A 57,671-nucleotide genomic window follows, 5' to 3' on the forward strand; every position below is an offset into this window, starting at 1 on the left:
CCTATGATTTTCAGGATGATAAATAATTTCAAAAACAAAGATAATTCCAGTATGAATTCGGTCTTTAAATCTTAATTTCAGTAGTTAGTGTAAATATTACGCTAACTTTTTTTGTCCAAAGTCCAATTAAAGTCAGAGGTAAACGTTTCCACTATATCTGGTTGCGTGATAATTGCTTGAATCCTCAGTCTCGTAATCCAGATACTTTTCAGAGAATTTATGATTATACTGAGAATCCACAACCAAAACCATTATATGTAGAATTAAATGAAGAAGAATTGATTATTGATTGGGATGAAAAGCCTTCTCATCGCAGCATATATCCTATTTCCTGGCTGATGAAATATGCCTACGACCCAGATCCAAAGCAAATCTGCAACGAACCAAAACTTGTATTATGGGATCGATTTTGGTTCGATAAGCATCCTATAAAGCGACACGACGTTCATTCATGTCCACAATCACTGTGGATGGACGAACTTTGTGCCTTGGGATTTACGTTACTCAGTAATATGAGTATTGAAGAAATGGAATCTTTTCTCACAAAATCTATTGGACCAATCAATGGTACATTTGAGATAGTGAGTGATGTTAAACCTACTCCAGATGCTAAAGATTTGGGCGATTTAATGACAGGTCCAGAGGTATTGCCTCACAATGCTCATAACTATAAATTGAGCAAGTTCTTGATGCTGTTTTTCTATTGCGTCGAACATAACGCTAAAGGTGGCGAATCAATACTGGTTGATGGTTTTCGGGTTTGTGAAGATTTTCGTCAAAAGTATCCTGAATACTTCAAAATTTTGAGCGAAACTCCGATTGTTTTTCGTAAGTTTGACCCCCAGAATAATTATTATTTTTCTTATACTGCTCCGATTATTCAATTAGATACACAAGGTAATATATATCGCATCTGCTTTAACCAAAAAAATTGTGAACGAACTATCCCATTTGAGAAGACAGAAAGTTTTTATCAAGCTTACTCAATCTTCTATCACTATATGAAAAATCCAGCATATCAGTACCGCTTCCGTCTCAATGATGGAGACTGTTTGCTAATACATAATGTGAGGGTAATGCATGGACGGACAGCATTCGATCCTAGATCGGGAATTAGACATCTTAAAGCAGGATTTGTGGATTGGGACTACTTTATAGCGCGGCGTAACTTCTATCAAAGCAAGCATTTGTACTTACAGCAGTTTTCTAGTTGATGAGGTACAAAGTTTTATTGTTCTAGGGAACAGGGAATAGGAAATATAAGAATAGTCCTATAAGTAGGGCTTGCTGATTAATTATAAAAGTATTGACAGATAAAGGTTTTAGCGTTTTAGAGTTGAAAAAAGTACCAGCTTTTCGGCAGAAAAAGCTCAAAAAGCTAGTATCTTAGGATGATTATGGCAGGCAGAAAAATTGAGAGACAATTCTTACTCCTACCTCTTCTAAATTCCCATTTCTCCTGTCTCCTGTCTCCTGTCTCCTGTCTCCTACCCCAGCAAAAAGACTTTCCATACGCAAACCCTAAGTATACCTCACTATCCTCAAAAGTGCTGTAAGTTAATAGAAATCTTCAGAAAAGTAGGGAGTAGGGAGTAGGGGGAAATAATTGATAATTGCTGTGCCATAATTGATATTAAATCCGGTAGCATCAGTGTTATTCAGTACTTAAAGATAAGAGTCCATATTGTAGGGGCAAATGGCATTCTCCCTTAACCACTATATGACGACAATAGAACTATATTACTCCCAAGCCAACGGATTTGATATGATTTTATTTTTTGGCGTTGGTGAAAAGAGGTATGATATCTGTCCGGATAAGAGCGCGATAGAACTCCGTTCCGCTTACCTGACCAAAAAACTTTCTCCTTATACTCGGGATTTCTTCTTCTTTCTTCCCTCCTGACTCAGTCCGACTGAATTCCCCTCCTGGGAGGGGCAGGGGTGGGTTGACTCCTAAGTAATTAAGATTAATATCATACACGCGCTTCAGCAACGCCGTTATTCTTTATTTTTCTTAATCATTACAGTGAATCAAGAGATTTATGATCTAAATACCAACATAATTTTATTCATCAAAATAGGTATTTATGTCAGATTCTTTATTTGCTGATGCGAGTCTCAGGTTAGAAAAAGCATTAAAATATGTCTCTCTTTCTGAAGATACAAAAGAGCGCCTCAAATATCCGAAAGCTAGCTTAATAGTATCAATTCCTGTCCGGATGGATGATGGTTCATTACGAGTTTTTCAAGGTTATCGAGTTCGTTATGATGATACAAGAGGACCGACAAAAGGTGGTATTCGTTATCATCCAAATGTTTCTATTGATGAGGTAAAATCTTTAGCTTTTTGGATGACTTTTAAATGTGCAGTTGTGAGTTTACCTTTTGGTGGAGCGAAGGGTGGAATTACTGTTAATCCTAAAGAGTTATCTCGGATGGAATTGGAACGTTTGAGTCGTGGATATATTGATGCGATCGCTGATTTTATTGGTCCTGATGTGGATATTCCCGCACCTGATATGTACACTAACCCGATGATAATGGGTTGGATGATGGATGAGTATAGTATTATTCGCAGACAATTAATTCCGGCAGTTATTACAGGTAAACCTGTTACTATTGGTGGTAGTTTAGGCAGAAATACGGCAACATCAATGGGTGCTTTTTTTACTATTGAAACTATCATGTCCAAGTTTGGATATATTCCGGAAAAAACTACAGTTGCAGTACAAGGTTTTGGTAATGTAGGAGCATTTTTGGCAGAGTTACTTTGTCAAGCTGGTTATAAAGTAGTTGCTGTTAGTGATTCTCAGGGTGGTATTTATTCTTCAAAGGGTTTAGATATTCCTAGTATTCGAAAATATAAGGAGTCTAATAAGGGTATTCAAGCTGTTTATTGTCAAGGTAGTGTTTGTAATATTGTTGAGCATCAAGTTTTGACTAATAAAGAACTTTTAGCTTTAGATGTTGATATATTAATTCCTGCTGCTTTGGAGAATCAAATTACTGAGGAAAGTGTCAAAGATATTAAAGCAAAATTTATCTTTGAAGCTGCAAATGGTCCGACTACTTCTGCTGCAGATATAATTTTAGAAGACCGTGGAATTTATGTATTTCCTGATATTTTGGTTAACGCTGGTGGTGTGACTGTAAGTTATTTTGAGTGGGTACAAAATCGGAGTGGTTTGTATTGGACTTTAGATGAAATTAATCAACGCTTGAAAGAAAAAATGTTAGCAGAAACAGAGCAAATTTGGCAAATATCTCAAGAGTTGTCTGTTTCGATGCGAACTGCTGCTTATGTGCATGGGTTAAATAGATTGGGAGAGGCAATAAATGCTAAAGGAACTAGGGCATATTATATGAAGGATTAATGTATACCGAGAGTTTTAGACCATTCTTTGAAAATCATCATTATTAAAGAATTAAGAGTGGGAACTTTACAATCTATTATTCGTAATTCAGGTTTACCTCATTCCTTGTTTGAGGTTGATGAATGAAGAAGCGATCGCCCCTGGCAGCTATAAAGTTACCCACTTATCAACAGATATCACGAAGATGTTTGGCAAATTGTCTGAGAATACTTACTGCTAAAAATTCTGGAGATTCTAGCTTTTCATTTATGCGGTTGTCATCTTTATCAGTCTTTTTCCCCGTAATTATTTCGCCTTCCCCTTCTTTAAAGTCTAAAAACTTAAAAGGTTTTCCTCTTTGTGATCTTCTCCACCGCAACAATTCTTCAGTAATATAAGGACTTTTTATTCTTTCAGGAATGGCAAGATGATATGTAATATCATGTTCGGACGGGTCAGTTATAATAAAATTTAAGGACTCCGGGTATCGACAGTACCAAACAAATACTTAAATTATCAATACCCCCAATACCAATATTTGTTCTTTTTCTCCAATATTTCCTCCTGACTCCTGAGGACTGACTCCTGAGGACTCACAACAGTCATTTATAAGTATTCAACCGAACATGATATAATGCCAGTTTAATAAATTTTTGCTACGAATAGTTAGGCTATTTCTTAGGAGTCAACCCACCCCTAACCCCTCCCAGGAGGGTGACTCAGTCGGACCGAGTCACACGGGAATTGCTTCAATACCAGTTTTAACGGTCGTAAATTCTCTTTTTCTCTTGGTGCGCTACCAGGTGCGACTAGCGTCGTCGAGGGGTCGCACCGCTGTCTTGGTCGATGGTCGACCAGCGAGGTTCCCTCGCCATCCCACCCTACGGGAAGCTCCGAAGATCGACCGCTTTGTCAAAGGTACATTTCCTGCAAAATCTTTTGATCGCACTTATTATTCAAACACATTATTTTTTCACGCTTGGTATAATTAAAGGCGATTTTTTTTCTTTATATTTGAGTTCAAATACTATATTTCCTTGAGTATTTCTAGTTCGTAGTTCTCGAAATTTACCTCTTTTTTCCCAAGCTTTTCTCAGCCCATCTGGGGATAATATTCATCAGGATTGAATATCTGTTATAGTTATGGAATTTCTCAGATATCTATTTTGGCAATAAATTTTGAGCAAGAAGAAAGAATTAGGATACAATGACTGGAGTTTTCTAAAAAGAACTTATTTAGATAACTTAGATTGCCTACTATAAAAAATTGAAAATTTTAAATTAAATGACTTTTATAGAATTATTTATTCTGGCTGTTTCTGGATTATTTGCTGGTGTATTGGCTGGATTTTTAGGTATTGGTGGTGGTACTATTCTCGTACCTTTATTAGTGACATTAGGATATGAACCTATACAAGCAGTTGCTACTAGCACTTTATCAATTATAATTACGGCTACTTCTGGTAGTATTCAAAACTGGAAAATGGGATATTTAAGTATTAGTCGAGTGCTAGGAATAGGGTTTGCGGCTTTGATTACTGCTCAGTTGGGGGTATATTTTGCCAATTTATTTGCTTCTCGTTGGTTGTTATTTGCTTTTGGATTATTTCTAGCTTTGAATATCTATTTAGTGGAGTTTCGTAAACGGATAACGATGAAGAAAAAGCAAGACGAAGAATTACAAAATAATCAGCAGGAAAATCTTAAAGTCAAAGCAGAAAATACTAATAATCAAGATTTTGTAGTGGAATTTATTTTGCCATTTACTCCCCATCCTTTACCATTAATGTTTGAGAAAATAGTCAAAGAAATAAATTATCAATTTCCAGATAAATATATGAAGGTTATTGCTAGAGTTATTACTGGTAGTTTGGCTGGATTATTAGCAGGTGTATTTGGTGTGGGAGGTGGTGTAATTATAGTACCTTTGCAAATATTATTATTAGGTGAAAGTATTAAGGTAGCTATTCAAACTAGCTTAGGAGTGATTGTAATTACAGCTTTTTCTGCTTGTATAGGTCATGGGATTAGAGGTAATGTTTTATGGGAACCTGGAGCATTATTAGGATTTGGTGGTTTATTAGGTGTTCAATTTAGTACGAGATTTCTGCCTAAATTACCAGACAAAGTTATCAGTTTAGCTTTTCGTGGATTATTAGCAATTCTATCAATTTATATTTTTGGGCAAGCTATTATCAAAAATTAGGGTTTGCGTATGGAAAGTCTTTTTGCTGGGGTAGGAGACAGGAGACAGGAGACAGGAGACAGAATAAATAGGAATTTAGAGGAGGTAGGAGTAAGAATTGTCCCTTGATTTTTCTGCCCAACTCTTGCCTAAAATACTAACTTTTTGAGCCTTTTATATTAAATCCGGTTGAATACTTATTATATAGTTAGTTGGCAGAGATGGGGAGGTGGGGAGATGGGGAGGTGGGGAGGTTGAATATTGAAGTATGGATAGAATTATAAACATATACTGTATAACCCGATTCTATATTAGACTGAAAACCATGCACTTTTTTCGACCCCAAAAAGGCTAAAGTCTTTATATATCAATGCTTTTAGATTTAATCAGCAAGCCCTAATTAGATTTTATAGCAGAAGGAAGAAGGAAGAAAGAAGAAGGAAAAACCTTGCTTTGTTTGAGTTTTAAGCTTTTTATCTGTCCTAACCTTTGCTTCGACTACTATATATGAAATACCAAAAATAATGCTATGCTTATTGATGACTTTATTATATTAAATAATAAGTTGAATTCGGTAATGCGAGTGAAGAATTATAGCTATGAACTTACAGGAGATTCGGTCGTATATGAAGTACAAATATTAATGTTGAAATCTCTGTAGTGCGGGCATCTTGCCCGCTAGTACTTTACCTGAGTGAGATGAAATTTTCTATAAGATATATTACTCCCTACTCCCTATTCCCTTTAGGTTATTTTACATGACTATAATCTCTACCTCCAGTTCGATTTTCACCTCTTAATTTTGTCTTTTTACCAGTTAATTGTTCTAATTTTTCCCGAACTTCAGCAGAAGTGATTTGATTTAAGGGTATACCTTTTTGATTTGCCATAGCTGCTGCTACTCCTATTGCTTGTCCTTGATAAATACTCATAGTTTGAATTCTTGCTACTGCTACAGCAATTCCTATATATCCAGATGAGCGTCCGACAACTGCTAAATTATTCACATTTTTAGCTAAAGCACTTTCAATTCCAAAGTTATATCTCGGTAGAGGCAAATAATTAATACCTAAACCTTTAACACCACCCCGAAAATCAAATTCATAAGAAAAAGTACCAATAGAATTTTCTGCTGAAGTACCCCCTTGAAGAATTTCTTTTCCTGTCAATGGATCAACAACATCCGTAATATTTAAACTATGTCTAATATAAACTTCAGAAGGTAAAATTACTTTGACATCTTTCCCTGACATTTTTCTCAACCAAGCTTCAAGTTCCTGCATTTCTGTAATCATGTCTTGAGTTGGTTGAAAGTTATTATTTTCTATTTCTCTCACTTTTTGACTGTTATATTTAAACAAAAATCCATTCAAAGATAATTCCCGTTGACCCACACGACAAATATTCAGCTTATCAAATAAAAATACTGATGATAAATCTAGATTAAAAGAGTGTTTTCTATGAATATGATAAGCCCCTGCTAAAGCAATACTTCTGTTAATATAGCCATCTTTATATGTTTTAATTATTGGCAATCTAAATTTTTTTAGGGTAAATTTAGCATCTATTGGTGCTTGGTCTGCTTGAATTTTTGTCTTAATTTTTGCCATTTTTTGACGGTTAAACAGTATTTTTGATTCTATTTTTTTGAATTCGTAAATACTTAAACCAGTCACTGTGGGAACAATAGAAGTTGCGATAGTTTCATCCCATAGTTGTGGGTTTTGTGATGCAAATCCTAAATAGTAAGGTACACCAGCTTTTCTTGCTAGTTCTGCATCTTGAGTGGTGTCTATAAAAGCAGCAGCTTTGACTCTAATATTTGTGTCGTCGATCTGTACAAATTTAATTTTTCTATTCTCGACATAAGGTGTAAGAGAAGCATTAGAAATAACTACAATTCCCGCCGCTTCTAACATTTCTTTCATTGCTTTTGTTGCTTTGTCTGGAGCAACACAAGCTTCGACAACTTTTGCTTTTTTCAAAAAGTTAAGAAAGCACTGAGAATATGGTCGATATTGCCAATCTGGTGTTTTATCATAGTCAAGATAAGCTAATCCACTTCGTGTGAGTAAACCACCTAGAGCTACATTTTCAGAATTGGAACGTATTAGTACAACTTTACCTGTCTTTCCTAATGTTTTTTTAGCCGAAATAGCAGCACATATTCCTTGAAGTTCATCTCCATAAATTACGATGTCGAAGTTTTTATAAGTTGCTAGTGGAGGTTTTGGTAGTTTAGATACTGAAGGGGAAGGAGCTGCAGTAGTAAGTGAATTATTGCTAGTATTTGCTGTTGTTAATTTATGCCAAAATGTAGAGATAAAATTATTACTAACTTGAGGTAAGTATTGAGCAGTGCTTAATGGAATTAATGATAGAAGTGCTGTAATTAAAATTAATTTTTTTGGGGAATTAGAAGACATAATATTTTGAGTATTTAGAGAAAATAATACTTTTCAATATTGATTGACAAATTTTTATTTGTCAGGTGGGCAAATTTTATCAAAATTACTATACCACTATATATTAGATATCTCCAGAAAACAGGGAATAGAGAACAGAGAACAGGGAGAAATAATTGATCTTTCTTATAGATAAGAATTGATTTTATTTTTGATTTTTACCAGATGTCTATTGCTAAGATTAAAAATTTTCGGTGGTCCTGCATTGTAATTATTTTTGTTACCAGACATGGTGGTGGGAGCATCTTGTTCCCTCGCAGACAGGATCGCTAGGACAGGATGCCCCCACTAGATATTGCTTATTCCTATTTAGCATTATACGAGCAGGACTAATATCATGTCCGCACTTTATCGTTTGTGTAAACCCAAGGGTGAATATCTACAGGAAATTTAAGTTTTTTTCTTCCTCTTGCCTCTTCCTTCTTCCTTATTAGACTAAAGAAACTTAATTAACTCCTTTCTAGCTTCTTCATAACGCTCTTCCAATAGCTGCACTAAATGCTCGATATCTGCAAAATCTTGATTTTTGGCCTTAGTTTCCAACTGTCGGCAAACCTTTACTACACCTAAAGTTCCTAAAGTAGAACTACCACCTTTGAGAGTATGAGCAGAATGTTTCAAACCTTTAGCATTCTGTTTGGCGATCGCTTGTTTAATTTCTGTAAGATGTCGGGGAGTTTCCCGGTCTAAATATAGGTGTGTCATTTTTTTGACTAACTCAGGTTTAGTTTCTGCCATAGACACGATCATTGCAGGTGGTAATTCATTTTGAGATTTTAATTTTCGCAATTCAAAACCGCAATAATCTTCTTCCTTTTCTCAGTTCTTGTTGAGCTAGCCTAGTTTTTGTAATATCATTTGTTACAGCAAGTATATACTTTTCACCATCAATTTCTATAACTTCTGCTGATAATAAGACTGTTTTTATTACACCATCTTTAGTTTTGATGTCAAGTTTATAATAGCGTTGAAATTTGGGAAAATATTCTAAATCTAGTTCGCCAGTTTTTACTGCAGAACTATCAATTTTCATAAATAAATATGGAATCTTTGTGTAAGTTTTTGTCCGTTTTTCTACCCGACTGCTAATTTATTTTTGGAGCTGATTAACAATTTCATTAACTGCTGTTTGGCTATGAACTAATGACAACCATCCTAGTATGCTAATAAAAGCGCATATTTGTCATACTACTGGTAAGGTCTGAAGCAAACGTAATGGCAGTTGTTTTTTAATTCTGGGGTGAAATAGTTTCTTAAATTTTGCCATGATACCTTTTTTCTTCAGATATTATAGCGCTGTGCGCAGGCAACAGGCAACAGGCAAAAGGGGGAATAAATTGCCGATAATATAAGATTTTAGCTATTTGGCCTCTCCTGCAATTTGTAAATATACCAGCGCTCATTGCTATAATTTTTCTCATATAATATAAATGAAAATAATATTAGGAGAGCAAAAAATATTACAGCAGATTCCAAGTATATGAGGTACAAATATTAGCGTTTGCTACGCTAACGCAAAGCTTAACAGATGTTCCCAGTGCGGGCATCTTGCCTGCGAAGGGTGTACCTCACGCCTGATGAAATCTGCTGTAGATTGCCGTTTTTTTTCACTACCACAAATTATTCTATTAATATAATAATAATCATAAAAAAAGTTCTTATTCTTTTCTTCATTCTCTTTTTTAACAAAATTTTCTTGCTATTTATATTTATAGGTATGTTTATCAGAGAATAAACAAATATTTATTTATTAATAATTTATTAATCTAAAAATGACTGTGAAATCTAAGTAATATCATGTCCGTTTAATCAGTGATAAAATAGTAATAAAAAACTTTCTTCTTCTTTCCTTCTGACTCCTGACTCCTCCATCGTTATTTATAAGTATTCAACCGAACATGAGAACAGTGGTGATAAATAAATATAAAACTTTCAGAGGTATATTTCAGGTAAAGTGAAATACTTTTTAATCAAAATTTCCTGTTTTATTTTCCCTCTTATAAGCATTTTATATTTAATTTTACCGAATAATTAAGGTTTAAAGCCTCTCCTTTAAAGGAGAAAAAAGCGGTCGATCTTCGGAGCTTCCCGTAGGGTGGGGTGGCGAGGAAATCTTGCCATATCCAATCGACCAAGAGAAGAAAAAAAGAATTCATTATTAGTCAATCCTCTTCTTTTCAAGGAGAGGTAATTATTAATTATTAATTATTAATTATTAATTATTAATTATTAATTATTGAACAACCTACTTACCAAGTCAAAAGTGTGCCAGTTAATGGGATATTTCCAAACAAAAACTTAAATTTTCTATCGGCACAATAACAACAGAATGATTATTACCCATTTCTGACGTTTTACTTTTGACTTGTAACTATCCTTAACTAGCTATTAGCTTTTAGCATTCAGTTAGCCTCTTGCAGAGGAACTGCCTCTTTTCCTACGGAATGCTGCGCAAACAGAGGAGCTTTCCTATGGTCATGCTGCGCAAACGCTAACGTTAACAGCTTTTTGCAGCTCTGGGTATAAATTCCCTTTCCGTTCCGGAATGCTACGCAAACGCACACATTTACTGCTGACTGCTGACTGCTGATTGCTGATCGCTTATTTAAGAAATCATTGCATTAGCACGAGCAGCAGCAGCTTCATCAGGATGAATATTCAAACGAGTTAAATTCACCCGACCCTTAGCATCAATTTCTCGTACCTTAACAATTACTTCATCTCCAATTGCTAACTCATCTTCAACTTTACCAACACGATAATCTGCAATTTGGGATATATGAACCATTCCTTCTTTTCCTGGAAACACTTCCACAAAAGCACCGATAGGAATAATTCGAGTCACACGACCAACATAAACATCCCCAGCATTCAGTTTCTTGGTCATACCTTGGATAATATTGCAAGCTTGTTTAGCCTTTTCGCCATCAGTCGCTGCAATAGTCACCGTGCCATCATCATCAATATCAATTTTGACACCCGTTTCCTCGGTAATACCCTTGATAGTTTTACCACCAGGTCCAATCACTAAACCAATCATGTCTGGACTAATCTTAAATGTTAATAGTCGTGGTGCATAAGGTGACATATCTGGGCGAGCTTGATCGATAGTACCAAGCATCTTTTCCAGAATATGTAACCGCGCAGGTTTAGCTTGATGAATTGCATCAGAAATTACGGTTAGAGGCAAACCTGTAATTTTCATATCCATCTGCAAAGCTGTGATACCACTATCAGTACCAGCGACTTTGAAGTCCATATCACCCAAGAAGTCTTCTATACCTTGAATATCTGTCAGGATACGAACTTCATCACCTTCTTTAATTAAACCCATAGCTGCTCCACTTACAGGTTTCGTAATAGGAACACCAGCATCCATTAAACCCAAGGTCGAAGCACAAACGGAACCCATAGAAGTTGAACCATTTGAAGAAAGCACCTCTGAAACCACTCGAATAACATAGGGAAAAATATCAGCTGTTGGTATAACTGGGTTCAACGCACGTTCAGCTAAAGCACCGTGACCTATTTCCCGACGACCAGGCGATCGCAATGGTTTAGTTTCTCCTACAGAAAAAGGAGGGAAATTATAGTGGTGCAGATAACGTTTTTCGTCTTGGGGGTGTAAGTCGTCTGCTAATTCTTGAGCATCACCAGGAGTTCCCAGAGTTACCGCAGACATTACTTGAGTCAAACCTCGATTAAATAGAGAGCTACCGTGGACTCGCTGTGGTAAAACTCCTACCCGACAAGAAACAGGACGAACTTCATCCAACTTGCGACCATCAACCCTGATGCCTTCATCAATAATTTGTTTACGCATCAGTTTTTTGGTGACGCTCTTAAAAACGTTCCCTAGCAACATCTTGTCAGATTCAACCAAGACCCTCAGATCATCTTCTTCCGGCAGTTCGGCGATCGCTTCTGCAATAGACTCTTTAATTGCATCGAGTTTTTCGTCACGCTGATTTTTATCCAGGTCGTATTCAGATAATACCTGTTTGATCGACTCTGTTGCTTTGTCTTTGATATAGTCTTCTAAAGTTGGGTCTACTTCCGGAGCTTCCGACTCAACAAGTTCAATACCCATTTCCGCAATAATTTCTCGTTGAGCTTGAATAAGGTCACAAACTGCTTCATAACCAAAATCAATTGCTTCAATAATATCCTGTTCTGGCAATTGATTTGCTCCTGCTTCTACCATAATCACCCCTTGAGGAGACCCAGCAACAACCAAATCTAAATCGCCATTTTTGACTTCACGGTAAGTTGGATTGATAATAAAATCGTCTCCTACCAAACCTACCCGCACTGCTGCCATTGGGCCATAAAATGGTAATTGAGCTAGTAATACTGCCACAGAAGCACCCGTCACAGCTAGCACATCTGGTGGCACCTCTTCATCCATGGACAAAGTTGTGGCCACAATTTGAATATCATTACGCAACCAGCTTGGAAATAAAGGGCGTAGCGGCCTATCAATCAAACGACCAGTAAGTGTCACCTTTTCTGGTGGGCGACCTTCCCGACGCAAAAAACCACCAGGAATTTTACCACCAGCGTAGAGTCTTTCTTCGTAGTCCACCAAAAGAGGTAGGAAATCTATTCCTTCTCTACCTTTGGAGGTGGTGGCCGTCACTAACACTGCTGTGTCTCCTGACTCTATCATCACGGCACCACCAGCTTGAGGCGCAAATAAACCAACTTTTAGTCTAATATCCCGTCCATCAAAGGATATGGATTTGTCTATCTCTTCCATCCAGTTTTTTTTCCTTCTCTAATCATATATTCTTTCGCTTCTGTGGAAATCGTAACACTGTTACTGGGGCAATTGTTAGGTGGATTAGGTCAAAAGTCTAAAATAAAACGTCAAAAGTCTAAGATCAAATGTAATATTCTTGCTGTGACTAAGTTTGAGAAGTTGATTCCTTGGTTCAGATCGAATTATTAACTTACGTTAAGGAAGAAGTAAGAAGCAAGAAGGGGTTTAGTTTTCTACCACAGAAGAAAAATTTGGTATTGTCTGAATTTTCAGCTTTTGATATGTCCGCTAAAGAAGCAGGAAGGGGTTCAGTTTGCTACCACAGAAGGAAAAATTTGCCATTGTCTGAATTTTCAGCTTTTGATATGTTCGCGCCCTTTGCTTCGACTGCTATATAGCTGTCCTAAATAGGTTTTGAGCAAATATTTAGTTATCTAAAATACTAAGGGTTACTTCTGTTGATATGTAGCTAATATTCATATTCTATCTAGGATGGCTATGTTTTTAAGGTGAATACTATTAGACATCCCCAAAAATTAAAAATTAAATCAATTCTTATCCATAAATTATCAATTACTTTTCACTATTCCCTATTCCCTCTTTTGGAGGAGATGTCTATTAATTGATACTAGAGAGTAGAATCTTGATGAACATAAACAGCTATAATAGTTTTACTTAACAACCTTCTATAGTCAATGATGGAGGCTGCATCGAGTTATTTTAACTCGGATGCCGTTTTTTATTTCTAAATTTGATTATTCAAGAATTTTTATTAGAAAAGATGAGTAATCAAAATATAACCGTAAGTATTCAGCCGTCAGCTATTAGCTAGCCTCCTATCGGAGGAACTGCGCAATTCAGCTATTAATTTTGGGGAAGGTAAAAATAATTGATAAATTGAGACAGAATAAAAATTACTGTTAAAATCTCCTTCCTAAACCTTAGAAGTAATCAATAATTACTAATTGCTGATAGCTGACTGCGAGCTAGCTGTTAGCTCCGCATAATTAAGGTTTAAAGCCTCTCCTTTAAAGGAGAAACAAGAAAAAATTTTCATTATTAGTCAATCCTCCCCTTGAAAAGGAGAAGTAATTATTAATTATTAATTATTAATTATTAATTGTTGAAATATAACCTTTTTGATAGATATTTAATATGGCAATTTTACATGGTTTTTGGTTTGCTCAGTCTGAACAAGATAGTTATTTCTTTATTTGGGGAGAAATTTGGCGCAGAATTACAGAAGATGATGCTGGTGAAACAGGAAAAATAATTAGTAATCCTTATGCAATAACTGCAAATGAATTTTTGAAGCTATTCCAGGAAAAGACCAATATTTCTTTAAAAAATCCGAAAATCACAACAAACCAAACCTTAGCTCTTCCCACAAAATCATTAGAATCTAGCCAAAAACTATATCCACTTCATTCTGCCACTAATTTCTCAGAAACCACAGAAAAGTTATATCTTTATCCCTGGCAAATAGAAGGAATTTGCCTAGACCCTATACAAGCAATAGAATTTTTACGCTCTTTTCCTCTGGGCAACATTGCTGAGTCTTTCATGGGGGCAGATTTAAGGTTTTGGTCTCATGTTGCGAGATGGAATCTTGACTTATTAGCAAGATGTAAATTTTTACCAACTATTGAACAACAATCAAATGAACAAAACTTTGCGATTTGGCAACCCTTACTTGATAGTGCTACAGACCAAAATCGACTGAAAAATTTTACCCTAAAAATGCCTCTTGCTTGTCGCACATATCAACTAGATTGGCAGTCGCCTATTTCCTTAGAAAATCTACAAATTATCCCCAAAAATAACACTTCAAAATTACCAAACCTCAGAGCAAGTCAAGAACTACTCCAAGATTTCTTGCAAAAAACAATAGACACACAAATTAGACAAATATCATCCGAAATATCTCAAACAGAAATTGCCTCATTAAATCCGGCAATTAAACAATGGTTAAAATCCTTATCAGAAAAATCAACTTTAAAATTACCTGCCACTAAAGAAACACAGCAAATTAGCAAAATACTTAATAACTGGCAATCCCCACTCCAACAATATCAAACTACAGAAAATCAATTCATTACCTGCTTTCATCTTCATTCACCATCCAACAATTCCAAAGAGTGGACTCTAGAATATTGCCTTCAAGCAATAGACGAACCAGAATTTTTAGTCGATGCCAATACAATTTGGAAAAATCCTGTAGAAAACTTCAACTATCAAGGAAGAACAATTAAATTTCCTCAAGAAACACTGCTAAGTGGCTTAGGTTTAGCATCAAGAATTTATCCAACTATTGAACCTAGCTTACAACAAGCAACGCCCCAAAATTGTCAATTAACTCCGCACCAAGCTTATGAATTTATTAAAAGTGGGAGTTGGCGGTTTACAGACAGCGGTTTAGGAGTAATTTTACCACCTAGTTTAGCTAATAGAGAAGGATGGGCTTCCCGCTTAGGTCTAAGTATTCGTGCCCAAGCTCCAAAAATTAAAAAAACTGAAAGACTAGGCTTAAAAAGTCTCCTCAATTTTCAGTGGGAATTGTCCATTGGAGGTCAGAAATTAACCAAAGCCGAATTTAACCAATTAGTGGCAAAAGATAGTCCCTTAGTAGAAATTAACGGCGAGTGGGTCGAACTGCAACCCCAAGATATCCGGGCAGCCCAAAATTTCTTTGCTAGTCGTCAAGACGAAATGGCTTTATCTTTAGAAGATGCTTTACGATTGGCCACCGGAGACACTCAAGTTATGGAAAAGTTACCCGTCGTTAATTTTGAAGCTGGCGGTCAACTCCAAGAACTTCTGGACACTTTAACGAATAATCGTTCTTTAGAGGAAATTCCAACTCCTAAGAATTTTCGTGGGGAACTACGACCTTATCAAGCACGAGGCGTAAGTTGGTTAACATTTTTGGAACGTTGGGGTTTGGGTGCTTGTTTGGCAGATGATATGGGTCTCGGTAAGACCATCCAAACAATAGCCTTTCTTCTCAATCAACAAGAACAAGAATTACTAGAAGCACCCACATTATTAGTATGCCCTACTTCAGTATTAGGGAACTGGGAACGGGAAGTAAAAAAATTCGGACCAACCTTAAAAGTAATAGTACATCACGGTGATAAACGTGCCAAAGGTAAAGAGTTTCTCAAAGTAATTAAAGACAAACATTTAGCAATAACCAGTTACGCTTTATTGTATCGAGATGAAAAAATATTACAGACAATAAAATGGCAGGCAGTAATAGTTGATGAAGCTCAAAATATCAAAAATCCAGAGGCAAAACAATCTCAAGCTGTAAGAAAATTAGAAGCATCCTTTAGAATTGGTTTAACAGGAACTCCCGTAGAAAATCGCCTTTCAGAATTATGGTCAATTTTAGATTTTTTGAATCCTGGATATTTAGGAAAAAAACAATTTTTCCAACGTCGCTTTGCTATTCCTATTGAAAAATATGGGGATACAAATTCATTACAAACTTTGCGTTCTCTCGTTCAACCATTCATTCTACGTCGGCTCAAAACTGATAAAGATATTATTCAAGACTTGCCAGAAAAACAAGAAAATACTATCTTTTGCCCACTAGCAAATGAACAAGCAAAACTTTATCAAGACATAGTTGAAACTTCCTTAGCAGAAATTGAAGCTGCTGATGGTATTCAGCGAAAAGGAAAAGTTTTAGCCCTATTGGTAAAGCTCAAACAACTTTGTAATCATCCCGTACTTCTACAAATCAAAAAAGGCAGTAGAAAAAAAATAGAAATTAGCGAGAAAAACTCAGGAAAGCTACAACGTTTATCTGCCATGTTAGAAGAAATAATTTCAGAAACAGAAAGGGCTATTATTTTTACTCAATTTGCCGAATGGGGAAAAATTTTACAACCTTATTTGCAAGAAAAATTAGGCAGAGAAGTCTCCTTTTTATATGGGGCAACTCGCAAAAATAAAAGAGAAGAAATGGTAGATAGATTCCAACAAGACCCTCAAGGTCCACCAGTAATGATTCTTTCTTTAAAAGCGGGAGGTACTGGTTTAAATTTAACTCGTGCTAATCATGTTTTTCACTTTGATAGATGGTGGAATCCAGCAGTAGAAAATCAGGCTACAGACCGGGTATTTAGAATTGGTCAAACCCGGAATGTTCAGGTACATAAATTTGTCTGTACCGGAACTTTGGAAGAGAAAATACACGACTTAATTGAAAGTAAAAAAGAACTAGCAGAGCAAGTAGTAGGTGCAGGGGAACAATGGTTAACTGAACTAGATACAGACCAGTTGAGAAACTTATTAATACTTGATAGAAATAAAGTAATTGAGGATGAGTAGAAATAATGAATAATGAATAACGAACTATATTAAAAGTCAGCGATTTCTCAATTATTTTCTAGTAATAAATCAAAATTCTCATCAAATAGCTCAAATTACATTTTTATAATACTTTAAGCCATCGCTATTTCCAGACGTGAAGTATAGTAATGGTAGAGAGAGTGTGGAAAGTATGGGAGTTTTGGGAAGTCTGTGAAGAAATTACAAAACAGATACATCTTCACCATTACTATGCAGGACTACCTACTTCCGAAACTAACAGAAAAGAAATAATGTTCTTGAAATTTTGGTATAAGGAGAAAGAAAATGTCAGGTAACCTTATTAAAAATAGAAAAGCAATTCTTGTTGCGGGTCAGTCTAACACATTTTGGGCTCGACAATTTGGTGAAGCTCCTGTAGCGACAGGGGAACTTGACCTAAGTATTAAGCAGTTAGGTCGTCATAATCAAGATAATCTGGTTCCAACAAATGCGGGATTAACAAACATTCATTTTCAACAGGCAGATGGTGTTAGAACAGGTTATGCTTATCCTTTGGCAAAAGCTATTAAGGATGAGATTGAATGTGATGAACTACTAATTGTTCCTTGTGCCATTGGTGGGACAGGTTGGTCAAATAAGTATTGGACTGCAGATGGGACTTTGTATCAAGATATGATTGCTCGAATTCGATATACAGTAGAAGTATTGGGATATGAGTTTGTCGGGGCCTTTTGGTCACAAGGGGAAAGTGATGCTAATGCTACATTTTCACCTATTTGGCATCATCTTTTACATGGATTAATCTCAACTATTAGGACAGTTGCTTATAATGCAGGACAACCCAACGCTCACACTATCCCATTTGTAACCTTTGATATGGTTGAAGCTTGGGTTGGTAATGATCCAAATAGGAGAGCTATTCAAAATGCTCTCGAAGAAGTTGGGTCTGTTGTTCCATATACAGGGAACGCTAATACAACTAATTTACCAGCTAATCTTGAGTTGGATACCATTCATTATGATACGAGGCAATTGCTTGAGATTGGCAATAGAATGTTTTCTGCTTGGCAAACAGCTAAAACAAATGATATACCTAATGCTTATGCAACAGCAGGAGAAACAATTGTCTACCATAGAAACTTTGGACAATATTATTCAAATATTTGGCAAGCTCTTGAAAGTGGATCATCTCCATCTAATGCTCGTTATTCAAGGTTAGGTGAATTATGGCGCTACGAGAATCATGGGAAATATAAATTCAAACTGGAATGGGTAATTTCAGGTAAAACTAACAATATTATTTGGGAGCAGAACTTTATTCCACATTTTGCAGTTCAACTTATGTCAGCTGCAAGTCTTATTTCATTTTCATCTGGAGCTATTTTCGGTGGAAATGAGCAAATGGGTTTCAATGGTCTTGTTTTTGATACACGCAGAAATACATTAATAAAATTAAATTCAGGAGTTGACTGGTGGGTTCCATTAGGTCAAATAACGAGATTTAATGGTGGAATTCCTATTTCAAATATACATGGAGTTAAGTTAGCTTCGGAGGTTACATTAAGTGTAATTAAAAGTTAAATATCCAAAGAAACCGGGTTTGTATTAGATGCTTTACTATAGAAACATATATCTGCCACAAACCCGATTTATGACTGGTAACTGATAGTATAGAAACCGGGTTTGTATAGATGTTTTACTATAGAGACATACATCTGACACAAACCCGGTTTCTGACTGGTAACTAAAATGAACTTACAAAACGACAAAGAATGGTGGACTCAACAATGGATAGACTTGTTAAATTCTTATCGGTTTAAAAAGCGATTAGAAAGAGCAAGAAATTATGCCAGACAAGGAAACGTTCTGAGTCTAGAATTTAAAGACAAAGAAATTATTTCCCAAGTTCAAGGAACAGCTCCAGAACCTTATAAACAATCATTATGGTTAGATACTTTTAGTGATGAAGACTGGAATTATGTCATTGAAACAATGTCACAAAGAGCAATTTTTACTGCCAAATTATTAGCAGGAGAAATGCCTCAAAATATAGAAGAAGTTTTTGCTACTAATGGTTTAAGACTATTTCCATTTACCTTAGATGATATCCATGCTAAATGTGACTGCCCTGACAAAGCTAGAGTTTGTAAACATATTGCAGCAGTTTATTATATCTTAGGCGATCGCTTTAGTGATGATCCATTTTTATTATTTCAATTACGCGGTCGTAGCAAAGAAAAAATATTAGAAATTCTCCGGCAAAAACGCGGTCAAAGTGAAGAAGAAAATTCCATAATCAAAGAAAAAATTACAACAGAAAAAAACCAAAAATCTCTCACTTCAGCAAATAAAGAATATGTAAATTTTGAGGATTTTTGGAAATACGATCAACAGCTAGATTCTTCCCTGGTAGTAATTACACCACCCCCAAGTAATGAGACAGTTTTAGATGTTTTAGGACCTCTTCCTTTAGGTACATCTGCTGATATTATTAAGGATAATTTTAAGAAGGTTTATCAAAATATTAGTCAGCACGCAGTAATAACAGCCTTAAACCAGGGAGAAGATGGGTAAAAAAAATCTACAATATGTTTCGATTAGAGTGAATATAATCTAGAATTTACAAATGATGAAATATGAACAAATGATCGTGAATAGTCGAAGGTAATAAGATAGTTTTTGCTAAAATCAAAAAATAAAAATTATAGTTTGATAAGTAAGAAGAAAACTCTCTAAAGCAATGCTAAAAGTCTAAATCTCTTAATTACTATCCCTAAATAATTAGCAGTTCCCTTTTTTCTAAATCATTCTATACAAACTTAATTGTAAGTTCGTTTTTCTATTAATTATCGATAATGAAAAAAACTATATGTTATAATAACATATAGTAGATAAAAATAGCAATAGCTATATAACTTGAGTTTATACGGAGGTGATTTTTGATCATGTTTGTACGAAACTTTTTAGGACTTTCTTTAGTAGGTCTTTTAGTTTCAGCTCCTCCAGTCAATCACCCTCAAACTGCAAAAACTAAGGTGGAATCAAGCCCACAATTACAGGCAGTAACATTTCCACCAACAACTTCAAGAGGTGCGCCATCAAGAACTAGAGGAGCTGGGTCTCGCGGTCCTTGTAATCCAATAATTAAGCAAGAATTAAGCAACCTCACTGCTGTAGTACCAGAAAATAATATTGGTACAACAGTTAGTTCTAACCCAACTGTTTACCTTTATGTTCCTCAAAGTAGTAAACGAAAGGCAGAATTTGCTTTATTTGATTGGACAAATAGAGTCAGAGAACCAATATATAAAGTAGGTGTATCTCTGCCTCAGTCCGCTGGAATTATCAAAGTAAGTTTGCCAAAAACAGTTGAATTAGAAACTAATAACACTTATGTTTGGCACTTTGGCATAATTTGCGATCCAGAGGAGCGTGCTTTAGATTATTATATTAATGGATGGCTAAGACGTACCCCTCTCAAGCCAGAAATAGAAGCTAAATTAAAAGAACTGCAGGAAAAACCACTAGAGCTAGCTAAACTCTATGCTGAATTATCAGTTTGGAGCGAAACAATTACAACTTTAGAAAAATCTCGTGTTGCTTATCCTAATGCGTGGAAAAAACTGTTAAAATCAGTTGGGTTAGAGGACTATGCTGATAGTAAAATCTTTGATTATGGTCAGGAAATACAACCTGCTCAAAGATAATATAAATTGTTAGATTACCTAAAAGTTAAACATATTGAGAAACCATTAGTGAAATCTCATTATGATTCTCGTGGATCAACAGCTACATCATTAATTTGGCAGTGGCGCGGGGTGTGGATAACTACTCCCTGCGTAACTATATTGGTAATATTACTACGCCTAACTGGAATATTACAGCTATGGGAGTGGGGTACATACGACTTCTATATGAGAAATAGACCTTTACCTCCAAGGGACAAACGTATCGTAATTGTTGGTATTGATGAAGCGGATATAAGCAGAGTAGGTCAGGGAATAATTCCTGATTCAACTCTTGCCAAGTTGCTCAAAAAACTCAAAGCAATGGAACCCAGAGCTATTGGTTTAGATATTTACCGAAATTTACCTGTACCCCCTGGTTATCAAGAATTAGTTAAAGTATTTCAAAACACTCCTAATCTAATTGGCATCCAAAAAGTAGTAGAGGATGATAGAGGAGAAGGAGTAGCACCACCATCTGCTTTACAAGAAAAAGGACAAGTAGGAGCAAATGATACGCCTATCGATGCAGATAATAGATCTCGGCGAGGCTTATTTTATTTAGATAATCAAGATGGGGAAATTATTTATAGTTTTAGCCTGCATTTAGCATTACTTTATTTAGAAAAGGAAAATATTAAAGCAGATACAGTAGAGGGGACCGATCACTGGCGCGTAGGAAATCAGGTATTCCCTCCTTTTCAAAAAAATGAAGGTGGTTATGTCAGAACCGATGCTCGTGGGTATCAATTATTAATTAACTATAGAGGGCCGAGCGGTCATTTTGAAACTGTTTCTCTGACAGATCTACTTGATGGACAAGTCCCTCCAGACTGGGGACGCGATCGCATAATTTTGATTGGAGCAGTAGGAGAAAGCTTCAACGATCTATTCTATACACCCTACAGTAGTCATTTGTTAGCTCCACCAATACCAATGGCAGGAGTAGAACTACAAGCAAATTTTATTAGTCAAATTATTAGTGCCGCCCTAAATGAACGTTCCTTAATCAAAACTTGGTCTGAACCCCAGGAATGGTTATGGATTTTTATCTGGTCTGGAGTTGGAACCACAGTTACATGGCAGTGGCGAAATCAAACAAAAAAATTCTTGTCACTAACTTTATTGAAGAACCTAATCCTAGAAGCTGGAATCATTTTTCTTAGCACTTATATTATGTTTCTTTGGGGATGGTGGCTTCCTGTAGTGCCTCCTTTATTAGCAATAGTAGTTTCTTCATTTGCCATTACAGGTTATGTTGCTGGCACTGCTAGTCTGATTAGAAAAACTTTTGCTCGTTATCACTCCAATGAAATAGTCAAGAATTTATTGGAAAGTAAAGAGGGTTTAAAAATAGGAGGTAAGAGGCAATGTATAACTGTATTAACTTCTGATTTAAGAGGGTTTACGGCCTTTTCTGAGCAACTATCCCCAGAAAGTGTTGTAGAAATTATTAATATTTATCTCAAAGATATATTAAAAATCATTACTCAATATGGTGGTAGTATTGACAAGCTACTTGGCGATGGAATAATGGTTTTATTCGGCGCTCCCATAGTTAGGGAAGATGATGCACAGAGAGCTGTGGCCTGTGCATTGGCAATGCAGTTAGAAATGAAATCTATTAATCAAAAAATCAAAGCTCTAGGGTGGCCAACTTTAGAAATGGGCATTGGTATTCATACAGGGGATGCTGTAGTCGGAAATATTGGCTCTGAAGAACATACTGAATATACTGCTATTGGTTGGGAAGTTAATTTGGCTTTTCGCATAGAAAGCTATGCCACTGGAAATCAAATTCTGATTTCTAATGCTACTAGGGCAGCGGTCGGTACCTCACAATTAAGGATAGATAGTACGAAGGAAATTAAGCCTAAAGGTATTAGTAATCCAATTAATATTTATGAAGTGGGAGGAATTAGTGGTAAATATAATCTATTTTTGCCGAAAGAAGAGGAAATTCTATTACCGATAGAACAACCAATTCCTATCTTTTATTTAATTGTAGAAGGCAAACATATTAGTAATACTGTGTTTAAGGGAAAATTAGTTAAGCTTTCTCAAAGAGGATCAGAGATAGAAATTAACAGATATGCTTCAGAAGATTCACTACCATTAATTCATAGTAATATCCAACTTAATTTATTAAATCCTAGCAATAAATCGTTTATGAGCGAGCATATTTATGGAAAAGTATTAAGAGTAGAAGAAGCATCAAAGACTTTTTACATCCGTTTTACTTTTAAGCCCCAATCTGTTTTAGAACAACTTGATAGTTTATATCAATCTTCTTTACAGCGATAGAATTTAGTGTTAAACTGGGAGAGTGTAAGTCAGGATTAGGTTGGTTTCAAGAATGACAAGCAAAATTGACAAAAGTAGAGCTATAATTTGAGTCACCACACATAAAACAGGCTAGAGGAAAATTTTCAACTCTAGCTGTAGTAGTTACTGTTAAACTATGAAATTATCAAAAGATAGCTGATTACATTAGGTCTAGATCTTCTAGTTAGTAATCGCTATCTTTAAAAAGATAATATTTTTTTAGGTAGAAGAAGATGGTATGTCAATTTTTTATTCTTGGTGGTATACCTAAAGTTAAGAGTAAATGTCTGTAATCAATAGCACTACTACTGTCATTACTTAATTACCACACACAGGTATCGTAGCCACTACATTAATTAACGACCACGACGACTACGACTACGACCACCAGCTACAGAATCTAAATCCTTGTCAGTTAGCTTTTCCAATTTTGGCTGCTTGTCAACAGTAGGCTTTTTCGATGTACTTTCTCGTTTTGGGTTTGGTTTTTGTTGTTTATATGTCATTGTCCTTCTCCTAAGTAACTCTTTTAACTTAATCTAGGTTGGTATACTGTTGTATACTAACTTAGATAGAATTTAACTACATATCATATCTTATATTTTAACTTATAATTTACCCTTACCTCTATCGTATCCCACCAATAATGGGTTGAACCCCTGATCTAGTGAGTATTAAAAAAAAATTCATATTCTTAGTAATATTAACTAGGTACTGACAATCTGTATGTAAGTGGGTAAATATTGGCCATCCAAAATTAATTGAACTTATCTATAACTACGATACTATATGCAATCTATCCGGAACAGATAAATATTTTACAACAATATATATCCCTCTTTTTTAATCGCTCTTGCTGGAAAAAAATTTGAAAGGACAACTATTTATTAATTGAGGTTGCGATCGCTAAATCTAATACCAAATCTCAAAACGTTTGCTGTATATCATCTTCTTGAGTAATAAGGGAGATGGGCAGGTAGGGAGATGGTAATCAAATATAGCTAGGACTTATATCATGTCCAGTTGAATAGTTATAAGTTAGAAGCTCTCGTAGTTGGGTTTTAGCAAGAAGATAGATTAGGACTTACACACCTGCAACGTATTTTCGTCATGGCGACCGGACTGATAGAGAAGCAATCTCAAATCCTAGTTTTTCATACCTCATGGGTAAGTCCTGTAGATACTTCATGGGCTAAAGTATAACTATAGCGCTGTGCGCAGGCAACAGGCAACAGGCAACAGGCAACAGGGGGAAGAAATTGCCGTTTGCGCAAGCATTCCGTAGGAATCATATAAGACTTTTAGCTATTTGGCCCCTCCTGCAATTTGTAAATATACCAGCGCTCATTGCTATACAAACAAAAATTTTTTGATCGCGTCAGCGGAACGGAGTTCTATCGTTAATTATCCGGACATGATATTACACACCTGCAACGTATTTTTGTCATTGCGACCGAGAGGGTTTGCGCAGGAGTCCGGAACGGATAGCAATCTCAAATCCTAGTTTTTCCTACCTCATGGGTAAGTCCTGATAGTATTTTTCTTCAGAAATGGTACGAAGCTATCAGAAATTGGACATATTGTTTTTGGGTTGTGCTGCGCTTTACTCAACCTACTGAAATTTTAGATAGTATTAGATACTATAGGTTTTGTCTACAAAATAATAAATCTTAATTAAATTGGTAATTAGTTGTGAAATCCCATTCGTCCCTCTTCGTAGTATCACTAACTTTTTTCTTATGGAATTTTTTCAGTAACTGGAAAACTCAAGCAAATGCTCAGATAGTTCCAGATAAAACCCTTGGTGAAGAAAGTTCTGTTGTCAATTCCATTGATGAACTGAAAGACCAAATTGAAGGAGGAGCTATTCGTGGCTCAAATTTATTCCATAGTTTTCAAGAATTTAATATCAGAGAAGGTAGAAGCGTTTATTTTATCAACCCTAACGGCATAGAAAATATTCTGACTAGAATTACAGGTAACAACCCCAGTAGTATTTTAGGCAAATTGGGAGTAGATGGCGGGGCAAATTTATTTTTAGTGAATCCCCAAGGTATTTTCTTTGGGCCTAATGCCAGTTTAGATATTCGGGGTTCATTTATTGCCACAACTGCTAACGAAATTAGACTGGGACAAAATGGACTCTTCAGTGCCACAGCACCTCATACAAGTAATTTATTATCAGTAGAACCCTCAGCCTTATTCTCAAATCAACTGGAGACTCAAGCTAGAGGAGCAATTATTAATCAATCGACACATATTAATCAATCAACACAGGAAGAAATGGGTTTAGAATTGCCAGGGGAGCAAACTCTAGCTTTGGTAGGAGGAGATGTAGAAATAGATGGGGGGATAATCACAGTCCCACAAGGAAGGGTAGAGTTAGGGAGTATAGGGAATAACTCTGTTGTCAGGTTAAATTCAACAAACAAAGGTTATGATTTGGATTATTCAGAGGTTGATAATTTTCAAGATGTCAATATAGCTTCTGCTTTTATTGATACTCAAGGAAATGAGGGTGGTGGTGATATTTCAATTCAAGGGAGACGTATTACTGTTACAGGAGAGTCTTTGATTGTAGGAAGTACAAATGGATCGCAGTTAGGAGGAAATATAGAAATTACTGCTTCGCAAGTAGTGGAAGTAGTTAGTAGTGATATTCTTAGTGATGTCAGGGAAGAAGCTACAGCAAATGGAGGTAACATTGATATTGAAACTCAGCGTTTGATTCTGAGGGATGGTTCACTAATTGCAGCAGAAACTTTTGGTGAAGGTAATGCTGGAAACTTAACAGTTAGAGTAATGGAGATTGAAGCTAGAGGTTTCCGAGTAGATGAAGAAGGTTTTGTATTGACCAATTTGATAGCTAGTGGTGTTCAAGCATCAGAGGTAGAAGGAATAGTAGCAACAGGAAAAGGAGGAACTTTAACCATTGAGACTCAAAGTCTTAGCTTAAAAGATGGATCTCAAATAGCTACATCTACCTTTGAAGAAGGTCAGACAGGAAGCTTAATAGTGCGAGCAAAAGAAATTGAACTTATTGGTGTAGAGGATGAGTTCAGTAGCGGATTATTTGCCTCAGTTCAAGCAGAATCAACTGGGGATGGAGGTGACCTCACCGTTGAAACTCAGAGCTTAAGTATACAGGATGGAGCATTAGTAGGCGTTTTTACTATTGGTGCAGGTGATGCTGGAGAACTTAATATTAAGGCTAAGGAAATAGAAGTAACTGGCCGTTCTGAAGATGGTATTTTTCCTAGCACTATATCTGCTAGTGTGCAAGAATTAGATGGATCTAGAAGTAGTGGTAACGGTGGCAACATATCTATTGAAACTGATAGTTTAATCATCCGGGATGGAGGGATAGTTGACGCTGTAACTGAGGCAGATGGAACAGCAGGAAGCATTGCTATTCGAGCCAATAATAACATTACTGTCTCTGGGTTTAGTTCCATTTCTGGTGATTCTAGTGCTATTACTGCTAGTACAGAGTCAGGTGCAACTGGAGAGGGCGGTAGTATAGAAATTACTACTCCTATCCTGAATATTGATAATGGAGCATTAATTACGGCAAGAAGTAACAGTGATTTTGACGGAGGTAATATTTCTCTGAATATCAACACCTTAAATCTCACGGCAGGCGGCCAAGTTATTACCTCTAGTTTTGGCAGTGGCAATGCAGGTACAATAGAAGTAAGTGCCAGCGATCGTGTCTTGATATCAGGTATAGATCCCAATGTTAATGAAAGAGAAGAATTGGGAATGATGATAACTGATAGAGAAATAGAAATCGGCAGTAGTCCAGAAAGCGCGATCGCCTCCCGTGCCACAGACGAAGGTGATGCGGGTTCAGTTACACTCAATACACCCCTACTCAGAGTGGAAGACCGCGGAATAGTTACTGTTAGTAGTTCCGGCGAAGGTGTAGCAGGTTCACTGAATGTTAATGCTCCATCAATTGAATTGAACAATGGTACTCTGGCAGCAGAAACTAATGCTGGAGACCAAGGTAATATTACGATCAACTCCTCAAATATCCGTTTAGAAAACAAAAGTTCGATTACTACCCGTGCTGAGGAGGATGCTACGGGAGGTAATATTACTATTGATACTAAATTTATTATCGCTAGAGATGGTAGCCAAATTAATGCTAATGCTGTTGAAGGGCAAGGTGGTAATATTAATATTACAGCTGAGGGATTATTTTTTGACAACAGCAGCAGTTTGACTGCTAGTTCAGCATTAGGAATTGATGGCACAATTGATGTCAACACTCAAGTGGACCCCACTCAAGGGGTGGTGACATTATCTCCTGAAGTTGTGGATGCGGAGTCTATGGTAGCACAAAATCTGTGTTTGCCAAATCAAAATCGAATAGCAGGCAGTAGCTTTGTCATTACAGGTCGAGGGGGTCTACCACCAAATCCTACTCAACCTTTAACAGTATTGAGAGGGGTAGTAGATTGGGAAACTGGCGCGAAAAAAACTACATCATCAGAGATAAAGCAACAAACTGTATTAGTTTACCAGAGACAACAGAGTAAAAAATTACCAGAAATTCTTCAAGCTCAGGGTTGGGTTATGAATACATCGGGTAATATTATCCTGACAGCTACTTCCCCCACTGTAAATACAGGTAGTTTACAATTAATTCACCCAGGTTGTTATCTGTTAGAGGGAACAGGGAACAGGGAACAGGGAACAGGGAATAGGGAGGAATAGTTGACAGTTTCTGGATAATAATTGATTTGATTTTTGATTGTGGGAGATATCTATTAATTATGTAATTAAATATAAATATCCTAACTTATTGGCCAAAAAACCCTACCTTCCTACCTTTGCAGAGATACGGTTAGGACTTCTATATAGCAAGGAAAGAGTTGGCGTTTGACAGAGATTGATGATGAACCTGAGACGCCAGAAATGCTTTTACCACTGTTCCCTGTTCCCTATTCCCTATTCCCTATTCCCTATTCCCTATTCCCTGTTTAATAATAATTATGAAATTAAAATCTCTACCAATTTTGCTCAGTTCAACATCAGGAATATGGCTAATTTTATCTAGTTTATTTTGCCAAAATCAGGGAAATACTCAAATAATTCCCGACCAAACACTAGGGAAAGAAAATTCAGTTATTAATTCCATAGATAGATTAAAAGAACAGATAGAAGGTGGAGCAATTAGAGGTTCAAATTTATTTCATAGTTTCCAAGAATTTAACGTTGGAGAAAATCAAAGTGTTTACTTCACAAATCCAGCAGGAATTGAAAATATATTAACAAGAATAACAGGTAATAATGCCAGCAATATATTAGGAAAATTAGGAGTATTAGGAGGAGCCAATTTATTTTTAGTGAATCCTAATGGTATATTATTCGGACCTAATTCTAGTCTAGATATTAGCGGTTCATTTATTGCGACAACAGCCGACGAAATTAGATTGGGAGAAAATGGTTTATTTAGTGCTACTAATTTTCAAAATAGTAACTTATTATCAATAAAACCTTCAGCCCTATTTTTCAATCAAATAGCCAGTCAAACTCAAGGAAATATTGTCAGTCAATCAACTGCAGAAGAAATTGGTCTACAAGTACCATCTGGAGAAACTTTAGGGTTAATAGGAAGGGAGGTGATTATTGACAGTGGAAAACTAACAACAGAACAAGGAAGAATAGAAATAGGCAGCGTTGGAGATAACAGTTTAGTCAGATTAGAAAACACCAATAATTATATTCTTAATTATTCAGAAGTAGAAAACTTTAAGAATATACAAATCAAGAATGGTGCTGTTGTGGATGTAAGTGGAGAGGGTAGTGGCGATATTCAACTTCAAGGTAGACAAGTAAGCATCACAGGAGGTTCAACTATTGTCGCTAATACTTTAGGTAGTGAACCAGGAGGTAGCATTTCATTGATATCTTCCGAATTATTGGAAGTAACAGAAAGCTTTGTGAATGCTGATGTAGGATTTGCTGCAACTGGCAGTGGGGCAACCATTACAACTAATGCTCCACGTTTAATACTCACAAGTGGAGGACAGATAAGTACAGCTACATTTGGCACAGGTACAAGCGGAGAACTGACAATAAACGCCAATGAAATAGAAGTTATGGATATATCAGCAGATGGTCAAAATCTCAGTGGCATATTTACAGATGTATTACCAGGAGCAACAGGCAAAGGCGGAGACATAACAATTAATACTCAAAATCTCAAGCTTTTCAATGGAGGACAACTGGGAGCTAACGTTTTTGGTGCAGGACAAGGAGGAAATTTAACTGTCAATGCCACTGAAATAGAAGCCTCTGATACTATTGTATTTGAAACTACTGTTCCTCAGCAAGAACTCCTGTTAGAATCTCTAAATGGTCAATTTCCCAGTGCAATTTTAGCTCTAGTTATACCGGAAGCTACAGGAAATAGTGGCAAATTAACAATTAATAGCGATCGCATAGTATTACGCAACGGAGCGCAAATAGGAACTGGTACATTTGGTGCCGGAGATAGTGGAGAACTAGCAGTTAAGGCAAGGGAAATAGAAGTCAGCGGTACTTCTGAAGATGGTTTTCTGCCAAGTAGCTTTTTTACTTCAGTTTTATTAGGTGCCACAGGTAAAGGTGGAAATCTTACTATTGATACTCAGTCTCTAACTCTACAAAACGGAGGACAAGTAAGAGCTGGTACATCTGGTGTAGGAGATAGTGGAGATGTAACTGTAACAGCAAAAGAAATTAACTTACAAGGTAGTTTTGCCAACGATCTTTTTATCTTACCTAGCATTATTCAAGCTGCAGTTGAAGATTTATCACCTATAGATCCATCGGGTATTGGTAGTGGTGACGGTGGTCAAATATTGATTACAACAGACCGTCTGACTCTTGAAGGTGGAGCTACAATTAGCGCTCGTACTGAAGGGGAAGGTAAAGGTGGAAATATAGAAATTAATGCCACCGATATTGAGGTAAATAACAGTTTCATTACTGCTGATAGCAATGAGAGTGCAGCAATAATTAGAAATGGAGATGGAGGAAATTTAACAATTAATACTCAAAATCTAATGTTGACAAATGGAGGCTCAATTTTAGCATCTACTTCCAGTGAAGGTAAGGGAGGAAATATAGAAATTAATGCCACTGAAATAGAAGCAGTAGGTATTTCACCAGATGGTCAGTTTCTCAGCGGTATAAATAGTCAAGTTGCATTAGGATCTACAGGGGATGGTGGCAACTTAACAATAGATACCCAACGTCTAATACTACGAGACGGAGCAATAATTCAAGCAGCAGTCTTCAGCTCCGGTCAAGGAGGAAGTATTGCAGTAAATGCAAAGGAAGTAGAGCTATCAGGTAATGCTACCAGTGAAAATTTATTCCCAGAAATATCATCTCTAATTCAAAGTATAAATGGCCAAGTTCCTAGTGGTTTGTTGACAACTGTTTTACCAGGAGCAACAGGAAATGGTGGAAATTTAGCAATTAATACCCAAGGTCTACAGTTAAAAGATGGAGGGTCAATAGGTACTGGAACATTTGCTCAAGGTCAAAGTGGAGATTTAACAGTACGAGCAACAGAAATTGATATGAGTGGTACTATTCTTAGCGGTCAACTCCCTAGTAGCTTGTTTACTTCAGTCTTTGATGGAGCAACAGGAAATGGCGGAAATTTAACTATTGACACCGAACGCTTGAGCTTAAGAAATGGTGCTCAAGTCAGAGCAGGTACATCTGGTGTCGGTAGTAGTGGAGACTTAAAAGTAAGAGCAACAGAAATTGAACTCGTTGGTCGTGCTGAAAATGGTGAACTTCCTAGCAGTATTCTTGCTAGTGTAGAAGACTTAAGAAATTTGTCTCTGGGAGTAGGTAGTGGAGATGGAGGCAACGCATTCATAGAAACAGAACACTTGACAATTCTAGATGGAGCTGAAGTCAGCGCTAGTACCTTTGGAGACGGCAAAGCAGGAAATTTGACGGTCAGTGCCACAGAAAATATTACTCTATCTGGAGTAAATTCAATTTCTGGTGACTCCAGCACTATTACTGCTCGCACCCTTGGTAATGGCAATGCTGGGTCTATCAATATTAATACACCGAATTTAAGAGTGGAAGACCAAGCGATCGTTACCGTCAGTAGTTCTGGCAATGGGGTGGCAGGTTCCCTCAATATTAATGCTCCATCTATTGAACTCAATAATGGTACTCTGAGTGCAGAAACGACAACTGGAGACCAGGGCAACATTACTATACAAGGTTCAGATATTAACCTAGAAAATAATAGTGCAATTACTACCAACGCTACAGAGACTGCCACAGGTGGAGATATTAATATTGATGCACAATTTATTATTAGTTCGGACAATAGTAATATTAGTGCCAATGCTGTAGAGGGCCGAGGTGGTAATATTTCTATTAACGCACAAGGGCTATTTCTTGATAATAGTAGTCAAATTACTGCCACCTCAACTTTGGGCATTGACGGTACGGTTGAACTTAATACTCAAGTAGACCCCACTCAAGGAATGATCAGATTATCTGCAACAGTCATAGACCCTCAATCATTAGTGGCCAACAATATATGTGCCCCAACTCAAGCTCAAAAAGAAGGTAGTTCCTTTGTGATCACAGGTCGAGGTGGTCTACCACCAGATCCAACTCAACCATTAACAGTATTAAGAGGAATGGTGGAATGGGAAACAGAAACATCCGGATATACAAGTGCTGTGATGAGAGATGATAAACAACCTGTTGTAGTCTACCATCGCTCAGAAGTCGAGAAGTTGCCAGAAATTCGTCAAGCTCAGGGTTGGGTCATGACTGAAAGTGGTACTATTATACTCACTACTACTGTAACTACTGTCAACTCAGGTGGTTTACAGTTAATTCATCCTAGTTGTTATCTATTTTCACCTGTGGCATTTGGAACTTTTTCTGATTAATTATTTGCTCTTATTTTTGATAGCGAATATGAACTTAAATTTTTCTGATAACTGGATAAATACTACCTCTAGTACCATTCTATTTCTGGCTATATTTTTTTCTCAAAAATCTGTTAATTCTCAAATCATTCCAGATCAAACATTAGGCAAAGAAAATTCAGTTATTAACAGTATCTATCAATTAAAAGAACAGATAGAAGGTGGAGTAATTAGAGGTGCAAATTTATTTCATAGTTTTCAGGAATTTAATGTTGGGGAAGGTCGCAGCGTCTACTTCACAAATCCAACAGGCATTGAAAATATATTACTCCCTTCCCGCCAAAAGATTACCTATTTGATCATCATCAAAACTACATTATTTTAATTCAGGGTTGATGATGACTAATATCATGTCCGGTTGAACAGTTATAAATAAACGACGAAGGAGTCAGGAGACAGGAGACAGGAGACAGGAGGGTAGAAAGAATGAAGAAGGAGAAAGTTTTTTTATCACTAATTATCCGGACATGATATAAATTACTGAAAAATAGGACATTTAGGTGAAGCGATAGCTTGCGCTGACTTGTCAGTTCGCCAACTGGATTGGGATTTCTGGCCAAAACTATACTACAAACATCAAAAACAGTATTTATATCAAATCCGGTTAAACAGCCATAGAATGGTTAAGTTAGGAGGAGTCAGGAGTCAGTCGGACCTCCTCAGGAGGAGAAAGAATTACAAAGATAAACGTAGTTATGGCGATTGAAGATTTTTTTTATGTCCAGTTAAATGGATTTGATATTAAGGAAAAGATTACTAGCAATTAGATACCTATATGAGGGAAAAAGTAGAATAGAAGTATCAGAATTATTAAATTGTAATTACAAAACTTGATCAACTTGGATAGATAAATTTCTGGAAGCAGGGTTAAATGAATTAACCAAACCAATTTGTCATCAAGTATCTTCNGTTTTTGGTTGTCTGTTTTTAACGATCGCCTGTTTTTGGTTGTCTGTTTTTAACGATCGCTTGTGAGTCCAATAGTCACTTTTAGCTGACTATTCTATTGCACCATTTTAGATGAAACAGTCCACTACCAATAACGTTCATGCGTAAGTCCTATAGGTATAAAAATAGGCGTTGGTGAAAAGAGGTATGATATCTTGTCCCGATAAGAGCGCTAACAAAAAACTTTCTCCTTCTACTACTCTTTCTTCTTCTTTCTTTCTTTCTTTCCTCCTGACTCCTGACTCGGTCCTCCTGACTCCTAAATAATTAAGATTAATATCATACATTAATTCACCAACGCCTAAAAATATTGTCTATCTTCACCATTGCCAAATCTTTATAACTGTTTTCCCTCCTGACTCCTCCCTGATTATTAATTACTAAAAATCTAAGCGATCGCTCCGCCAATATGCTCTAACTAATTTAATTTCATTATAATTATAACGTTCTTGTAAATATTCATAAATAGGTTTTAATGCTCCATCTCCTACTTCTTCTATTGCAGCAATAATTTTTTCCTGATGTTTGGGTGTTACTAATTTATCAATATCTACTGGTTGCTCTTTTTCTATTAATTCGGCTAAATGACCAGCAACAGTACCAGAACTAATTCCTCTTTGATTAGCAATCGCATCAATACTTAATCCTTGTTTATGCAATTCTAATGTTTCTATTTGAGTAAAAGAAGGAAAATTATCTACAACTTTTGCTAGCTCTCGAATAGGTTCTGAATTAGTAGATAAACCATTCTCTGCACAATAATTTCTAATAGCTTGAATAAACTTTTTTCCATACTTATCTTGTTTCCGACTACCTACTCCAGAAATATTCATAAATTCATCCAAAGTTTGAGGTCGTTTCTGTGCCATTTGTTGTAATGTTGTATCTTGAAAAACTACATAAGGAGGCACATTTTCTTCATCAGCAATTCGTTTCCTCAATGCCCGTAATTCTTCAAATAATCGTTGTTCATCTGCGGCTAAAGAAGTAGTTGTTTTTTCGATTTTACGTTTCTTTTCTATCGCAATTTCTACCTTTTTTCTTCGCCCCATTACCTCCCAACTATTTTGATTAAGTTTCAACACTGAATAACCATCAGTTGTTTCATCCATTAAACCTTGATGTAAGAGAGATTTTGCTAAATGTTTCCATTCATCAGCACTTCTATCTTTACCAATACCATAAGTAGAAAGTTTGTCATGTTTTTTATCTAAAACTTTCTGGTTTTTAGAACCTCTTAAAACATCAATAATATGATTCATACCAAACCGTTCTTTAGTCCTCGCTACACAAGACAAAAACTTCATTGCTTCAATAGTCCAATCTTCTATTGGTTTAGGATATTTACAATTATCACAATTTCCACAATTTTCGGGCAAATCTTCACCAAAATAGCCTAATAAAATTCGGTGGCGACATTCAGTAGCATCAGCATAATCAAGAATTCGTCTTAACTGTTGATAAGCAATTCTTTGTTCCTGTTCATCAAGCTTTTGAGCGATTAAATATTCAATACTTTTCTTATCGCCATAACTAAAAAATAGAGTACATTTAGCAGGTTCCCCATCTCGACCCGCTCTCCCAGTTTCTTGATAATAACCCTCGATATTTTTCGGCAAATCATAATGAATTACAAATCTAACATCTGGCTTATTAATACCCATGCCAAAAGCCACAGTTGCCACAATTACATCTACATCATCTCGGATAAATTTAGTTTGATTAATAGCTCTTTCCTCATCATCCATTCCAGCATGATAAGGTAAAGCAGATACACGATTTTGTCGTAATTTATAAGCAATTTCATCAACTTTTTTGCGACTATTACAATAAACTATTCCAGAACCACCAATTTTTCTAATTATCTGTAATGTTTCAGCAAAAGTATTTTTAGCACTACTTTTTTGACGAACTTCATAATATAAATTTGCACGGAAAAAACTAGCAATATGAATATAAGGTTGTTGTAAATTTAATTGAGCAATAATATCTCCCCGGACTCGTTTTGTCGCCGTAGCAGTTAAAGCCATCATCGGCACATCTGGATAACTTTCTCGTAACATTTGTAACTGTCGATATTCCGGGCGAAAATCGTGACCCCATTCTGAAACACAGTGAGCTTCATCTATGGCAAAAGTAGAGATACCTTGTTGAGCATTAATTAACTGTAAAAATGGTAAAAATCTCTCTGACAATAATCTCTCTGGAGCAACATATAAAAGTTTGATTTTGCCCTGCATAATATCTGTTTCTCGTTTGCGGGTTTCTGTTAGTCCAAGAGTACTATTTAAAAATGTCGCAGCAATACCATTATCTTGTAAACTTGCTACTTGGTCTTGCATTAAAGAAATGAGAGGAGATACTACTATTGTTAAGCCTGGTTGGAGTAATGCTGGTAATTGAAAACATAAAGATTTTCCCCCACCAGTAGGCATAACAATTAGCATATCTTTTTGTTGAAGTGCTGTTTCAATAATTTGTTTTTGCCCAGGGCGAAATGAATCATAACCAAAGTAATTCTTTAAATGTTTTTCTAAAGATGGTGGATTAAATTTTGTTTGATTTTGCACCGACATAGTGATAATTAATTTAAAAATTTATTATATTGTAGGTTGGGTTAAGCGCCAGCGCAACTCAAAAAAAAAATGTTAAATTAATTTTGCACAGGTACTTAAACTTTAAGGAAACTGCCTGGAATTTCTGCTAAAGATATTTTTCATCAGCTTGTTAAAACTGTTCTTGAGAATCAGGGTTGGATAATCACTCACGACCCCTATCGTATTGATTTAGGATTTGTTGATTTTTATATTGAGTTAGGTGCATAAAAGTTAATTAGTGCAACAAAATATGGTGAAAAAATTGCTGTTTAAATTAAAACTTTTTTGGCAGCTTCAACAATTTATGAGTTTCACACTGCAGTTGGAAAATTAATTAATTTTTGTATTGCTTTGGAGGAATAAGAGACAGAACGAAAATTATATTTAGTAATTCCATTAGAAATTTATATAGGAGTCGCCATGACTATATTTGACATATCAAAAGCTTAACACTCAGACAAAACTAGATTTTTATTTCTTCCTTCTTCCTTCTTCCTTCTTCCTTCTGCTATAAACGCTTTTTTAAGTATCCATTTATTCAAACTGTAATTCATTTTAACCAAATTAAATTAATTATTTATGATGTTGAAAAGGAGGCAATTAACCAATGGATAAATTAGATTTATCTCGTTAATTAATTCAGGAATTACTAATAGCAAGGGCTAAGTTGCGTTCTCCTAACGACCCAATCAAAAGTCAAACAGTTTTTGACCGCGAAAGAGACCATTATCAGCTTGTTAATTTAGGATGAAAAAATAACAATACCAGAATTTATGGTTGTGCTATTCATGTCGATATTATTGATGAAAAATCTGGGTACAACATGATGGGACTGAAGAAGCGATCGCCGACCAATTAATAGAAAAAGGAGTTCCAGTACAAGATAAAGAAAAGAGGGAATAGAGATTATTCAATCAATAAATTAAGTCCAGGTAAAACATCCTCTCCAGATAAAGATATAGGTAAAGTTAATATTTCCACAGATTTTTGAGGACGATAAACTTCTACAGTGCTATCTTGAGGATTAATTAACCATCCTAATCTCAAACCACAATCTAAATATTCTTTCATTTTTTCCTGTAGAGGTTTTAAGCGATCGCTAGGAGAGCGTAATTCAATTACAAAATCAGGACAAATAGGTGGAAACTTTTTCCTTTCATTAGGAGTTAGAGATTCCCATTTTTCTCGTCTTACCCATGAGACATCAGGAGAGCGACTACCACCATTAGGTAAATTAAATATTGTTGAGGAGCTAAATACAAATCCTAACTGAGTTTTTCGATTCCAAATAATAACATCAGCAATTAAATTAGCTTCTTGATTACCACTTTCTCCACCTACAGGCGACATAATAATCAATTCTCCATTACGACTAAGTTCTAATGATACCTCTGGATTAACTTGACAAAGTTGATAAAAATCTTCTTTTGTTAATGTAATTAATGGTTTTAAATCTAAAACAGTTCTCATAATCAATTATTATCAATTTTGTACTCTATTTTATCAAAAACTAATAAATTTACAATACTTTGTGTTAATAAAATATGTAAGTATTCAGCTATTAGCAATCACCAATATTACTAAAACTAAACTGTACTGACTGATAACTAATAACTGATTAATTATCCTGAAATATATCAATACTAATTCCTACTTAAAAGACAATGAAGTAATAGCTGATAGCTGACTGCTGACTGCTTACTAAAATATTATCAAAACTAAACTGTACTGACTAATAACTGATAACTGATTAATTCTCTTGAAATATATCAATACTAATTCCTACTTAAAAGACAATGAAGTAATAGCTGATAGCTGACTGCTGACTGCTTACTAAAATATTACCAAAACCAAACTGTACTGACTGATAACTGATAACTGATAACTGATTAAGCAACACCATAACCTGTATAAGGACTCTTATAAGGTGGATGTAACCCTAGTACAATATCCTCTTTATCAACGCCAATTTCTATTAATTATTGACCTACATCACTCTCAGTTGCATTTTGCTGAAGCCAAATTTTTCCATTTCAAGGGAAAAAAAATAATTTTTTTCCTTTTATTCAATCCTCTTCCTTTTAGCTATGCTTTATAAACATCTTTCTTAACATAAAACGTAGACATTATAGACAAGTTATGTACTAGCCTTTCAAAGATTTTTGCCAGAGAAAAAGTGTATTAAAAAGTAGATTTTTTTTGATAACTTAAGTAGTTTTTCCTATCTACTATGATTCTTTCTCCTTTCTCCCCTGCTCCCTACTCCCCTGCTCCACACAAGGTTTTCAGGAGTTCCTTGTAAGGGATAGTTTCTTTTGGGGAGAGGTAATTATCAATTATCCATTATCAATTATCAATTATTGAACCATTACCTTTTCCCTCGTAACACTTTTCCAGGAAACTTAAATAATGCTTTTGAAACACTGTTTTAGAAAATTTATAAGCGTGCTTTCTGATGATTTCTGGCTGAAAATATTCTCGAGAATTTTCAAATTTTTCCACCGCCTCAACCAAAGCTTTTTCTGTTTGTTCAGCAAACAATAAACCAGTTGCCGAATCTGGATATTTTCTCATATCTAAAACTGTTTCTGTCGCTCCACCAACACCATAAGCAATAACTGGCGTACCACAAGCTTGTGCCTCTACTAAAGCCATCCCAAAATCTTCACAAGCAGCATAAATAAAACCTTTTGCTTCTGACATATATTGGGTAACTACTTCTTCAGGTTGCCAACCCATAATTTTCACATTAGGTTTAGCAAGATGACGTAATTTATTTAATTCTTCACCACTACCAATAACTATTAATTCTCGTCCTAACTGATTAAATGCTCTGACAATTAAAGATATTTTCTTATAACTAACTAATCTACAAACGGTCACATAAAAATCTTGTTTCTGAGATTTAAAAGGAAATTTTTCCACATCTACAGGCGGATAAATTACCTCTGCTTCACGTCGATAACAACGCCATATTCTGCGGGCGGTATGTTGAGAATTAGCAATAAAATAGTCTACTCGGTTAGCAGAAATTACATCCCATTCTCGGAGTCTATGTAAAAGATATCTAGTGAAAATACCAGGTAAACCCTTGCCAACTTTACTACTATTTAGATAATCAAAAGTTAAATCCCAAGCATAACGCATGGGAGTATGACAATAACAAATATGGAGTTGATAAGGTGTAGTAATAACAGCTTTAGCAACTGCATGAGAAGAAGATAAAATTACATCATATTCTCGCAAGTCTAATTGTTCAATTGCTATTGGTAATAGAGGTAAATATTTTTGTACTCCGTTACGAGCTAAAGGCAAATTTTGTAAAAATGTTTTGCCAATTTTTCGTTGATAAAGATAACTTTCAGGATTGCTTGACTCAAAATCAATTAAAGCATATAAATCAGCATTAATATGCTGGAGAATTTCCTTAACAACCAATTCTGAACCACCAGTTGCTTTGGGTGTTAACCATTCGTGAACAAGAGCATATTTTACTTCCACAGTAGATTTTTAAATATTTAAGGATTGAAAAATTGTAGGAATAGGGAATAGGGAGTAGGGAGTAGGGATTAGGGAAGATAAGGAATTAATATAGGGAACAAGCAAAAAATATTTATCCAGTTAACTGTACCACATTAATCTGGAATTTATTGTTAATAATTAGAGAATAGCGAATAAGGAACAGGCAATAGGAAGCAGGTAAGATGAAGAGCAGGATAGGGAACAAGCAAAAAATATTTACCCCGTTAACTATACAACATTAATCTAGAATTTACTGTACAATTTTTTGGGTTATTTTCTTCTTCCTTCTTCCCTCTTTTTCTCTCCTGACTCGGTCCTCCTGACTCCTGACTCCTCCGTAGTTATTTATAAGTATTTAACCAGACATAATATTACTTCTTCTCTCTTCCTTCTTCCTTCTTCCTTCTTAGTTAGAAGCTAATTTATCTGCCCAACGAGTTGTTTCAGGCAACCGATATTTAGTAGTACATTTCAACACATAATTTATGGCAGTTGTTAAGCTAATTCTATGACCAGTTGAAACATAAATTGGCTTAACTCCAGCACGAGTTCTCACCACTGCACCAATAACTTCCTCTTCATCTATTATTGGTTGCCAATTACCTTTTTCTAAACCAACAGAATCATGTTTACCAATATAGTGAGATTTAGCTACACCAATACTAGGAATATTAACTAAAATTCCCAAATGACAAGCTATACCAAATCGACGGGGATGAATTAATCCTTGACCATCACAAAGCAATAATTCAGGAGTAATATTTAGCTTTTCTAAAGCATCTAAAATAGCAGGTATCTCTCGAAAAGATAATAATCCAGGAACATAAGAAAAAGAAGTAGAACGTTTAACTATAGACTGTTCTAATAATTCTAATTGTGGAAAACTTAAAACTGCTACTGCTGCTTGAGTAATCTTATCTGAATCACTATAACCAACATCAATACCAGCTACACATTTAATAGTTCCAAATTGGTCTTCAGTTATTACTTGATGACGGAGTTTTTGTTGTAGAGCGATCGCTGTTTCTACATCAGTAGGAAAAGGAAATTTTTGGTCTATTTTCATCATATTTAGTCTTTAGCAATTCAGCTAATTAAAATAATAAGTAGAACATGGTAATTTTTGAGCACTATGTATCAAATTGTCAATTAGCTCAAAAGTTTATATTCATTGCCTTTAAGAGTTTTTTGATTAAAAATGCAACGTCTTTTTTTTAGCCTGTTCTACTTAACTACTATAGACTTCTTGCAAAAGTTTTAATTAAATTAATTCAAGATATGAAATCAACAATTTCATCTCCCTATTCCCCATTCCCTATTCCCTATTGCCTGACTTCTGCAAGAAGTCTTATTTAAGAAGATTTACTATCTCTTCTTCCCAATTCATAAACACCACAGATTACACAAACAATTATCCCAATACTAATTGACCAACTTTTATCTAAACCAATTTCTACACCCCAATTGCACAAACTTCCTACAATTAAAAAAGGCACAATACTCAAAATAGAAGCATAAAAAGCATTCTGAGATTCTCTTGCTTTGCGCGTCTTTTCAAATTCTTTCTCAGATGTATACAATGCTCTTTCTGCAAAATTAAACCAACGGTTAAGTTGTAACGTCACCCACTCACTCAGAGGAGAAAAACCCCAATATAAGGCCAAAGACCAGAGAGATGCACCTGCGATCGCCGTAGCATCTATGGCCAATCTAAAAGGAAAAATTTCATCAAGTATCATTTTTTAAAATCTTATATTTTATTTATTAGGCAAAATATTAAATTCTTCGATTATAACAAATTTCAGGAATGATTATATTTTAAGTATTCAATTAAACATAAACATGAAATTAGATAATTGGTATTATCTGTTGTTACTCGGTCGGAAAAATCACTGAAATTAGGATTATATCTAGAACAAGTTAATATAATTGTTAAATAAACAGAATAATAGTTTATATCTAAAAATTATCAGCTTTAAGACTGCTCAATCAAGTAATGAAAAAATAACTAGACGGGTGAAGTGTAGCTCTGGATTACATCTAACTATTTGAAGATGCTTAAGAAGACAAAAATCAAGTAAAACACGATAAATAAATATCTCAGAATTCATACTGAGTGAACTTGAATAAATAGCCGAAGGATGATTTACGAACAAGGCAAATATATATAAATAATATCTAGAATTATATAATAATGTAATTACAAATTATGATTTTGAATCGGAATATAATTTCAAATTCATTGTTGCAGGAATTGCATCTAAAAATCGGCGAATATTTTTTTTTCAGGCTTGTGCTCAATACCTGGCTCAAGTTTTGCAAATAAAATATGGATTTATTGGAGAATTTATAGACAGTACTCGACCACAAATTAGGGTATTATCTTTTTGGCCAGGAGACAGGTTTATACCTAATTTTAAATATTATATAGAAGGAACTCCTTGTAGTACCATTTATGAAACAGGTCTGCAAATTTATCACCATTCAATTCAACAACTATTCCCAGAAGATCGAGATTTATTAACTTTGCAAGCTGAAAGTTATTTAGGGATTTCTATTGTAGATAGTCATGGAAAAAATATCGGTTATATTGCAGGCTTAGATACTAAACCTTTAAAACACAATGATGAACAACAAAAATCTATCTTAAAAATATTTGCTGCTCACTATGTGGCTTAAATTGAGCGTAAATTAGCGTAAACAGCTTTAAAAAAGCAAAATATTTACTTACAAGAAACTCTGGAAAAGTTTAAAAAAACTCAAGCTCAACTCATTCATGCGGAAAAAATGTCTAGTTTAGGAGAAATGCTTGCCGGAGTTGCTCATGAGATTAATAATCCTGTAACCTTTATTTTGGGTAACTTAAATCACATTGATGACTATACGAAAGATTAATTAGATTTAGCTCATATTTTGCATAGAAATTCTTCAAATTTACCTGATGAAGTTATAGACAAAATTAAAGAAATTGAATTGGATTATATTGAGGAAAACTTATCCAAGTTATTAGGTAGAATGAGAGGAGGGGCAAACCGTATTAGTAAAATTGTTAAATCATTGCAAGTTTTCTCCAGCTTAGATACAGCAAAAGTAATATCTGTAGATATTCATGTAATTATGGACAGTATATTACTAATTATTCAACCCCGTTTACAAAATCCATTGTTTCAGATTCAAGTCATTCAAGATTATGGCGAGCTGCCTCTAGTTAACTGTTTTCCTAACGCATTAAAGCAAGCAATAATGAATATTATTAATCATGCCATTCATGCACTAGAAATAAAATTTTATCAGAATAAATATGGAGTAGAACAACCAACAATTTCTATCAGAACAGAAAAATTAGAAAATGATTGGCTCGGGATTTATATTTCTGATAATGGCTTAGGTATAACAGAGGAAAATTGCTCTAAAATCTTCGACCCCTTTTTTACAACTAAACCAGTCAGTCAAGGCAAAGGTTTAGGACTATCAATCAGTTATCAAATTATTGTTGAACAACATGAAGGTAGAATAAAATGTATTTCTTCTCCTGAAAAAGGAGCGGAATTTGTGATTGAAATACCAATTTGACATTTTGTGAGAAGGAAGAGGGAAGAGGGAAGAGGGAAGAGAGAAGAGGGAAGAAGAAAAAATATTGTGTTATCTGAGTTTAGAGCTTTTGATCTGCTCGCCACCTTTCCTCAAACTAATATACCAATAGAAACTACTGGAAATAATTGCGTAGTAAATTGCTCAGACCTCTAAATTTACTCATACTGAGCAAAAATGAGTGAGGACTTTCTATTTGAGTCGCTCAAACACTACATATATATAGCACTATAGTTTTTGTTCTCTATATCTAGCGTTAATCTCGGAATTTCTGGAGACAAGCTCATAGATTTGCTGATAGACTAATTCTATTTGAGCCAAATGAGTAAAAATGAGTGAGCATTTTCTATTTTCAGGATTGAAACACTACATATATATAGCACTATAGTTTTTGTTCTCTATATCTAGCGTTAATCTCGGAATTTTTGGAGACAAGCTCATAGATTTGCTGATAGACTAATTCTATTTGAGACCAATGAGGATAAATGAGTGAGTATTTTCCATTTTCAGGATTGAAACACTACATATACATAGCACTATAGTTTTTGTTCTCTATATCTAGCGTTAATTTCAGAATTTCTGGAGACAAGCTCATAGATTTGCCTATAGACTAATTCTATTTGAGCCAAATGAGGATAAATGAGTGAGTATTTTCCATTTTCAGGATTGAAACACTACATATACATAGCACTATAGTTTTTGTTCTCTATATCTAGCGTTAATTTCAGAATTTCTGGAGACAAGCTCTATAGATTAGCCTATACCTAACAATGCTATTTATTAATGGCAATATGGTTAAATTATGATACAATTCCTCAGAATCTTCAGATGCGTCAAATCATCCCTGGTAACAAGAAATTGAGGAGTGAATAAAAACCATGTCAAATCCAATCCCTCTTGGTTTGCCTTTGGTATCTAATCCTATAAAGCAGTATTTTAATAAATCAAAAAAAATTTTATTATTACTAGGAATCATCGGAGTTGGCTTCACCACCACAGGACTCAAACAAGAATTAGTCACAGCTCAAGAACCCACAATTAATAATCAACAAATAGCCTACGTCAATAACTGGCAAAATGCTTCCTTCCCAGTCGAAAACTTTCAAGGATATACATCTCCCTTTGGCCCTAGAGGAGGGGGATTTCATTATGGGTTAGACCTAGCAGCACCTCAAGGAAGCTACATCCGAAATTGGTGGTCAGGAAAAGTTGTAGAAGTTTGGGAAGATAGGCGATGTGGGACTGGCATTGTAATTAAGTCAGGCTATTGGGAACACGTTTACTGCCACGTTCAAGGAGGCGTAGAAACTCATGGTGGGCGTCGTTATTTAGTGGATCGTGGTGGTGGAATTATGCTACTTCAAGGTCAAGTTCTACCCGCCGGGACTCGAATAGCGAGAGTGGGAATGACTGGTCGAACCAGTGGCCCCCATCTTCATTGGGGTTTGAAATATGGGGGTCGTTGGGTAGACCCTGGTTTAATTTTACGAGAGATGTATGCTCAACAAACTAGGAGTCTATCAGGTTTAGAGGGTAGATAGTTCAACAATTAATAATTAATTATTAATTATTACCTCTCCTTGAAAACGGATAGGATTGACGCAAAAGGGAAAATTTTTTCTTTTTTCTCTTTTAAATGAGAGGCTTTCAACCTTAATTATTCTGCAAGTTATACCATTTATCAAAAACTTTTCTACATTTTGTTGAGCAGGGGAGTAGGGGAGTGGGGGAGCGGGGGAGAAGTAAACATAAGAATAATTAACATCATTCGCGAGCTAAAATTAGCATGCAAAGTGATTTTGGTTGTGGTGATTAGTTGACAACTGAAGTATTGCCCAAGTATAGCAATAATGCATGGGAATTGGTATTAGAAATCAGCAGGGACGAATGGCCATTTACCCCTACAAAAGCGAGTGCTAATTGGCGAGGTTTCCATTTCCTGCGGAAAGGCTACGCCAATAGAATGTAAGACGCATATCTAACAGTCAAAAGTAATATCTGACTTACTTTCAGCATTTAGTATTGTCCGCGCCCTAATTGCGTAATGCTATATAGCAAAGAATAGGTTGGTTAGGACTTATGCTGATAATAAACCTTATACAGAGAAATATTTTTCCCTCTGTTCCCTATTGCCTGTTCCCTTTTCCCTGCCTATAGATTAAACCTCAACTTTTCTTTTCTAAATTAATAGAAAGTGCCTGTTTCTCAGGTAATGTTGTGTATTCCGAAACAATTCTTCGGAACTCTTCACCCTCAATAGTTTCCTTTTCTATTAAAAGGTCTACCAACCTGTCCATCACCACACGATTTTCTCTAATGATTCGGCGAGCTTCTTCATGACAATGAACAGCTATTGCTCGAACTTGATGGTCAATCTTAGTAGCTACTTCCTCAGAATATTCTGACTGTGACTGCCAACCCCGACCCAAAAAGACTTCCTCACTAGGATTCTCTAAAGCAACTGGCCCTAAATCTGACATTCCATAACGAGTTACCATTTCACGGGTCAAATTAGCCACACTCCTAATATCGTTAGCAGCTCCCACCGTTACCTCCGCAGGGCCAAAAATTTCTTCCTCTGCAGCACGCCCACCTAAAGAAATTGTAATTCTGTCTATTAACCAAGAACGAGTATATAACCCACTGTCAACCATTCCTTCATCCATAATTGGTTGAGCAAAACCACCCACTCCTCCAGAACGAGGAATAATACTCACCTTATTTAAAGGGTCAGAATTTTTGAGCACAGTCATTAACAAAGCGTGTCCGACTTCATGGTAAGCAATTAACCGTTTTTTCTTACTATCCAATAATGGAGTTAGACTCAAACCGATAGTCACTCGGTCAATAGCATCATCAACTTCCGAGGGTGTAATTGCTTCCTTACGTCTTCTAGCAGTCAGAATAGCTGCTTCATTCAGCATATTGGCTAAATCTGCTCCCGAAAAACCTGGTGTCCGTCGAGCGATCGCCTCCAAGGAAATCTCTGGAGTTAGTTTTTTATTCCGAGCATGGACTTCCAAAATTCCCAAGCGTCCATTATAAGCAGGCAAGTCTACAGTTACTTGTCTATCAAAACGACCAGGACGTAATAATGCAGCATCCAGGACATCAGGGCGGTTAGTTGCAGCGATAATAATGATGCCTGTATTGCCTTCAAACCCATCCATCTCTGTCAGTAACTGGTTTAGGGTTTGTTCCCGTTCATCGTTACCCCCACCAATACCAGCTCCTCTTTGTCTACCCACCGCATCTATTTCATCTATAAATATGATGCAAGGAGCATTTTCTTTGGCTTTGCGAAATAAGTCCCTGACGCGAGAAGCTCCCACACCCACGAACATTTCCACAAATTCTGAGCCTGAGATACTAAAAAATGGAACTCCTGCTTCTCCAGCGATCGCTTTTGCCAATAGAGTTTTACCTGTTCCCGGAGGCCCTACCAAAAGTACTCCTTTAGGAATTTTCGCCCCAATAGCTGTAAATTTTTCTGGCTTTTTGAGGAAACTGACTACTTCCTGAAGTTCTTCTTTTGCTTCTTCAATACCTGCCACATCATCGAATAATACTCCTGTTTTGGCCTCCATTTGAAAACGTGCCCTGGACTTGCCAAAGTTTAAAGCATTTCCCTGTGACTGACTAGAGCGACGCAGAATACTTAGCAGCACAATGATAACTACAAAGACGATGAGGATATTGAATAGAATGCCTATTGCAGCGCTATTGTCGGGAGTGCGCTTGAGTTCAAAGTCAATTTTTTCAGCGCGAACTAAATCCAGTAGTTCTGGGTTGTACTCAAAAATATTGACGGTATACATAGGTTCATTACTTTTTTGCCCTTTCAGGCTAACTTTAGCAATTCCTTGAGAGGGATAAGCATCTATTTCTGTAACTTCACCAGCTTTAATTTTCTCGAGTAGCTGAGTGTAGCTCAGAGAGTTTTGAGTATTACTTTTATTAGCAAAAGCTGGAGTTCCTAGTAAGGCACCTTGAGCAATTATCCCAGTGGCTAGAATTCTCCATATAAGTTTTCTATATTTTTGAAAAAGAATTGTTTTGGTGTTTTGGGTATTAGCTTTAGGGTTGCGTGATGATGGGTGATGGTTATTAATTTTATTTGACCCATCTGTTGCTATTTGTTTCCAGAAATTTTTCATTAGTATTTTTGAGTCGTGGCCTTTTATCTATATTAAGGGTAGATATCTATCTATATCAATAACGTATTTAATAGGTGAAGTAGCTGGTAATTTTCATTAGATATCTCCGATAATCAAAAATAAAATCAATTCCATACGCATAAATCATCAATTATTTCACCCTGCTCCCTACTCCCTCTTTTCCGGAGGGGTATATTATCTTTGCAGTAGTAGTAGTTTGATTTATACCTGATACCAATTACCATGCATTAATGCTTAACTTAAGTCGCACTTCAATTATTAAGTAATTAACACAAGCCGCCAGGACATTTTTGGTAATTATTAGTTAGTTAGTATTAATTCTTCACCTCAAGAAAATGTAGAAAAGTTTTTGAGAGATGGTATAAGGTATCCGCCTTCGTTGAAATAGAACTACCTCACAAAATATAGCTCCCATAAGGGTTTTATATCTCAGACAAGCGATCGCTCTTAGTCTCTCAACCAAACCCTGAAATACATTTATCTTACATTGTATTATTGCGATATACGCAATAAAAGAGAAGGAAGATGTTAGCTAGGAGCTTGATAAAACCCTTATGGTATAAGGTATCCGCCTTCGTTGAAATAGAACTACCTCACAAAATATAGCTCCCATAAGGGTTTTATATCTCAGACAAGCGATCGCTCTTAGTCTCTCAACCAAACCCTGAAATACATTTGTCTTACATTGTATTATTGCGACATACGCAATAAAAGAGAAGGAAGATGTTAGCTAGGAGCTTGATAAAACCCTTATGGTATAAGGTATCCGCCTTCGTTGAAATAGAACTACCTCACAAAATATAGCTCCCATAAGGATTTTATATCTGATATAAGCGATCGCTCTTAGTCTCTCAATCAAACCCTGAAACACATTTATCTTACATTGTATTATTGCGACATACGCAATAAAAGAGAAGGAAGATGTTAACACTGAACTTATCCAAACTTACCCCCAACCATTCTGACTTATGACTTCTATGCACCGCCAATCCGACGCTTTCCCTACCCAACTCACAGGTCATATAATATAAGTTGAAGATTTTTTAATTTTTATTTGGCCAGATAAAATTAATTGAAATATAATCAAATAATGAACAAATATATCAGACTGATATAAATGCTTGAGTTATCTGCCCTCGGTTTACTGCAAAAGAAGCCTCTGCACGGCTATCGTTTAAAGCAACAGCTAGAGTTATTTATGAGTAGCTGTATTAGTATCAACTATGGTGCTATATATCCGTTGCTGAAACGATTAGAAGAGCGGGGTTATATTTTCGTAGTTACAGAAGAACCAGGGGAAGCCGGGTGTAGTCGTAAAATCTATAAAATAACAGAAAAAGGGCGCGATCGCTGGCGTGAAAAAATGCTAGAAAATCTCAAAGAAAGTTGGGTAAAAGGTCGCTCTAGATTTCTGATTAAATTTTTCTTTTTCAGTGATTTAGAACCCATAGAACGAGTAAAACTGATCGAACATCGTTTAATAGTTTGTCAACTACGTCAAGAATATTTAGATAGTCAACAATCTGAAAATATACAACGAGACCCCTATCAATTTTCGGCTTGGAATCGAGCAAAATCAATGCTTAATTCAGAAACGCAATGGCTCAGAGAAGAATTAGTCAAAGAATTAGAACTGATAAATTTTGAATCTAATAGTAAGCAATCAGCCATCAGCAATCAGCCATCAGCTATTATTTTTGGTTCTAGATAACAGTTTATTCATTAACAGAAATTACGACAAATTAGAGCTTACTACATAAACTGATCCTTATTGCTGACAGCGAATAACTGTTTGCCCAGCATTCCGCAGAAAATGCTTACATCTAATCAAGCAAAAAAAACTCATTTTAACTCTATATTAACTGTAGAAATAATTAGTCAAAAAAAGCAACAATAAATATCAAAAAAAATGCCCAACTTAAATTCATCAAACTCAGGAATTAAAGACAAAACTAAACCATCAGAAAATATACAAGAAAATACCAAAATAGAACTATATAAAGACCAGACAAAAACTGTTCCGGAACAGTTTCAACCTGACAAAAAGAATTTTTCTGGTGTACTTTGGGCAACAGTAATTATTACCACCCTCGGAGTAGGATTTTTAGGAGGACAATGGTGGCAGTCTCAAAGTAGCGAAACAGCTAACAAACCATCAACAGTAGCTCCAGGTAGACGACGAAGTACCCTAGTTAAAGCCATACCAATAGAAACTACCTCCCTCCAAGAAACCTCAGAATTTTTCGGGACTCTCGAAGCCAAACGCTCAGTCAGAATTAGACCAGAAATAGATGGTAGAGTAATAGAAATTTTAGCCCAGGAAGGAACCTTTATATCCAAATGGCAGGCGATCGCCAAGCTCAAAAGTGATAATGTGGAAGCCAACTTAAGGAGAACTAAAGCAAACCTCCGGCGAACTCAAGCACGTTTAGCAGAACTCAAAACCGGAGCAAGGCCAGAACAAATTGCCGCATCTAGAGCGCGTCTTAACCAATCTCAAGCACGTTTAGCAGAACTCAAAACTGGAGCAAGACCAGAACAAATTGCAGTAGCTAGAGCGCGTCTTAATCAATCTCAAGCAAGTTTAGCAGAACTGCAAGCAGGTACTCGTGATGAAGAAATTGCTCAGGCAAAAGCACAACTACAAGAGGCAGAAGCACGACTGGCCAATGCCAAGTCAGGTAGTCTGTTAGAAGAAATTGCTCAAGCTAAGGCGCAAATAGAATTACAACAAGCAGAATTAGAGTTAGCTAGCGAACAAGTAAAGCGAAATCAAAATTTGAGAGCAGAAGGAGCGATCGCTGAATTAACGTTTCAGGAAATTTTTAAACAAGAGAAGGCAGCTAAAGCAAGAGTAGAGGAAGCAAAAAGACGAGTGACTCAATTACAAAGAAATAGAGAGTCTACAATTGAGACATTAGAAGCAGCAGTGGAACAACAACGCCAAGTATTGAGAAGGTTAGAAAATGGCACTCGCCCCGAAGAAATTGCTAGAGCAGAAGCGGAGGTTGCAGAAGCTCGTAGTAATTTAGAGGAGTTACAAAACGGCACTCGTCCTGAAGAAATTGCTAGAGCAGAGGCGGAGGTTGCAGAAGCTCTTAGTAATTTAGAGGAGTTACAAAACGGTACTCGTCCTGAAGAAATTTCTCAGGCGAATGCAGATGTGGCAGCAGCACAAGCAGAGGTAGAGAGTTTAGAAGCGGAGTTAGGGGATACGGTAGTTGTAGCACCCTTTGCTGGAATTGTGGGAAATATGATTGTGAAAATGGGAGATTTTGTTACTGATGATGACACTATTACTACTGTGACGGCAAATCAAGTATTAGAAATAAATTTACCAATTCCTTTAGAGCGACGAGGGGATTTAAAATTGGGTTTACCTGTGGAGATTAAGAATTCAGAAGAGAAACCTGTGGGAATGGGGGAAGTTAGTTTTATTTCTCCTACTGTTAGTAGTGACTCTCAAACTATTTTAGTTAAAGCAGATGTGGATAATAGTGCCGGAAAGTTAAGAGATAGTCAGTTTGTGCGGGTAAATGTGATTTGGGATAGACGTCAAACTGTGGTAGTACCAATGACAGCGGTAGGTTTTCAAGGAGAAGAAAGGTTTGTGTATTTGTTGGAGGGAGCGGGTGAGGAGCAGAAAGCAAAACGCCAAATAATTGAGTTAGGTTTGGTTAAGGGTGATGTGACTGAGGTAGTGTCTGGTTTACAACCTGGTGATAAGTTGATTGTTTCAGGGGTGCAAAAGTTGAAGGATGGCTCTGCTGTTAAGCTTTTAAATTCAGATAAAGGAAAGAATAAGAGATAGTTGAAACTTATATCATTTGCCCTCTCTCGGGGAGCTATGTCAGCGGATAATTAGTTATCATAAAATTTTTGTTTGTAGTTTTGCTCTATCCCTTTAAATACTTGTCTTATATCATGTCTCTTTAAATACCCACAAATAACATTTATTAGGTAGTAGAGAGTAGGGGGCAATTTGATAGATTCTCAAAATAATTGAGAAAATATCATTTTTATTATGTCTAATTAATGAGACTTGATATTAGGGATAGAGCAAAACTACGAGACTCATTATAATTATAAGTTTTCTACTGTAAGCGTAGCTCCTTTGAAGAGGGAAAATGATGTTAAAATCCCCTGGCTATCATCTTCAATTCCAGCTTTAATACCAAATTGATAAATGTTTGCTACAAATAGCTAGGATATTTCTTAGGAGTCAGTCATCAGGAGTCAGGAGTCAGAATGAATGGTTTAAATACCATTTTTTAGGTCGTAAATCATTCTTTTCTCTTGGTGCGCTACCAGGTGCGACTGTTGTCGTCGCGGGGTCGCACCGCTTTGTCAAAGTGCATATCCTACATTTGTATTTTTATTCCTCTTACTATTAGTAACATTCTTTTTTTTAATTGGTATAATCTACAGAAAAATTATAAATTTTATACTTCAATAGACATCTGATAAAATTGCAGATGTAGACCATTTTTTGTACATTTTTTAATCAATTTTATTTCCTATTGCCTGTTGTATACTTCTGCAAAAAGTCTATTATTTTTCGTAGATATCTAATTAATTTTAATTACATTATGATAGATTTTTTATAATTTTGCAGCATTTAATTTGAGGTTAAATTATGTTTATATCCGTCTACGAACCAGGGTAGAAAATTGTTCTCTTAGTTCCACATTTTCAAACAAAGTCAAAATATATTTAGCTAGACTCTCCCAATCTTTTTCTTGTGCTAAAAAACCCGTTTCTCCATCAATTATTGCTTCTGGAATACCTGCATGAATCGAACTAACAACAGGTAATCCCATTGCTTGTGCTTCTAGAATAACTATCGGTAATCACTCGGATTCTCCTGTAGCAGTAGTAACGCTTGGCGCTCCCAATAAAAAAGCTTTATTCATCAATTATTTGACAACTTCAGGTGGTTTAACTCCAAGAAAACAGTAATTAGATAACAAACTTCCAGCTAAACTTTCTAAAAATGAACGTAATATTCCGTCGCCAATAACTACTAATTTTATATTAGGAATAGTTTTTTGCACTTGAGCGATCGCCCGAATCAAATATTCACATCCTTTTTTTTCTATTAACCATCCGACAAATAAAACAATCGGTTCTAGTTTTACTTCTGGATTCGGTGTAAATTTATCTACATCTATACCGATATAATTAACTTTAATTTTCTCTGACAGACATCCTTTTTCAATTAGTTGAGAGCGGATCAATTCAGAAACAGCAATAAAATAGTCCGCTTCTTGAAATAGGCGATCGCGATTCCTAAAATATAATTATCGAAAAAATTGACCGCGATTCTTGACAAAATCCCAGGTCTGTGCATAAAAACTTTGAGATTGATTTAGGGTTATTTCTGTGGTAGCATAATAACCATGAAAAGTTATGATGAGGGGTACGTTTAACTTTTTTGCCAGTGGCAGTGCTAAAACCCCATCCAGACCAAAATGAGCGTGAATTAACTGAGGCGATAAATCTTGCAAAGATTTCAGCCAGCGAGGATGGATAAAACCAGTTAATTTGTAGGCTGTTTTTCAGAGACCAGGAGGAGAGGCTAAGTAACCCAGAATAATCGCTCTATCCTGGGGAATCATTGATTTGGCAGTGGAAAAGCCAGATGAGCCAACGGAGAATCCTTGATAGGATGAAAAATTCTCCACTTGTGCGGGGATAAAAGTTTCTGATTAGGGAATTAATTGGTCGCGATAGATAATTACTATTGGTTTCATTAGTTGCTTTGGCAAAAAAGAGCGATATTAGACTTTTTTATGTCCTGTAAAATTATCAACATTGGCAAACAATTCTTTCAGTTTCAGCAAAGAATAAATATATTTGTAGTTAGTAAATTTTTTTTCAAATTAAATCTTGCTTATTTATATCTAAATGTAAAGCCACCAAAAATATAAAGTTTGTCATTAATAACTGTTGTCGCACTTTCTAGGAGTGGGGTAGGAAGTGGAGCGCCTATCTTCCATAACCTGTGAGGGAGCATCCAATTTTCAAGTGTTTGTGTGATTGAGACCATAATTAATTGTTATAAGTAATTTTTTTGAGCAACTAAAAATTTAATTGTTTTTAGTTTGCTAACCTATAGCTTCAGTAGATGCTGCTTTCTCTTTAATTTTTTCCGCAAATTCTAACATTTTTCCCTTGCTTTTTCTGTAGCTATTTTTAATCGAGTTTGGTCAACTTTCATTTTCTTTCAAAACAGGGATAATTTTTTCCTGATAACTATGGATAATATCTCGCGAATTAGCTGAACTGGGAGGTAATTACAGACTTTATCAGTCTATTACCTCCTTAATAACATAAAAAATAAATCTCAACTATCAATAAAGCTTGGTTAAAGCTGCTTCTACTTTTGGAGGTAAACGGCGCATGATTTTGCCTTTTTCTCGGTCAACAGTTACTAATGTTACTCTGGCTGTAACATATAATTCTTTACCATCCAAAGATTGAATTTGGTAATCCCAGTCTAGTTTGACTCCTTGAGTATTTGTCATGCGAGTCCTGACTGCAACTACCATCCCAAACTTGACCGCTTTGTGATAACGTACTGAAAGTTCTACCACTGGTAAATCGCAACCAAGGTTAACCAACTCAGCATACTCAATACCAATAGAACGCAAACTTTCTATTCGTGCCTCCTCCATCCAGGAAATATAAGTCCCATGCCAAACAACACCAGCATAATCAGTGTGATGAGGATGAACTCGGACTATATATTCAAACCAAGCATCTGATTTCTGAGTAGATTGATTTTCAATCGCACTTGTGGGTAACTGAGATTGAGATTGTTCTGATGAGGCCACTTTACAAAATTTGCTAAAACGCTACATTTCTCAAAGTTATCATGGGTACAGGAGATTTATGCTATTTTTAAACGTTATTATTTGCTGATTCACTCAATTAAAAAATGATAAACAAAATTTTGTTAGCTGTTGCTGGTCGGGGACTATGTGAGCAGATGCTCAATATGTTGATGGACATCCCTTACTTCCAAGTAGCATCTGTGACTGTCTTGCACGTTGTCCCCCCTCAACCTAGTGCAGAAGGTATGTCTGCTAAGTTAGAAGAAGGTGGAAAAATCCTGGCAGAGGCTGTTCAATCTTTAAAAATAGATCCAAAAAAAGTTAATCCCCGACTCAAACAAGGAGACCCCAAGGATATTGTTTGTCAAGTAGCTGATGAAGAAGAATCTGAACTAATTATTATGGGTTCCCGGGGCTTAGGCAAACTGCAAGCTATTCTGGAAAATTCAGTTAGTCAATATGTTTTCCAGTTAACTTCTCATCCGATGTTACTGGTGAAAGACGATATCTACGTCAAAAAAATTAGAAATGTGATGGTAGCTCTAGACTCATCAAAAGGAGGAAAAAGTTCTCTACAGTTGGCTATTTCCTTAGTGAATCAAATTCCTGGAGGACAATTAATTTTGAGTCACGTGAAGAAAGACCCCAGTGGAAAATCTATGCAAGATTACACTGTCGATGCGGAAAAAGATCCTGTTGTAGCTGAAGCTGCAGCAGAAGCAAAAAAAATGGGTATTAAATATCGCTGTGTTGCTGCAAGTGGAAAACCTGGTCCAGAAATTTGTAAAATTTCCCAGGATTTGAATGTAGACCTATTGATATTGGGTTCGCCAGACCGCCGTCCATCCAGTGCTAAAAATCTTGTGGACCTCGATCGACTATTAGGAAATTCTCTATCGGACTATGTGCGGGTTTATGCCAATTGTCCTGTATTGTTAGCTCGCCAGAGTGCTAGTTAGACAAAAACGGCAAAGTAGGAGGACAATTTTTTAAATTATGCTCCTACTCTGAGTGTGTAAACTGCTAAATTTTTAGCTTTCGTTGTTGCCAGTTTGAATATATAAAATGATTAAGAAAACGGCTGGCACAAATATGAACAAAATGGTTGCCACAAAGCCTAAATCATTAACTGCCATGATTAACCCACCTTGAATTGAAAAAAACCACAAGGTTAAGAATACCATTATTTGCTATTTGCGCTTTGGTTTTGTTTTAATAGTTACAGGACCGTTAACCATGGTTTGACAAGCTAATCTATAAGAAGGGGGTTTCTTCTTCAACTTTTTTTCTTCCACTGGAGTACGGGGTGAAAGATTTTCTAGACCTTCAACAACCTCTACAATACAGGTACCACATTGTCCATAGCCTCCGCAATTCATCATTTTTCCTGTAAAGGTGTAGAGGTCAATGCGGTTTTCTAGAGCCTTGATTCTTAAATTTGCTCCATCAGCAGCAATTATTTCCTGGTTTTCTTGTTCAAATTTGATGTTGGCCATTATGAATTATTAACTTATATTGAGATTGGTAATTCTAAAAAAATGTTAACTAATGTTGAGAAGTTTAACTTGTTCTGGTAGAAGAAGACAGAAAGAAAAAAAGCTTATATAATATCCGGATAATTAGTTATTGTATGACGAGAGGAGTCAGGAGTCAGTAGGAAGATAAGGATGAGAGTTGGAATTATTCTGGGGATATTCCGGAATTTTATGTCTGCATTGAATGGAAGTAGAAAGTGCGATAACTGTATAACCGGATTTTATATTAGAGAAAAATCAGAGCAACTTTGCTTTGTGTAACCTTCAGAAATTATACTAAGACTATTTGATCAACCCTTGCCCTTGCAGGGACATTCCATAGATTTATCATTTTCTTTGTGGGTTTAATGCCCCACCGTCTACACGGTGTTCAAAATTACTTGGGGGAGCGAATCCCCATGTAATTTTCCGACTGTCTCCTGTCTCCTGTCTCCTGTCTCCTGTCTCCTGTCTCCTGTCTCCTGTCTCCTGTCTCCTGTCTCCTGTCTCCTGTCTCCTGTCTCCTGTCTCCTGTCTCCTGTCTCCTGTCTCCTTCTTCAATCATTCTTTTTTCACTAAATAATTAGCTTTAATTCTCCTATCCTCTACGTTCTTGACGTTCCCTACCAAAATCTATGAGAAGCGTAATATCATCTTTGGATAATCTAGCGATCAAAATTTAAGAATTAGAAAATAAGGCAGCAACAACTCCTTCCTACTCAACTCTTTCCTACTCTTTTCCTTTCTTCTCCTGAGGACTAAGGACTGAGGACTGACTCCTTAAGGAGTATCTGACAAATCTCCACCTGGAAGATTACTAACAGCTCGCTGCAGCTCTGACAAAGAACGATTATAGTTAATAATTGCAGTTAGCAAATTATTCTCAGCTCTGGTCAAGTCTGTCTCAGCATTAATAACCTCCAACTGAGTTCCCACACCTGCTTGAAATCTTAATCGCGCCAAACGTAAAGCCTCTTTGGCCTGTTCCACGCCTAATTCTGCTGTAGAAATATTCTCAAAACTGGCTTCCAAACCAAAAAAGGCTTGTTCAACTTCACGACGAACCTGATTTCTGACTTGCTCAAACCGATTTTCTGCAATATCTTGATCTAGAATACTCTGTCTAGCCGCCGCCCTAGCTGCACCACCATCAAAGAAATTCCATCTAAAGTTGAATCCTACTGTAGTTCCATCGGCCCAACCCCTGGCTGCAAAAGGGCTTAAGTTATCAGTAGTTAACGCCAACACATTGTAAGTAGCAAAGAAATTTAAATTTGGCCTGACTGCTGAGAGAGCTAATTTTCGTTGCTCATCGCTTAAGTCTCTTTGTACCAACTGCTGTTCTAACTCAGCTCGGTTTTGAAAAGCAGACACAATTGTTTCATCTAAAGATAGAGGCCAAGACCCTGCAGGCTCAATTGGGTCAGCAGCCGTTAAATTGATTAACTGACTTATATTCAATCTTTCCACTAAGCGACGTTGAGCAGTACGCTGGTCTCGAAATGCGTTTGTCAGATTTTGTTGTTCGTTGGACAATGTTACTTGAGCTTGCAGTACATCAAACCTAGTTCCGACTCCAGCTCTTTCTAAGGCTTCTGCATCTTCTAAACTTTTTCTAGCGTTAGCCACAGCAGCTTCCCCAATTCTGACTCGTCCATCTGATTCCTGTAGATCGTAGTATTCGTCAGATACATCAAAGCGTAATTGTTCTGAAACTCTTTCTAACTCTAGTTCTCGGAGGTGCATTTGCTCTCTAGCAATTCCAATTCTAGCAGAACGAGCTTTACCAAGGCCAAGGTCATAGTCAAATCTAAATGTATTTTCAAAAGTCGTGACTGGGAAATTTTGAATATCTGTGTCTATAAACTCTGTACCTCTACTTTCTGCAAGTCGTTGTTGAGCTTTTGCCTGCAAATCTCCAGAGGCACTTTCTGTACGTTGTAGGGCTGATTCAAAAGTTAGACTAGGCCACAAAGCGGCTTGAGCTTCTCGCATACTTGCTCTGCTTCTTTCGACTTCTAATTGAGCAATTTCTATTTCTGGATTATTGCTTCGAGCTAAGTCAATGGCTTGTTCTAAAGTAATTGGTATGGTTTCTTCTATCTGTACTTCATCGGGGGTAATTGGAAAGTTTAGTGGGTTAGGTTTTCGTTGAATTTGAGGGGGAGGATTTGTTTGCAAGGTTCCGTTTGGTACTGGTGGAGGAAAACTTTCTGTTGTTTGTTGAACAATGATAAAGCCACTATTGCTTGATGAGGGTTTTTGATTTTCTACTCTGGCTAAATTAGGAACAGTATTGCTGCTTAAAGTTTGATTGATACCTGTGGTTATCTGAGTTGATTTTTTCTGTGTTGAAGTATTGCCAAAAGTAGGTGGGT

The 57,671-nt window shown here is 36.1% G+C and carries 47 protein-coding genes and 2 pseudogenes (1 of these 49 running past the window's edge); 27 read left to right on the forward strand and 22 right to left on the reverse strand.

Annotated elements, in window-relative coordinates; genetic code table 11:
• Window positions 1-161 precede the first annotated feature (161 nt).
• Window positions 162-1,214: a TauD/TfdA family dioxygenase gene (locus tag F6K18_RS10855; protein WP_287520778.1), complete on the forward strand. Its 1,053-nt coding sequence runs from the start codon at window positions 162-164 to the stop codon at window positions 1,212-1,214.
• Window positions 1,215-1,771: 557 nt separating this feature from the next.
• Here F6K18_RS10855 and F6K18_RS10860 read toward each other — a convergent pair.
• Complete coding sequence (locus F6K18_RS10860) at window positions 1,772-1,993, reverse strand: hypothetical protein (RefSeq protein ID WP_287520779.1); 222 nt, start codon at window positions 1,991-1,993, stop codon at window positions 1,772-1,774.
• Window positions 1,994-2,087: 94 nt separating this feature from the next.
• Here F6K18_RS10860 and F6K18_RS10865 point away from each other — a divergent pair, with 94 nt between their 5' ends.
• Window positions 2,088-3,374: a Glu/Leu/Phe/Val dehydrogenase gene (locus F6K18_RS10865; RefSeq protein ID WP_287520781.1), complete on the forward strand. Its 1,287-nt coding sequence runs from the start codon at window positions 2,088-2,090 to the stop codon at window positions 3,372-3,374.
• A 166-nt stretch (window positions 3,375-3,540) separates the two neighbouring features.
• Here the strand turns inward: F6K18_RS10865 and F6K18_RS10870 are convergent, their stop codons facing one another.
• Window positions 3,541-3,732: a hypothetical protein gene (locus F6K18_RS10870; protein ID WP_124144134.1), complete on the reverse strand. Its 192-nt coding sequence runs from the start codon at window positions 3,730-3,732 to the stop codon at window positions 3,541-3,543.
• A 274-nt stretch (window positions 3,733-4,006) separates the two neighbouring features.
• Here F6K18_RS10870 and F6K18_RS10875 point away from each other — a divergent pair, with 274 nt between their 5' ends.
• The gene (locus tag F6K18_RS10875) at window positions 4,007-4,345 is read left to right on the forward strand and encodes a hypothetical protein (RefSeq protein WP_287520783.1); all 339 of its coding nucleotides are present in this window, start codon (window positions 4,007-4,009) and stop codon (window positions 4,343-4,345) included.
• A 293-nt stretch (window positions 4,346-4,638) separates the two neighbouring features.
• On the forward strand, window positions 4,639-5,559 hold the full coding sequence (locus F6K18_RS10880) for a sulfite exporter TauE/SafE family protein (protein WP_287520785.1): 921 nt from the start codon (window positions 4,639-4,641) through the stop codon (window positions 5,557-5,559).
• A gap of 728 nt (window positions 5,560-6,287) precedes the next feature.
• Here the strand turns inward: F6K18_RS10880 and F6K18_RS10885 are convergent.
• The 4 genes from F6K18_RS10885 to F6K18_RS10900 form a co-directional block, all read right to left on the reverse strand.
• The gene (locus tag F6K18_RS10885) at window positions 6,288-7,964 is read right to left on the reverse strand and encodes an FAD-dependent oxidoreductase (protein WP_287520787.1); all 1,677 of its coding nucleotides are present in this window, start codon (window positions 7,962-7,964) and stop codon (window positions 6,288-6,290) included.
• 474 nt (window positions 7,965-8,438) lie between these two features.
• Entirely contained in the window at window positions 8,439-8,792 is a 354-nt protein-coding gene (locus tag F6K18_RS10890) for an Hpt domain-containing protein (protein WP_287520788.1), read from the reverse strand.
• Between the two features lies 1 nt (window position 8,793).
• Window positions 8,794-9,036, reverse strand: a complete 243-nt coding sequence (locus F6K18_RS10895) for a hypothetical protein (protein ID WP_287520790.1) — start codon at window positions 9,034-9,036, stop codon at window positions 8,794-8,796.
• 1,572 nt (window positions 9,037-10,608) lie between these two features.
• Window positions 10,609-12,762, reverse strand: a complete 2,154-nt coding sequence (locus F6K18_RS10900; RefSeq protein ID WP_287520792.1) for a polyribonucleotide nucleotidyltransferase — start codon at window positions 12,760-12,762, stop codon at window positions 10,609-10,611.
• A gap of 170 nt (window positions 12,763-12,932) precedes the next feature.
• Here F6K18_RS10900 and F6K18_RS10905 point away from each other — a divergent pair, with 170 nt between their 5' ends.
• The 7 genes from F6K18_RS10905 (at window position 12,933) to F6K18_RS10935 (ending at window position 23,114) form a co-directional block, all read left to right on the forward strand.
• Window positions 12,933-13,163, forward strand: coding sequence for a hypothetical protein (locus F6K18_RS10905; protein WP_287520794.1), 231 nt, complete (start codon window positions 12,933-12,935; stop codon window positions 13,161-13,163).
• Between the two features lie 757 nt (window positions 13,164-13,920).
• Window positions 13,921-17,103, forward strand: a complete 3,183-nt coding sequence (locus F6K18_RS10910; RefSeq protein WP_287520795.1) for a DEAD/DEAH box helicase — start codon at window positions 13,921-13,923, stop codon at window positions 17,101-17,103.
• A 149-nt stretch (window positions 17,104-17,252) separates the two neighbouring features.
• Window positions 17,253-17,420: a hypothetical protein gene (locus F6K18_RS10915; protein ID WP_287520796.1), complete on the forward strand. Its 168-nt coding sequence runs from the start codon at window positions 17,253-17,255 to the stop codon at window positions 17,418-17,420.
• Window positions 17,410-18,666, forward strand: coding sequence for a sialate O-acetylesterase (locus F6K18_RS10920; RefSeq protein ID WP_287520797.1), 1,257 nt, complete (start codon window positions 17,410-17,412; stop codon window positions 18,664-18,666). The genes F6K18_RS10915 and F6K18_RS10920 overlap by 11 nt, the downstream gene beginning before the upstream one ends.
• Before the next feature lie 168 nt (window positions 18,667-18,834).
• Complete coding sequence (locus tag F6K18_RS10925; protein ID WP_287520798.1) at window positions 18,835-19,659, forward strand: SWIM zinc finger family protein; 825 nt, start codon at window positions 18,835-18,837, stop codon at window positions 19,657-19,659.
• A 371-nt stretch (window positions 19,660-20,030) separates the two neighbouring features.
• Window positions 20,031-20,792 carry a DUF928 domain-containing protein gene (locus F6K18_RS10930; protein WP_287521261.1) on the forward strand — a complete coding sequence of 254 codons (762 nt, stop codon included), beginning with the start codon at window positions 20,031-20,033 and terminating at the stop codon, window positions 20,790-20,792.
• A 6-nt stretch (window positions 20,793-20,798) separates the two neighbouring features.
• Window positions 20,799-23,114 carry an adenylate/guanylate cyclase domain-containing protein gene (locus tag F6K18_RS10935; protein ID WP_287520799.1) on the forward strand — a complete coding sequence of 772 codons (2,316 nt, stop codon included), beginning with the start codon at window positions 20,799-20,801 and terminating at the stop codon, window positions 23,112-23,114.
• 377 nt (window positions 23,115-23,491) lie between these two features.
• Here F6K18_RS10935 and F6K18_RS10940 read toward each other — a convergent pair whose 3' ends face one another.
• Complete coding sequence (locus F6K18_RS10940) at window positions 23,492-23,641, reverse strand: hypothetical protein (protein ID WP_287520800.1); 150 nt, start codon at window positions 23,639-23,641, stop codon at window positions 23,492-23,494.
• Window positions 23,642-24,827: 1,186 nt separating this feature from the next.
• Here F6K18_RS10940 and F6K18_RS10945 point away from each other — a divergent pair.
• The 4 genes from F6K18_RS10945 (at window position 24,828) to F6K18_RS10960 (ending at window position 32,813) form a co-directional block, all read left to right on the forward strand.
• The gene (locus F6K18_RS10945; RefSeq protein WP_287520802.1) at window positions 24,828-27,857 is read left to right on the forward strand and encodes an S-layer family protein; all 3,030 of its coding nucleotides are present in this window, start codon (window positions 24,828-24,830) and stop codon (window positions 27,855-27,857) included.
• A gap of 278 nt (window positions 27,858-28,135) precedes the next feature.
• The gene (locus F6K18_RS10950) at window positions 28,136-32,068 is read left to right on the forward strand and encodes a filamentous hemagglutinin N-terminal domain-containing protein (RefSeq protein ID WP_287520804.1); all 3,933 of its coding nucleotides are present in this window, start codon (window positions 28,136-28,138) and stop codon (window positions 32,066-32,068) included.
• Between the two features lie 28 nt (window positions 32,069-32,096).
• Window positions 32,097-32,432 (forward strand): hypothetical protein, encoded by a 336-nt coding sequence (locus F6K18_RS10955; protein WP_287520806.1) that lies wholly within the window; start codon window positions 32,097-32,099, stop codon window positions 32,430-32,432.
• Window positions 32,433-32,630: 198 nt separating this feature from the next.
• Window positions 32,631-32,813, forward strand: a complete 183-nt coding sequence (locus F6K18_RS10960; RefSeq protein ID WP_287520807.1) for a hypothetical protein — start codon at window positions 32,631-32,633, stop codon at window positions 32,811-32,813.
• Window positions 32,814-33,153: 340 nt separating this feature from the next.
• Here F6K18_RS10960 and F6K18_RS10965 read toward each other — a convergent pair whose 3' ends face one another.
• Together F6K18_RS10965 and recQ are read right to left on the reverse strand one after the other, a co-directional pair.
• On the reverse strand, window positions 33,154-33,342 hold the full coding sequence (locus F6K18_RS10965; protein WP_287520809.1) for a hypothetical protein: 189 nt from the start codon (window positions 33,340-33,342) through the stop codon (window positions 33,154-33,156).
• A gap of 93 nt (window positions 33,343-33,435) precedes the next feature.
• Entirely contained in the window at window positions 33,436-35,631 is a 2,196-nt protein-coding gene (recQ, locus tag F6K18_RS10970; protein WP_287520811.1) for a DNA helicase RecQ, read from the reverse strand.
• A 180-nt stretch (window positions 35,632-35,811) separates the two neighbouring features.
• Here recQ and F6K18_RS10975 point away from each other — a divergent pair, with 180 nt between their 5' ends.
• From F6K18_RS10975 to F6K18_RS10990, 4 genes are all read left to right on the forward strand, one after another.
• Window positions 35,812-35,880, forward strand: a complete 69-nt coding sequence (locus F6K18_RS10975; RefSeq protein ID WP_287521263.1) for a hypothetical protein — start codon at window positions 35,812-35,814, stop codon at window positions 35,878-35,880.
• A gap of 308 nt (window positions 35,881-36,188) precedes the next feature.
• On the forward strand, window positions 36,189-36,272 hold the full coding sequence (locus F6K18_RS10980) for a hypothetical protein (RefSeq protein WP_287521264.1): 84 nt from the start codon (window positions 36,189-36,191) through the stop codon (window positions 36,270-36,272).
• Window positions 36,273-36,319: 47 nt separating this feature from the next.
• Window positions 36,320-36,403 carry a hypothetical protein gene (locus F6K18_RS10985; protein ID WP_287521266.1) on the forward strand — a complete coding sequence of 28 codons (84 nt, stop codon included), beginning with the start codon at window positions 36,320-36,322 and terminating at the stop codon, window positions 36,401-36,403.
• A gap of 92 nt (window positions 36,404-36,495) precedes the next feature.
• A complete protein-coding gene (locus F6K18_RS10990; RefSeq protein WP_287521268.1) occupies window positions 36,496-36,555 on the forward strand; it encodes a hypothetical protein in 60 nt (19 codons plus the stop codon).
• A 3-nt stretch (window positions 36,556-36,558) separates the two neighbouring features.
• Here the strand turns inward: F6K18_RS10990 and F6K18_RS10995 are convergent, their stop codons facing one another.
• The 5 genes and pseudogenes from F6K18_RS10995 to F6K18_RS11015 all read right to left on the reverse strand — a co-directional run bounded on the left by F6K18_RS10995 (window position 36,559) and on the right by F6K18_RS11015 (window position 40,910).
• The gene (locus tag F6K18_RS10995; RefSeq protein WP_287520812.1) at window positions 36,559-37,122 is read right to left on the reverse strand and encodes a Uma2 family endonuclease; all 564 of its coding nucleotides are present in this window, start codon (window positions 37,120-37,122) and stop codon (window positions 36,559-36,561) included.
• A 419-nt stretch (window positions 37,123-37,541) separates the two neighbouring features.
• Window positions 37,542-37,685, reverse strand: a pseudogene (locus F6K18_RS37285) (element excision factor XisI family protein); the annotation flags it as partial.
• A 313-nt stretch (window positions 37,686-37,998) separates the two neighbouring features.
• Complete coding sequence (locus F6K18_RS11005) at window positions 37,999-39,153, reverse strand: glycosyltransferase (protein ID WP_287520814.1); 1,155 nt, start codon at window positions 39,151-39,153, stop codon at window positions 37,999-38,001.
• 427 nt (window positions 39,154-39,580) lie between these two features.
• The gene (gene nfi, locus F6K18_RS11010; RefSeq protein ID WP_353735055.1) at window positions 39,581-40,243 is read right to left on the reverse strand and encodes a deoxyribonuclease V; all 663 of its coding nucleotides are present in this window, start codon (window positions 40,241-40,243) and stop codon (window positions 39,581-39,583) included.
• A 283-nt stretch (window positions 40,244-40,526) separates the two neighbouring features.
• Window positions 40,527-40,910, reverse strand: a complete 384-nt coding sequence (locus F6K18_RS11015; RefSeq protein WP_287521272.1) for a hypothetical protein — start codon at window positions 40,908-40,910, stop codon at window positions 40,527-40,529.
• 580 nt (window positions 40,911-41,490) lie between these two features.
• Between F6K18_RS11015 and F6K18_RS11020 the strand changes: the two genes are divergently transcribed.
• From F6K18_RS11020 to F6K18_RS11030, 4 genes are all read left to right on the forward strand, one after another.
• Window positions 41,491-41,853: a hypothetical protein gene (locus tag F6K18_RS11020; protein WP_287520816.1), complete on the forward strand. Its 363-nt coding sequence runs from the start codon at window positions 41,491-41,493 to the stop codon at window positions 41,851-41,853.
• Window positions 41,854-41,979: 126 nt separating this feature from the next.
• Window positions 41,980-42,069 (forward strand): hypothetical protein, encoded by a 90-nt coding sequence (locus F6K18_RS36565; RefSeq protein WP_353735062.1) that lies wholly within the window; start codon window positions 41,980-41,982, stop codon window positions 42,067-42,069.
• A gap of 18 nt (window positions 42,070-42,087) precedes the next feature.
• Window positions 42,088-42,747: a sensor histidine kinase gene (locus tag F6K18_RS11025; protein ID WP_287520817.1), complete on the forward strand. Its 660-nt coding sequence runs from the start codon at window positions 42,088-42,090 to the stop codon at window positions 42,745-42,747.
• 896 nt (window positions 42,748-43,643) lie between these two features.
• On the forward strand, window positions 43,644-44,306 hold the full coding sequence (locus F6K18_RS11030; RefSeq protein ID WP_287520818.1) for a M23 family metallopeptidase: 663 nt from the start codon (window positions 43,644-43,646) through the stop codon (window positions 44,304-44,306).
• A 624-nt stretch (window positions 44,307-44,930) separates the two neighbouring features.
• On the opposite strand, the gene ftsH is transcribed toward F6K18_RS11030, so the two are convergent.
• Window positions 44,931-46,922, reverse strand: a complete 1,992-nt coding sequence (ftsH, locus tag F6K18_RS11035; protein WP_287520820.1) for an ATP-dependent zinc metalloprotease FtsH — start codon at window positions 46,920-46,922, stop codon at window positions 44,931-44,933.
• A 1,138-nt stretch (window positions 46,923-48,060) separates the two neighbouring features.
• Between ftsH and F6K18_RS11040 the strand changes: the two genes are divergently transcribed.
• The 3 genes from F6K18_RS11040 to F6K18_RS11050 all read left to right on the forward strand — a co-directional run bounded on the left by F6K18_RS11040 (window position 48,061) and on the right by F6K18_RS11050 (window position 51,337).
• Entirely contained in the window at window positions 48,061-48,654 is a 594-nt protein-coding gene (locus F6K18_RS11040; protein WP_287520821.1) for a PadR family transcriptional regulator, read from the forward strand.
• 198 nt (window positions 48,655-48,852) lie between these two features.
• Complete coding sequence (locus F6K18_RS11045; RefSeq protein ID WP_287520823.1) at window positions 48,853-50,754, forward strand: efflux RND transporter periplasmic adaptor subunit; 1,902 nt, start codon at window positions 48,853-48,855, stop codon at window positions 50,752-50,754.
• A gap of 379 nt (window positions 50,755-51,133) precedes the next feature.
• On the forward strand, window positions 51,134-51,337 hold the full coding sequence (locus tag F6K18_RS11050) for a hypothetical protein (RefSeq protein ID WP_287520825.1): 204 nt from the start codon (window positions 51,134-51,136) through the stop codon (window positions 51,335-51,337).
• A gap of 246 nt (window positions 51,338-51,583) precedes the next feature.
• Here the strand turns inward: F6K18_RS11050 and F6K18_RS11055 are convergent.
• From F6K18_RS11055 to F6K18_RS11065, 3 genes and pseudogenes are all read right to left on the reverse strand, one after another.
• A pseudogene (locus F6K18_RS11055) lies at window positions 51,584-52,180 on the reverse strand (glycosyltransferase).
• 63 nt (window positions 52,181-52,243) lie between these two features.
• A complete protein-coding gene (locus F6K18_RS11060) occupies window positions 52,244-52,474 on the reverse strand; it encodes a glycosyltransferase (RefSeq protein ID WP_353735063.1) in 231 nt (76 codons plus the stop codon).
• Window positions 52,475-53,296: 822 nt separating this feature from the next.
• A complete protein-coding gene (locus F6K18_RS11065) occupies window positions 53,297-53,779 on the reverse strand; it encodes a thioesterase family protein (RefSeq protein ID WP_124147324.1) in 483 nt (160 codons plus the stop codon).
• Window positions 53,780-53,883: 104 nt separating this feature from the next.
• Between F6K18_RS11065 and F6K18_RS11070 the strand changes: the two genes are divergently transcribed.
• On the forward strand, window positions 53,884-54,738 hold the full coding sequence (locus tag F6K18_RS11070; protein WP_287520827.1) for a universal stress protein: 855 nt from the start codon (window positions 53,884-53,886) through the stop codon (window positions 54,736-54,738).
• Between the two features lie 72 nt (window positions 54,739-54,810).
• Here F6K18_RS11070 and psbM read toward each other — a convergent pair whose 3' ends face one another.
• The 4 genes from psbM to F6K18_RS11090 form a co-directional block, all read right to left on the reverse strand.
• A complete protein-coding gene (gene psbM / locus F6K18_RS11075; RefSeq protein ID WP_124147322.1) occupies window positions 54,811-54,915 on the reverse strand; it encodes a photosystem II reaction center protein PsbM in 105 nt (34 codons plus the stop codon).
• Window positions 54,916-54,969: 54 nt separating this feature from the next.
• Entirely contained in the window at window positions 54,970-55,275 is a 306-nt protein-coding gene (locus F6K18_RS11080) for a 2Fe-2S iron-sulfur cluster-binding protein (protein ID WP_287239205.1), read from the reverse strand.
• A 366-nt stretch (window positions 55,276-55,641) separates the two neighbouring features.
• A complete protein-coding gene (locus tag F6K18_RS11085) occupies window positions 55,642-55,854 on the reverse strand; it encodes a hypothetical protein (RefSeq protein WP_287520830.1) in 213 nt (70 codons plus the stop codon).
• Between the two features lie 219 nt (window positions 55,855-56,073).
• On the reverse strand, window positions 56,074-57,671 hold the 3' portion of the coding sequence (locus F6K18_RS11090) for a TolC family protein (RefSeq protein WP_287520831.1). The gene runs 1,360 nt beyond the window's last position; the window shows 1,598 of its 2,958 coding nt (coding positions 1,361-2,958); its start codon lies beyond the right edge, outside the window; the stop codon is at window positions 56,074-56,076.

It is taken from the genome of Okeania sp. SIO2C2 (assembly GCF_010692625.1).
Classification (GTDB): domain Bacteria; phylum Cyanobacteriota; class Cyanobacteriia; order Cyanobacteriales; family Microcoleaceae; genus Okeania; species Okeania hirsuta.

Coding starts and splice junctions, on each gene's coding strand:
- F6K18_RS10865 (WP_287520781.1), top strand. CDS start 2,088: ATGTCAGATTCTTTATTTGCTGATGCGAGTCTCAGGTTAGAAAAAGCA.
- F6K18_RS10880 (WP_287520785.1), top strand. CDS start 4,639: ATGACTTTTATAGAATTATTTATTCTGGCTGTTTCTGGATTATTTGCT.
- F6K18_RS10885 (WP_287520787.1), bottom strand. CDS start 7,964: ATGTCTTCTAATTCCCCAAAAAAATTAATTTTAATTACAGCACTTCTA.
- F6K18_RS10895 (WP_287520790.1), bottom strand. CDS start 9,036: ATGAAAATTGATAGTTCTGCAGTAAAAACTGGCGAACTAGATTTAGAA.
- F6K18_RS10900 (WP_287520792.1), bottom strand. CDS start 12,762: ATGGAAGAGATAGACAAATCCATATCCTTTGATGGACGGGATATTAGA.
- F6K18_RS10910 (WP_287520795.1), top strand. CDS start 13,921: ATGGCAATTTTACATGGTTTTTGGTTTGCTCAGTCTGAACAAGATAGT.
- F6K18_RS10915 (WP_287520796.1), top strand. CDS start 17,253: ATGGTAGAGAGAGTGTGGAAAGTATGGGAGTTTTGGGAAGTCTGTGAA.
- F6K18_RS10920 (WP_287520797.1), top strand. CDS start 17,410: ATGTCAGGTAACCTTATTAAAAATAGAAAAGCAATTCTTGTTGCGGGT.
- F6K18_RS10925 (WP_287520798.1), top strand. CDS start 18,835: ATGAACTTACAAAACGACAAAGAATGGTGGACTCAACAATGGATAGAC.
- F6K18_RS10930 (WP_287521261.1), top strand. CDS start 20,031: ATGTTTGTACGAAACTTTTTAGGACTTTCTTTAGTAGGTCTTTTAGTT.
- F6K18_RS10940 (WP_287520800.1), bottom strand. CDS start 23,641: ATGACATATAAACAACAAAAACCAAACCCAAAACGAGAAAGTACATCG.
- F6K18_RS10950 (WP_287520804.1), top strand. CDS start 28,136: ATGAAATTAAAATCTCTACCAATTTTGCTCAGTTCAACATCAGGAATA.
- F6K18_RS10955 (WP_287520806.1), top strand. CDS start 32,097: ATGAACTTAAATTTTTCTGATAACTGGATAAATACTACCTCTAGTACC.
- F6K18_RS10965 (WP_287520809.1), bottom strand. CDS start 33,342: ATGTATGATATTAATCTTAATTATTTAGGAGTCAGGAGGACCGAGTCA.
- recQ (WP_287520811.1), bottom strand. CDS start 35,631: ATGTCGGTGCAAAATCAAACAAAATTTAATCCACCATCTTTAGAAAAA.
- F6K18_RS10995 (WP_287520812.1), bottom strand. CDS start 37,122: ATGAGAACTGTTTTAGATTTAAAACCATTAATTACATTAACAAAAGAA.
- nfi (WP_353735055.1), bottom strand. CDS start 40,243: ATGATGAAAATAGACCAAAAATTTCCTTTTCCTACTGATGTAGAAACA.
- F6K18_RS36565 (WP_353735062.1), top strand. CDS start 41,980: ATGCTTGCCGGAGTTGCTCATGAGATTAATAATCCTGTAACCTTTATT.
- F6K18_RS11030 (WP_287520818.1), top strand. CDS start 43,644: ATGTCAAATCCAATCCCTCTTGGTTTGCCTTTGGTATCTAATCCTATA.
- ftsH (WP_287520820.1), bottom strand. CDS start 46,922: ATGAAAAATTTCTGGAAACAAATAGCAACAGATGGGTCAAATAAAATT.
- F6K18_RS11040 (WP_287520821.1), top strand. CDS start 48,061: ATGCTTGAGTTATCTGCCCTCGGTTTACTGCAAAAGAAGCCTCTGCAC.
- F6K18_RS11045 (WP_287520823.1), top strand. CDS start 48,853: ATGCCCAACTTAAATTCATCAAACTCAGGAATTAAAGACAAAACTAAA.
- F6K18_RS11070 (WP_287520827.1), top strand. CDS start 53,884: ATGATAAACAAAATTTTGTTAGCTGTTGCTGGTCGGGGACTATGTGAG.
- psbM (WP_124147322.1), bottom strand. CDS start 54,915: ATGGCAGTTAATGATTTAGGCTTTGTGGCAACCATTTTGTTCATATTT.
- F6K18_RS11080 (WP_287239205.1), bottom strand. CDS start 55,275: ATGGCCAACATCAAATTTGAACAAGAAAACCAGGAAATAATTGCTGCT.